Genomic DNA, 55,676 nt, shown 5'->3' with positions numbered 1-55,676 from the left:
GATTTCTCGCGCCGTCTTAAGACTGATGACAAGGCAGGCGTTTTTGCCGACCTCTGCCAAGGCATGAACCAGATTGGTGATGTGACAAATGAAGGCCTTGGCGCGGTACGCAAGGCCTTGGATCATCTTGCAAAAGGCGATCTCACCTACCGGATGCCACAACATTTCCGGGGCGTTTTTGCCGATATTGCGATGGCCATGAACCAGACCGCGGCAAATCTCACAAATACGCTGTCTGATCTTTCGGTTTCCTCAGAAGCCGTGGATGCCTCATCGCGCGAGATTTCTGATGCCACCGAAAATCTGGCCCAACGCTCGCAACAAAATGCCGTGATGCTGGAGCAAACCGCCGCAGCGCTGGCACAGATGTCAAACACGATCAAAACCTCTGCCGCCTCGGCCGAGACCGCGCGGATTGCTGTGGCAGAAATTTCGGCCAAGGCGACCGCGGGCCAAGAGATTGTGAACCGCGCCGTCGCTGCAATTGATGAAATTCAGTCCTCTTCAGACGGCATCACCAAGATTTTGCAGCTTATGGGTGAAATCTCGTTTCAGACCAATCTTCTGGCTTTGAATGCCGCGGTCGAAGCCGCGCGCGCGGGTGAAGCGGGTCGTGGCTTTGCGGTTGTCGCTTCTGAAGTGCGCGCCCTTGCCCAGAGATCGTCAGATGCTGCCAATGAAATCTCGGAATTGATTGACACATCAGGCAGCAACGTCAAACACGGAGTTGATTTGGTCTACGACTCTGGCCGTGCGTTGCATGATATCGTGGCAAGCGTTGCAGATGTATCCGCTAAGATCACGGAAATCGTAGCAGCGTCGCGCGATACCGCGCTGAGCATCGGCGAAATCTCTAATGCCACCAACGAGATCGATCGCACGACGCAGCGCAATACAGCCGTGTTCCAAGAAACAAGCGCAGCCGTTCGATCGCTGCAAGCAGAGGCCACAAGCCTTGCACAAGCCGTTGGGGCCTTCCGGCTTGAAGCCCGCTCTAGCATTGCGGCGTGACGCGCGACATCATTCGACCGCGTCTTTGCCTCTGGTTGAAACCAATGGTGGTGATGTCAAAGGGTATAAAAGCCCGCAAACCAACAGAAGCACGAGGTCTATTTGCGATATCCGTCTAAGCGGCAGCGCCAAGCCTACTGCGTGTAGCCGGCTGGTGAAACTGATTTTCTTTCAGTTTTGCCGCTTTCCATGCAGCCCCTCACCTAATGGCGACCCCGGGAGGAATCGAACCCCCAACCCCAGACTTAGAAGGTCCGTGCTCTATCCAGTTGAGCTACGGGGCCGCATTCTGTCTATTTGCTGTATCGCGCGGCGTCACGCAAGGCTGCGCGTCATGAAAACCGAATTTGGGTCTTCAACATAGCCTTCAAATGGCGGGCATTCGGTGAAACCGGCTTTGGTGTAAAGCGCGCGGGCGGCGACAAAGGTCGGCTGTACGCCGGTTTCCAGCGAAAGCTGCGTCACCCCTGCCGCGCGGGCCTCAAGTATCAGATGGTCAAGCATGGCTTTTGACAGCCCGCGCCCGCGCGCCTCGGCCAGCACATGCATGGATTTGATCTCGGCATGGCTGCCGCTGAGGCGTTTAAACGCCCCCATGGCTTGCGCCACACCTGCCTCGCGCAGCACGAAAAACGCCACCTGCGGCACGGCAAGCTGGCCTGCATCCATCATATGGATGCTTTCGGGCGGGGTGTCTGCGTGCATATCGGCGGTATGGCGCGCCATCAACAGGGCCAGATCCGCGCCAAGCGGGCTTTCGTTGCTGATGGTAAAGCTCATTTCCGCCTCGATTGTCCAAATTCGCTGCCAGCTATCCGCAATTTCCCTGCCGTGTAAAGCGCTCTGCTGCGCGCTGGTCACAAGGCCGCTTGAACTTGGCTGGTAAGGCTTTATGTTCACATGAGTTCTCGGGGCGGGGTGCAATTCCCCACCGGCGGTAAGGGCGCTTTGCCCAAAGCCCGCGAGCGCCTTGGTTTTCTTGGTAGAAAACCTTGGGTCAGCAGATTTGGTGTGATTCCAAAGCCGACGGTATAGTCCGGATGAGAGAGAACAGATCGAAGGACGCCTGCGCTTTGCCGGGCGGCTTTGGATTTGCGCACGCCCCTGTGACGGATTGGATCGGGGTTTGCGCGTGGCGGTAACAGATCAGACAGAGGCAGAGGCGGGTCGCATCGCGGCGGCTTTTGCGCAGGCAATTGCGCTTGGCGCGGCGCAAGAGGGGGCGACGGCGCCCAATCCTGCCGTGGGTTGTGTGCTGCTGGATGCGCAGGGCGCGGTGCTGGTGGCGGCCGCGCATCTGGGGGCGGGTCAGCCGCATGCCGAGGCCCGCGCGATTGCGATGGCGCGGGCGGCTGGGGTCGAGGCTGCGATCCACACCGCCGTTGTCACGCTTGAACCTTGCAACCACACCGGCCGCACCGGCCCTTGTTCCGAAGCGCTGTTGGCCACGCCCGTGCGCGTGGTCTGGTATGCCTTGCCCGACCCCAATCTGCCTGCGGCGGGTGGGGCGGATCGGCTGCGTGCGGCGGGGCTTGCGGTGCATGCGCTGCCCGATTTGCCGCATCCGGCGCGCGATGATCTTTTGGCCAAGGCCCGCCGCCTGCTTGCGCCCTTTGCCAGCCGCGTGCAGCGGGGCAGGCCTTTTGTGACCGTCAAACAGGCGCTGAATGCGCAGGGCAGCATGATCCCGCCTGCGGGGCAAAAGACCTTTACCACTGCGGCGTCCTTGCTGCTGGCGCATCAATTGCGCCGGCGGGCCGATGCGATCCTCACCGGATCGGGCACGGTTTTGGCCGATACCCCCAGCTTTACCGTGCGGCATCTGCCCGATATTGCGGGCAAGATCCGCCATCTGAGCCTGCTGGATCGGCGCGGCCGCATCGCGCCTGCCTATCTGGACCAAGCCCGCGCCAATGGTTTTATTCCCCATATCGAAACCGACCTGACCCAAGCCCTGCAAGCCTTGGCGGCCCTTGGCTGCAACGAGGTGTTGATCGAGGCAGGCCCCGCCCTGACCCAAGCCGTGCGCGAGCTGGGGCTTTGGGATGAATGGGTTTTGATCCAGCAAACCGCCGCAGGTGACACCGTCACCACGACCCGCAATCTTTGAAAGGACCGACCAGATGTTTTCCGGCATAATCGAAAGCCTTGGCCGCGTAGAGGCCGCCAATTTTGACGCGGGCAAGTTGATGCTTCAGGTGGCCACCGGCTTTCCCGATCTGACGCTTGGCGAAAGCGTGGCGATCAATGGCACCTGTCTGACGGTGGTGGAATTTGACGCGCAGGGGTTGGCTGCGTTTTATGCCAGCGCCGAGACATTGGCGCGCACCAATATGGGTGCGCTGCGCCAAGGCGGCTTGGTCAATCTGGAACGCGCGGTGTCGCTGTCAACGCGGCTGTCGGGGCATTTGGTGCAGGGTCATGTTGACGGGCTGGCCAAGCTGCACAGCATCACCCCCGAAGCCGGCGCCTATAAGATCGAGCTTTTGTTGCCGCCGCATCTGGCCAAATATTGCGTGGAAAAGGGCTCGATTGCGCTGGATGGCATCAGCTTGACGCTGAATGTCGTCACCGATCTGGCCTCGGGCGAGGCGGTGATTGGCCTGACGATCATTCCGCACACCTGGGCCCATACCAATCTGCAAACCCGCGCGGTCGGCGATCTGATCAACGTCGAATCCGATGTCTTTGCCAAATATGTGGAGCGTCTATGCAAGCCATAGCCCTAGCGATCGAGCAGCTGCGCCGTGGCGATCTGCTGGTCATTCCCGACTGCGGATTGCTTGCGGGCACGCGGCCAGCAGCGCAAGCCGCGGCACGGCTGACCGATGCCGCGCCGATTGATCTGCCCGAGGCGGTGGCGGCGCTGTTGGATCTGGCCGATCTGCCGCTGGCCCAAGCGCGGTTGCTGCCAGCCCCTGCGGCGCGGCTGGCCGATTGGGCGGCGCAGCAGGCGCTGCCTGTGCTGACGCTGGCCGAGCTGGCCGCCTATCATCTGCGCAGCACGCGCGGGGTTGATCTGGTGGCGGTGGCCGATCTGCCGACCGCCTATAGCCCGACGCCGTTTCGCGCGCATGCCTTTATCAGCCGCGATGATGGCAGCGAACAGATCGCCCTTGTCGCCCCCGGCACCGCCACGGGGGCGCCCTTGGTGCGGGTGCATTCTGAATGCCTGACGGGGGATGCCTTTGGCTCTTTGCGCTGCGATTGCGGTCCGCAGTTGCAAGCGGCGCTTGGGCTTTTGGCGGCCTCGCCGGGTGGGATCTTGATCTATCTGCGCGGACACGAGGGCCGCGGCATTGGTCTGGCCAATAAAATGCGCGCCTATGCGCTGCAAGATCAGGGGATGGATACGGTCGAGGCCAATACCGCGCTGGGCCTGCCCGAAGATGCCCGCGATTATGCCCAGGCCGCCCAAATGCTGCGCGCGCTGGGCCATAGCGCGGTGCGGCTGCTTAGCAACAATCCCGATAAGGCGATTGCGCTGCGCCATCACGGCATTGCGGTGACGGGGATCGAACCTTTGGTGATCCCCGCCAACCCTTTCAATCGCGCCTATCTGCACACCAAAGCGCAGAAGTTCGGCCATGTGCTGCCGGTGCAGAGCCTGCCTTAGACCAGCGCCGCGAGGCTTTGGTTCAGCGCCAGCACCTGTGCCACGGCATGGGCGGCTTCGGCGCCTTTCTTGACGAAATGCGTCTGATAAAAGCCGTTCAGTACGTCAACGGGCTGATAGTTATGCGGTGTCAGCGAAACCGAGAACACTGGCACGCCAGTGGTCAGTTGTGCTTGCATCAAGCCATCCACCACGGCGCTTGCAACGAAATCGTGGCGATAGATGCCGCCATCCACCACCAAGGCTGCGGCAACAACGGCGTCGAACTTGCCGCTTTGCGCCAGCTTTTGCGCCAGCAGTGGCATCTCGAAAGCGCCGGGCACCGCAAAGGCATCGACGCGGGCGGTGGGCATCAGCTTGGCGGCCTCTGCCACAAAGCCTTCATGCGCGCGCGACACGATGTCGGCGTGCCAGCTTGCTTGAATAAAAGCGATACGGAGTGTTTTGTCTGTGGTCGTCATTTTGGAACCTTTGCATGTTTGCGACAGGTCCCAGAGCGTAAAGCCAAACGCCAGCCGACCCTAAGCAGGGTCGTCAGCCTTTGTCCTCTTCCATCCGGACTATACCGTCGGCTTCGGAGTTACACCGAATCTGCTGACCCTTCGGCGGTAAGGCCAAAGGCGCTCGCGGGCTATACCGCCGGTGGGGAATTACACCCCGCCCTGAGAACAGCCTTGGTCTAGCAAGAGATCGCCAGCATGGCAATGCTTAAGCGGGCGGCTGGGGTGGCAGGCATAAAATGGCGCGAAAATCGTTGACATTGGTGAGGGTTGGCCCCGTCACCACCTGCGCGCCCAAGCTGCCAAAGGCGCTATGGGCATCATTGCGGCCAAGGGCTGCTGCCAGATCAAGCCCCAAGGCCTGCGCCTGCGTCAAAGTGTCAGGGCCGATCACCGCGCCTGCCACTTCGGCCGCGCCATCGACGCCGTCGGTGTCGCAGGCCAGCGCATGGATGCCCGCCGCCCCCTGCAGCGCCAGCGCCAGCGCCAGACAAAATTCAGCATTCGGCCCGCCGATGCCATCACCGCGCCGCGTCACTGTCAGCTCGCCGCCCGACAGCAGCAGCACCGGCGCATCGCCTGCGCGCAGGCCCGCCTGCACCTGCCGCGCAAGCGTGGCTTGGGCGGCTGCGACCTCGCGCGCCTCGCCCTCCAGCGCGTCGCCAAGGATTTGCACCGAAATGCCCTGCGCGCGCGCAAGCTCGGCTGCGGCCTGCAACGATTGCGCTGGGGCCGCGTAGATCTTGTTTGTCACCCGCGACAGCTGCAGATCCGCAGGCGCGATCACCCCGGTTGGCCGCGCCAAGGCAGCGCGCACACTGTCTGGCACATCGATCTGCCACTGCGCCAGCACCGCAAGCGCCTCTGCCGCCGTGGAGGCATCGCCCACCGTGGGCCCCGAGCCGATCATCGCCGGATCATCGCGCGGCACATCCGAGATCATCAGGCACAACATCTGCGCCGGATAGGCCGCGGCCGCCAATTGCCCGCCTTTGACGCGGCTAAGGTGTTTGCGCAGGGTGTTCATCCGGTCAATCGGCGCGCCCGATGCCAAAAGTGCGGCATTCACCGCCGCCTTTTCCGCCAGAGTGACCCCTTCGGCAGGGGAAACCAGCAGCGCCGAAGCCCCGCCCGAAATCAGCGCCAGCACGAAATCCTCGGCGCCACAGCCTTGCAACAGCGCCAGCATCCGCGCTGTAGCCTCTTGGCCCGCGCGGTCGGGCACCGGATGCGCTGCCTCGACAATCTCGATGCCCTGACAGCGGCGGGCATAGCCGTAGCGGGTGATCACCAGCCCCTCGCAGGGGCCCCAAACCGCCTCGACCGCCTCGGCCATCCGTGCGCTGGCTTTGCCTGCGCCCACCACAACCACCCGACCCGCAGGTTTTGGCGGCAAGGCCGCGGCCAAAGAGCGCATCGGGTCGGCCACTTCGACGGCACGGTCAAACAGCTGGCGCAGCAGGGCTTCGGCGGGGAAGGGGGATGGGGCGTTCATGCCGCCAACTTAGAGGCTGCGTCGCCTTGGTCAAGCCACCACGCGCAGCCGCCGCATCGCCAGAATTTGCGCCAACAGCGCCAAAGGCGGCACCGCCCGCATCATATCACGGATCATGCCGATGTCGCCGCGCAGCCCCGCCCAAGCGCCATATTTCGCGCTTTTCATCGGGCTGATCACCTTGGGCCAAGCCACCACCGCGATGCGCTGACCTGCGTCAATGCTCAGGCGGTTCAAGAACACCTCGAAGCCAAACTTTGGCAGGCTGGTCAAAGCCGCCAGTTGCGGCGCGATCAGGGTCTTGGCCATCACCCGCTCGCCCGAGATATAATCCAGCCCGATCAGCCGCCATAGCAGGGGCGCATTGCGCCGCAGGCTGATCGACAGATCGGCCTTGCCCTGCACCACTGGCGTGATCAGCGCCGTCAGATCCGCCGCCGACAGCCCGATCAGATCGGCATCAACCAACAGCAGAAAGCTGCCTTGGGCTTGGGCAATGCCTTGCGCCAAGGCGGCGGTCTTGCCGACATTCTGTGACAGCGAGATCAGCCGCACCCCCGCCACCCGCGCCACCACCGCCGAAGTGCCATCGCTTGATCCGTCATCGACGACGATCACCTCGTCGATCAACGGATGCGCGCGCACTTGTTCCAGTACGGCAGCAATCCGCGCGGCCTCGTTATAGGCGGGAATGATGCAGCTGACGCTCATGCTTGCCGCCGCTGGTGCAAAAGATAGCCCGTGATCGCCAGCAGCCCCAGCGCCAAAAGCGCAGCCGAGCCGCGATAGATATAGCCGTCAATCGCGCTGTAAGCCGCGCCCAGATAGTAGCCAATCGTGCAAAACAGCAGGGTTTTTGGCAGGCTTCCCAGCAGGTTATACCACAGATAGCTGGCAAAGTTCATATGGGCGAGCCCCGAGGCCAGCATGATCGGCAGGCCCGCCGAATGCGTCCATTTGCCAAACAGCAAGGTGCGCCCGCCCTTGGTGGCGAAATGCGTGCCCAAAGCCAGTTTGCGCGCTTGGCTGAGCCCCAGCCAGCGCGCCGCCCGATCCGGCAAAGCCGTGGCACCAAAGCGGCCAAGCGCATAGATCAGCCCATCGCCAATCAGATCCCCCGCCACGCAGACCCAAAACACCCCGATCAGGTTCAAAGCGCCCTGATGCGCCAGATAGGCCGCCACCACGGTGACGATCGGGCCTTCCAGAATGGCAAAGGGCGCCAAAACCCACAGCCCATAGGCTTGGATCAGGGCAATCACGGTTTCATGGCTTGGCAAGGGCGGCACCTCTGGTTGCGGGGGTGGGCACATCTTCGGGTCGCATCGCATTGCCGCGCCAGTCAAAGCCATCGCTGGCCCAAGCCGCGACCCAAAGCACCGGCAAAATCGCATCGCGGCAAAGCCAGGCCAACAGATCCAGCGGCCCGGCAGGCCAGCCCGAGGCCCGCGCCAAGGCCAGTTCTGCGCCATACCACAGCAGCATCAGCGCCAGCACCAGACTGGGGCCGATCACGCCCAAGCCCGCCAAGATCAGCGCCGCCAGCAGCGGCAGGGCAGAGCCCGCCAGAATTTCCGCCAGATACAGCCGTGGAAAGCCCAAGCGCCGCACCTTGGACCAGCGCAGCTGGCGCCGCCACACTGTGCCAAAGCTGCGCGCGCCAATCGGTTGGTCGAATAAGGCGCGCGTCAGCCGCACCTGCAACCCTGCCGCCCGTACCAGCTTGGTCGAGGCGACATCCTCGGCCATCTCGTGGCCCAAGGCCGCCAAGCCACCCGCCGCATTCAGAAAATCGCGCTGCCAAAACAGGATCTTGCCCTGCGCAAAGCCATTGCCCATGGCCGCTGAAGCCAATTGCCAGCGGCCCTGAAAGCTGTTCAAAAACCCGCATTCCAGCCGTGCCGCAAAGCCAATCGGCCGAATGCCTGCGGGTGGCGATGTCACCAGCCCCGTGCCCGGACGCCACTCTGCCAACAGCCGTTGCAGATAATCGCGCGGCAAAAGCACATTGCTGTCAATCATCACCACAAAGGCGCCCTTGGCCAAAGCCCAGCCCTTGGCCAGATTGTTCAGCTTGGGGTTGCCCGAGATCCGGTCTTCGCCGATCAGCAGCTGCGCCTGCACTGCGGGATGTGCCGCAAGCAACTGCTGCACCAATGGCACCACCGGATCGCGGGCATCGGCGACGCAAAAGATGATCTCGAAATCGGGATAGTCGGCGGCAAAGCTGCTGGCCAGCGTCTCTTGTAGGTTGTTTTCCAAGCCACAGACCGGCCGCAGCACGGTGATCTTTGGCTGCGCGCTGAGCCCCGCTTTTGCTGCGAAACCCTGCTTTATTTGCGCCAAAACGATACTGGCCAGCTGCACCAAAAGGCAAAACCCGGTAAAACTTGCCAAAACGATTGCAATAAAGTCCATCTTAGGCCTCGCCGATCAGACGGGCTTCGGCCAGATGCCCCAAGGGCTTGGCCTCGGCCGCAAGCTGCCAAGTCAGCCGCACCATCTCACCCGAGCGACGCTCGGCCAGCGCAGTGGTGTTCTCAACCCAATCGCCGCAATTTGCATAGACCATTCCGGCTTCTTCCAGCAAAGCCGATTGATGAAAATGGCCGCAGATGATGCCATCGGCGCCATGATGCCGCGCAAGGGCAATCAGACGGCCCTGAAAATCGTCTTGCTTGCGGATGATGTCATTGACCCGCGCCACCAGCCAATCTAAGCGCTGGGCAATTGGCAGATCAAAGCGGCGCAACCAATGCTGGGCAAAATCGCCCAAACCGCGCAGCATGTTTTCCGCCTTGGCCGCAAGCCGCGTCAGCAGAGGGAACCGCCCCGTCAGCAGATCGACGCAATCACCATGGATGACCAGATACTGCCGCCCATCCGCGCCATGATGGATCACATGATCGGCCACGCTGATATTGCCAAACTGCGTGCCAATATAGTTGCGAAAAAACGCATCATGATTGCCGGGGGTATAGATGATCTGCGTGCCCGCCTGCGCACGGGCCAGCAACAGCTGAAGGATCGCATGTTGGTTCGGCGTCCAATGCGCGCCCAGCCCGTGCCAAGTGTCAAAAATATCGCCAACCAAAAAGATCTTATCCGCCGGATGGGCTTGCAAAAATCCCAGCAAGGCCGCGTCTCGGCAGGCGCGTGCGCCAAGGTGCATATCCGAGATAAACAGGCTGGATAATCCATTCGCGCCGCGCTGGTTGCTGCTTTGGCCTTGCATGGTGTTGCCACCCTTTCTGTTCGTCTTGCGCCGCAGGCTTGGCGCCATGCCGCGCTGTCTGTGAAGCCGCCAGACCCCGATTTGGCCCAATGTGACCAAGCCAGCCGACAGCCGCCTGTCAGCAAGCTTACGTCTTTGTAAACTTGGCGGGCTTTACCTACAGCAGGATGACAAGAAGATTTCAGTTCTGTAACGCGGGCCAAAATGCCACCGCGCCCTGCGGTGGGGCAGGGCGCGGGGAATGAAATTGGCCGTTAGGCGGGCAGTGCCCTCAGGTTTTCGCCGTGGGCGCCCCGCCTTCAAAACGGTTGCCATAACGGTAATCGCAGGGCGCTTCTTGCATTTGCAAATGCAGCCCGTTGCCGGTGTAGGGATGCGCGCGGGCAAGGTCTTCATCAAAGTCGATGCCAAGGCCTGGCGCTTCGCTTGGGATGATATAGCCGTCCTGCCAGGTGATGCTGTTCTTAATCAACGCCAGATGAAACGCCCCGCCGGTCTGAATGGTCTCGGCCATCAAAATATTGGGGATCGAGGCCGCAAAGTGGATATTGGCTGCCCATTCCACTGGCCCCGCATAAAGATGCGGCGCCATCTCGGCGTTGTAAACCTCGGCCATGGCGGCGATTTTCTTGGCCTCCCAAATGCCGCCAACACGCCCCAAAGCCGGCTGCAAGATCTTCACCCCACCCAAGCGCAAAAGCGCGCCAAACTCGGCCTTGGTGGTCAACCGCTCGCCGGTTGACAATGGCACCGGCACCGCTCGGGCCACTTCGGCAAACTCCGCCAGATTGTCCGGCGGGATCGGCTCTTCATACCAAAGCGGATTATAGGGCGCGATGGCCTGCCCCATCCGGATCGCACCGGGGGTGGAAAACTGGCCATGGGTGCCAAACAAAAGATCGGCACGATCGCCCACGGCCTCGCGGATCTTGGCACAAAACGCGACCGAGCGGGAAATATCGCTCATCGCAGGCTCATGGCCGCCGCGAATGGTATAGGGGCCGGCGGGATCAAATTTCACCGCCGTAAAGCCCTGCTTGACCGCCCGCGCCGCCGCCTGCGCCGTCATATCGGGGTTCACCCAAAACTCCGCCGCATCCTCATCAGGCTCGGGATAAAGATAGGTGTAAGACCGCACCTTCTCGTTCATCTTGCCGCCCAAAAGCGCCCAAACCGGCCGATTGCGCGCCTTGCCCAGAATGTCCCAACAGGCAATCTCAAGGCCCGAAAATGCCCCCATTACCGTCGGATCCGGCCGCTGCGTAAAGCCCGAGGAATAGGCGCGACGATACATCAACTCGATATTCTCAGGGTTCTCGCCCAGCATATGGCGCTCAAACACATCCTCGATCACCGCCTTCATCGCGCGTGGCCCCACGGTCGAGGCATAGCATTCGCCATAGCCCACAATGCCGCATTCCGTCGTCAGCTTTGGAAAAATCCAATAGCGCCCGCCCCACCCCGGCGCAGGCGGTGCCACCACGAAAATCTCCAGATCCTTCAACTTCATCGCAAACCCTCCTGATATAGCCCAAGCCTAACCGGCCAAACCCGCCAAACTATCCCAAGCCCGACAGCTTTCGTCGCTTTCATCTTGGCACAAATATCCCACGGGGGAAGCGCCGCAGGCGCTGGGGGTGTGAAACCCCCATCCCCCCACTAGCCGATTTTCCCCAGCAGCGCCGCAATACTGGCCGCCAAAGCCCGTGGTTCGGCCAAAAACGGCGCATGACCACAGGCGATTTCGGCCTGCGTCATGCCTGCGGCCATGCTGCGCTGATAGGCGGGCGGGAGGGCGCGATCTTGGGTGCAGACAATCGCGCCGCGCGGCAGATCGGTCCGCACCGCCGTCAAAGCCGTCTCCATCGGCGCCAGCGCTTGGCGGCAAAGCTGGGCGCTGGCGTCAGCGCAATCGTGGAAAAACAATTCACGCGCCCGCTCGGGCTGAAAGCCAAACAGCCCCGCCGCGCGGTCCACCTCAAAGGCCCCTGCCATCGGCTGGCTCGGCCCCGCGCGCCGCATCTGCGCCAGCGTCATCCCCGCCACCGGCACATAGGCGGCAAGATAGATCAGACCCGCAACATCTGCCGAAAGCCCAGCCGCCGCGGTGATCGCAAATCCTCCCGCCGAATGGCCCAGCAGAACCGTCGGCCCGCGCAGCGCGGTTGCAATCGCGCGCGCCTGATCTTGCAGGCTGGCGGCGGCGTTGCGCCCCGGCAGGTCTATCGCCCGCGCGGCGATGCCAACTGCCGCCAGCTCGGGCACAAGCTGATCCCAGCACCAGGCCCCAAAGCAAGCGCCATGGATCAGCAAAACCTCAGTCATGACCAAGGCTGCGCAGGAAATCCGCGATCACCGCCGCATAGTCATCGGGCTTTTCCACCATCGGCAAATGCCCCGCACCCCGCATCAGATGCCAGCGGTGGCCCAAGATCAGCTCGGCGGTTTCGCGCACCAGATCGGGTGGGGTGGTGCCGTCATTTGCCCCTGCAATTACCAGCGTCGGCAGGGTCAGCGCCGCGGTCGGGGTATAGAAATCGGTGCCGCCAATCGCCGCCGCACAACCCGCCCAGCCGTCAAATGCGGTTGCAAGCAGCATCTGGCGCACTGGCTCTACGCCCTCGATCTCGCGCCAGCGCCGCCCAAACATTCGCTCTAGGGCGGCGGGCGCATAGGCCTCGGCACCGGCGCGCATCACCTCGATCCGCTCGGCCCAAAGCGCTGCCGAGCCGATCTTGGCGGCGGTGTTTGACAGCACCATCGCGCGCACAAGATCCAGCCGTTTGACCGCCAGCCCCTGTGCCACCAGCCCGCCAAGGCTCAGCCCCACCACCACCGCATCGCGCAGACCAAAATGCGCGATCAAGCGTTCTGCGTCGCGGATCAGCGCCCCCATTGCATAGGGCGGCGGCGGCACATCCGAAGCGCCATGCCCGCGCAGATCAAACCGCAGCACGCGGCAGCCCGCAGGCAGACGCGGCACCACTGCGTCCCAGATGTGCAAATTGGTGCCCAAAGCATGGATCAGCACCACCGCAGGCCCGCCAACTGGGCCGCTGATCTCGGCGTTCAGCCGAATGTCATCCAGATAAACCAGTGCCATCTTAGCCCCCGAACCGTGCCAAGCTGTCGGCAAAGACCGCAGTGTCGACATTGCCGCCCGAGCCTATGGCGATCACCGTATCGGGCAGATCATCGCGAAACAGCGCCGCCGCCAGCGCCACCGCGCCGCCCGGTTCCAGCACGATGCGCAGATGCTGAAATGCCAAAGCCATCGCTTGCAAGGCCTCGTCATCGCTGACCACCAGCCCCGCACCACACAAGCGCTGCAAGATCGGAAAGGTGATCTCGCCGGGCATCGGTGTTAAAATCGCATCGCAGATCGAGCCTGACATCTGCGCATTGCGCAGCCGAGATCCTGCGGCAAGCGAGCGGGCCATATCGTCAAAGCCTGCGGGTTCTGCCGTGCGCACCTGCATCCGGTCTTCCAGCGCCAGCGCGATGCCCGCGGTCATGCCACCGCCACCGCAGCAGGTCAGCACCTGTGCTGCGCCGTCAAACTGCTCGGCAATCTCCAGCCCTATTGTGCCTTGGCCTGCGATCACCTCGGCATCGTCATAGGGTTTGATCAGCACCAAGCCGCGCTCTGCTGCAAGCTCTGCCCCCAAAACCTCGCGGTCAACGCTGTGGCGATCGTATAAAATCACCTCGCCGCCATAGGCGCGGGTATTGGCGATTTTCACCGCAGGCGAGCCTTCGGGCATCAAGATAACCGCAGGCAGGCCATGGCGCGCGGCGGCCAAGGCCACCCCCTGCGCATGGTTGCCCGAGGAAAAGGCGATCACCCCGCGCGCGCCACGCAGCGCCGAAACCGCCGCCCAAGCGCCGCGAAATTTAAAGCTGCCGGTCCATTGCAGGCATTCGGCCTTCACAAACACCCGCCGCCCGGCGATGGCATCCAGCAAGGGCGCATTCAGCAAGGGGGTGCGCCTTGCATGGCCTTGCAGGCGGGCGCGGGCTGCTTGGATCATCTGCAAATTCATTGGCAGGCTCCGATAAAGGCGTGCAGCAGGGCCTGCGCCTCGGGTTCATCCAGAAACGGAATATGGGCGCGGTCTGGCACTTCGGCCACCAACATATCGGGCCTGCGCCGCCGCATCTCGGCCAAAGTATCGCGGCGCAGCAAATCCGAATTTGCACCACGGATCACCGCCAAGGGCAGGCCCGCGCAGGCGTCAAACAGCGGCCAAAGATCGACCTCGGGCAGTGCCAAAGCCGCCAGCAAAGCCTCGCGCAGGGCAGGGTCATAGGTGATCTGCAAACCGCCGCCCGCAGCCTCGCGGTAATGCAGGCGGGCCTCTTGCAGCCAGCGGCTGGGCGGCACATTGGCAAAGCCAAGCATCAGATCGGGCAGGCGCGCGGCCATCTCGGCCTGAGTTTTGGCGCTGGGCGCGCGACCAACATAATCGGCGATCCGCGCCATGCCGCCTGCATCAATCTGCGGGCCGATGTCGTTCAGGCAAAGGCCAAGCAGCCGGTCTTTGGCCACCGCCGCCAGCATCATGCCGATCAGCCCGCCGCGCGAGGTGCCCAGAAGGGCGGCCTTGGCCACGCCCAAATGATCGAGTAGTTCCAAGGCGTCGCGCCCCTCTTGTGGCACGGTATAGCTTGCGGCCCCGGTCCAATCGCTGCCACCGCGACCGCGGTAATCCATCCGGATCAGCCGACAGGGCGGCAGACCGGCGCGCATATAGTCAAAATCGCCCATGGTGCGGGTCAGGCCCGCCAGACACAGCAAGGGCATCCCCGTGCCCTGATCCGAATAGGCGATTTTGGTGCCGTCACTGGTGGTAAAGCTGGTCATTCGGGCCTCCGTTTTGCCGCAGGTTGGCACGAGCGCGCGCGCGGCGAAAGGGGGCGCGGCATTTGCGACGCTTGCACCAAAGGCCTTGGGCCGCTATGCCGCCTGCAACTTGTTAAAGGCAGAGCCATGGCCAAAGATCCAATTCCTCAGCGTCCCACCTCGAAAAAGGTCGGCAATCTTGCAGGCCTTTGGCCGTTCATCCGCCCCTATCGCCCCATGGCGATTGCTGCGGGCCTTGCGTTGGTTAGCACCTCGATGGTCAGTCTTGTGCTGCCGATGGCGGTGCGGCGGGTGATCGACAGCTTTGGTGCGGGTGACTTTTCGCTGTTGGACAAATACTTTGGCGCGGCGCTGATCTTGGCGCTGCTTTTGGCCTTTGGCACCGGCATCCGCTATTACTTTGTCACCCGTCTGGGCGAGCGTGTGGTGGCCGATATTCGTGCCGCCCTGTTCAGCCGCGTGCTGGGGCTTTCGCCGGCCTTTTTTGAAAAAATCATGACTGGAGAGGTGCTTAGCCGCATCACCACCGACACCACGCTGATCTTGTCGGTGATTGGGTCGTCGATCTCGGTGGCGCTGCGCAATCTGCTGACCACCTTTGGCGGCATCATTTTGATGGCGCTGACCTCGGCCAAGCTGACCGGGCTGGTGCTGTTGATCGTGCCCGCGATTGTGGTGCCGATTGTCACGCTGGGGCGGCGGTTGCGCAACCTAAGCCGCGACAACCAAGACTGGATCGCGCAATCTTCTGGCAAGGCATCAGAGGCGCTGTCGGCGGTGCAAACCGTGCAGGCCTTTACCCATGAAGACCGCACCCGTGCCGAATTTGGCGCGGTGAACGAGAAATCCTTCGCCTCGGCCAAAGCGCGCATCATGACGCGGGCGCAGATGACGATGATCGTGATCTTTTTGGTCTTTGCCGGCGTGGTCGGCGTGCTGTGGATCGGTGCGCGCGATGTGCGCGATGGCACCATGTCGGGCGGCCAGCTGGTGCAATTTGTGATTTATGCGGTGCTGGTGGCGGGGGCCGTGGGGTCTTTGTCGGAAATCTGGGGCGAGTTGCAGCGCGCCTCGGGCGCGACGGAGCGGCTGGTCGAGATGATCAACGCCGTTGATCCAGTGCCAAGTGCCGCGCATCCGCAGGCGCTGCCGCGGCCTGTGCGCGGCGAAGTCACGCTTGATAATGTGCAGTTTCAATACCCCGCGCGGCCCGAACGCTCGGCGCTGGATGGTGTCAGCCTGACCGTGGCCCCCGGCGAGACCGTGGCGCTGGTTGGGCCTTCGGGCGCGGGCAAATCCACCGTGCTGCAACTGTTGATGCGGTTTTATGACCCGCAGGGCGGCGCAATCCGCTTTGACGGCATTGATCTGCGCGACATGACGCGGCAGGATTTCCGCGCGGCGATGGCGCTGGTGCCACAAGATCCGGTGATCTTTGCCGCTTCGGCGCTGGAAAACATCCGTTTTGGCCGCCCCGATGCAACCGAGGCCGAGGTGATCGAAGCCGCGCGCGCCGCCGCTGCCGATGACTTTATCACCGCGCTGCCGCAGGGCTATGCCACCTATCTGGGCGAGCGCGGCGTGATGCTTTCAGGCGGGCAAAAGCAGCGCATCGCGATTGCGCGCGCGATTTTGCGCGATGCGGCGGTGCTGTTGCTGGATGAGGCCACCTCGGCGCTGGATGCGGAATCCGAACGGGCGGTGCAATCGGCGGTGGATCGTCTGGCCGAAGGCCGCACCACGATTGTGGTGGCGCACCGCTTGGCCACCGTCAAACGCGCCAACCGCATTGTGGTGTTTGAGGCGGGCAAGATCGCCGCCATCGGCACCCATGATGATCTGGTCGCTCAGGGCGGGCTTTATGCGCGGCTTGCACGGCTGCAATTCACCGATGGCGCCGCTTAGGGGGAATTTCCCGCGTTTTTCCCCCAAGCCGCGCCAAGCCGCCGTTGCTTTGCGCCGCAGGTTTCGACTAGGGTGCCTATACCTCGGATGTGGGGTGTGTAGCCTAAGGAGACGATTATGGGTTTGTGGAGTTTCGTAAAAGACGCGGGTTCCTCGCTGTTTGGCAGCAAAGCCGAGGCGGCCACGCTGCCGCAAGCCGAGGCCGTCAAAGCTGATATGGAAAAGATGGGTCTTGATACCAAGGGTGTCGAGATCAAGGTCGATGGCGACAAGGTCACGGTCGAAGGCCGGGCGGTCTCGCCCGAGATGAAAGAGAAAATCATTCTGGCCGCTGGCAATATCCAAGGCGTGGCCACGGTCGAAGCAGAATCTGACGCCGCCGAACCAGTGTTCTATACCGTCAAAAAGGGCGACACGCTGTCGGCCATCGCCCAGCACACCCTTGGCAAAGCCAGCCTCTACCCCAGCATCTTTGAGGCCAACAAGCCGATGCTCAGCCATCCCGACAAAATCTATCCCGGCCAGATGCTGCGCATTCCCGCACAGGGCTGATCTGATCCGACATATCCCCCCCGCCTCAGCCCCTCTGAGGCGGGTTTTTTTGCGCCTGTAAGGTGACATTGCGTCATCGCGCAAGCTTGCCCTTGGCAAAACCTATCGCATTCCCCATCTTGGACAGATAACAGGCCGAAAACGGCCGAGGGGGAGGAACGAATGGGAAGTTTTGCGACGCTTGCGGATCTGCAAGCCATTGAGGCCGAGTCTGCTTGGGCAGACCGCGCGCTGCCCGCATCGATCTACGGGTTTCTTTCGGACACTGCTGCCACGCATGGCAGCCGCCCTGCGATCAGCTTTCAGTTGCTGTCAGACCCCAAAGCGCCATCGCAAACTCTGACATGGCAGGCGCTGCATGGCCGTGTCACCCAAGCTGCCAATCTGTTTCGCAGTTTGGGCGTGGGCGAGGGCGATGTGGTGGCCTATATCCTGCCCAATGCGCTGGAAACCGCAGTCACTTTGCTGGCAGGGGCGACGGCAGGCATCGTCAACCCGATCAACCCGCTGCTAGAACCTGAACAAATCGCCGCTATCCTGCGCGAGACGCGGGCGAAAGTGGTGGTCACGCTCAAGGCCTTTCCCAAGACCGACCTGCCGCAAAAGGTTGCCCAAGCGCTGAACAACGCGCCCAATGTCAAACATGTGCTAGAGGTTGATCTGAACGGCTATCTGACGCCGCCCAAAAGCTGGATCGTGCCGCTGGTGCGCCCGAAAAATCCCGCGCGCCACACCGCCCGCATTCTGGATTTTAACGCCGAATGCCGCAAACACCCCAGCGACCGGCTTAGCTTTGCCGACCGCACGCACGATCACATCGCCGCCTATTTCCACACCGGAGGCACCACCGGCATGCCCAAGGTCGCGCAACACCGCGCGCGCGGCATGATCTACCAAGGCTGGCTGGGCAAGCGGCTGTTGTTCAACGAATCTGATGTGATGTTCTGCCCGCTGCCGCTGTTTCATGTGTTTGCCGCCTATCCGATGCTGATGTCGGCCATCGCTTCGGGCTGTCATATCGTGTTCCCCACCCCCGCGGGCTATCGCGGCGAGGGGGTGTTTGATAACTTCTGGCAATTGATCGAACGCTGGAAAATCACCTATATGGCAACGGTGCCCACGGCGCTGTCGGCGCTGCTGCAACGGCCGGTAAATGCCGATATCTCGACCCTGCGCGGCGCGTTTTCCGGCTCGGCGCCGCTGCCGATCGAGCTGTTCAATCGGTTTGAGAAAATCACCGGCGTGCAGATCGTCGAAGGCTATGGGCTTACGGAATGCACCTGCCTTGTCTCGATCAACCCGCCCGAAGGCACCAAGAAAATCGGCTCGGTCGGTCTGCCCTTCCCGCATTGCCATGTGCGGATCTTGCAAAAGACCCCCGAGGGGTTTCGCGATTGTGCGGTGGATGAGGTCGGCGAGATCTGCATCGCCAACCCCGGCGTGATTGCTGGCGGCACCTATACCGAGACCGATAAGAACAACGATCTTTTTGCCGAAGACAGCTTTTTGCGCTCGGGCGATCTGGGGCGGCTGGATGCGGACGGCTATCTCTTCATCACCGGCCGCGCCAAAGATCTGATCATCCGCGGCGGTCACAATATCGACCCCGCCGTGATCGAAGAGGCGCTGATGGGTTGCGACGGCGTTGGCTTTGTCGGCGCTATTGGCCAGCCCGATGCCCATGCCGGCGAATTGCCCTGCGCCTATGTCGAGCTGGCCAAGGGCGCGCGGTTGACCGAAGCCGAGCTGCACGCCTATGCCCGCGATCACATCCTTGAACGCGCAGCGCTGCCCAAACATATCGAGATCCTGCCCGAACTGCCCAAAACCGCTGTCGGCAAGGTGTTTAAACCCGATCTGCGGCGTATGGCGATCACCCGTATCTACAACGCCGCTTTGACCGAGGCAGGTCTGCCCGCACAAGTGACCGCCGTGATCGAGGACAAAAAACGCGGTTTGGTGGCCAAGCTTACCCGCTCGGGCGCGGTCAATGACGCGCAGATCAGCGCGGTCTTGGGCCAATTTGCCCAAGGCTGGGAGTGGGAAGCGGCACAGTAGCGCTGCTTTTTGCACGCATGTTTGGCTTTCGGGGCATCACAGAATGTCCCGAAAGCGTGGGTCTATACGGACCAAAAACGCCTTGTTTCCCTCGAACTCTACAGTTCCGTCGCGAAACTTTTGTGGCCTGTAGACCACAGTCTTGCCGCCGCGTGTCGACAGTTGGATGCGCGCGCGCGCGATCCCTTCGTCAAAATCCAACGGGCTGTCGCAGGTGTCGATCACCGCGCTGACGCTGCGGCGGGTCACGGCGTGGGAATCGTAGCTGCCGCCTTTGGCATCTGACACTCTTGCCTGCATCCGCTGCGCAAAAACACCTTCGTCAAAATTTGCCAGATGAAACATGTAGAAATGCGCGCTGACCACAACAGGCCCATCGGCGCGATGCCCCCCAGCCGAACTTGCTACTGCGCGTGACATCACATTTGGCTTGAAATAGCCCTTGTGCAGCACGCCATTGCGCCGTTGGGCCAGAATGGGTTTGCGGGAGTCAAAGGCGGCTTCGGTGGTTGGATCATGGATAACATCGACCCCGTTGCAATAAACATAACCTTCCGCCCTTGTTTCGGACAAGGCCTCGGGCCAGCTTAAGCCCGCCGCGGGGTCGATGCAGACAAACTCGTCGCAATCACCGCGGATCACATAGTCATAGCTTTGAAACAGCTCGGACAGTTTGCGGGTATGAGCTGCTGCCAATCGGCTATCATCACGAACGCGCAGGCCTTCTCGGCCGGTTAAGACTTCTACCTGAAGCCCGCTTAAATCGACAGCACTTGTCCAGTCGTCACCATCCAGCATCACATGCAGATGTGCGCGCCCGCAGATTTCGGAATAATATTTGATCCAAAGCGCCAGAAAATAGTCGTCCTTACGCACATGCGTCAAAGCCGCAATCCGTGTCATTCTTTATCTCGACTCTTTACCCAAACACTGCGTTCAGAGTGCGCTTATCGGAGGCGTATTGGCCAGAGCCTCCTTGCCTGCCTAAGGCTTCCGTGCGGATGCGTTGCCATTTCGCCGCAAAACTTGGGCTTGCGGTGGCAAAGCCGGCCTTGGTCACAGCAAAAGCGGGCGCAGAGGAAAGCGCCCGCTTGGGTCTGCGCCGCAGAGCGGTTTTACCGCAGCAAGGTCGGCAAATCGTCGCGCGAGGGCCAGGATTTCACCAGCAAGGGCAGGCCGAACATCGCAGAGATCAGTCTGCCGCCCCTGATGGCCGAGCCGCGCTCTTTGGGCGCTGACAACAGCTTCATCGGCCAAACCAGTTTTGACATATAGGCCCCGCCGCGCATGGCCGAGGTGCGCGGTTTGTGGGGCAAAATTGGCGCGTTGCCAAGGATGTGGCCGTGGGGCAGGGGCCGGAAAGGGTTCGACAAAAGCAGTGGATGCTTGTCCATAATCTGGTTGGAATAATCCGGCGTCGGATGCTCGCGCAGATAGATGTCTTCGTCTGCCAGGCCGACATCCAATGCCGGAAATTTCCGCAGCAACCGCATTGCATTGCGCGCGGTGCCAATTGGCGCAAAGGCGGCTTGCACCACCAAAAGCGCCTGCGTGCCGGTCATCGCCTGCGCATAGACCTGCGCCAATGCCGCCACGACCCGTACCGATTTCATCGCCACCGCTGCACCGCCTTCGGTCTGGGCGGTGATGATATGCAGGGTCGCCGCATCTTGGCCAATACTCAGCAGGCCGGCCCGTGCCGCCTCTGCCGCAGCACGGTCAGAATAGAGTCGCGTCAGTATCGTCGTCATGTTGCACCTTTTTTCGCGGGGCCCGAACGGACCGGTTAACGTGTCTTACAAAGAGCCTGCGCCCCCTTCGGCAAAAGGCTGCGCCGTGCCATGCGCCGCTTTTGCAGTCTCAGGGTAAAGCGTTTCTGCGCCACTGTCGCCTGTGTTGCGCAAACCCTCTGTACTGCGCAGGGGCAGGGCAAACAGCAGCGCCAGAGCCAAAAGTCCGGCCTCGAGCAGAAATACCGATGTATAGGGGGTGGCGGCAGAGGCCCCGATCGCCTCATGCGCCAAGATCATGTCGCGGATCAGCCCACCTGCTGCAATTGCCAAGCCTGCTGCCGTCGCCTGCACCGCGCCCCATGCCCCAAGTGACAGGCCAATCTGTTCACGCGGGGCCGAGCGCATGATCGCCGTCAAGGTGCCATGGCCAAACAGCCCCGCTCCAAAGCCTGCCAAAAGTGTGCCCATCAGCAGCACTGGCACCGAAAGCGCCGCCGAGGACCAAACGATTGCGCCAAACCCCGCAAGCCCCAGCACCGCACCATAAAGCGCCATATCCATTGGCCGCCCCCCCCGGCCCAGCCAGCGCGAGGCCATGGTAAAGCCAATCAAGCTGCCACAGGCCAGAAACACCGTAAGCCGCGTGGTTTCAGCCACGCTCATATGCAGAACTTGGCCGCCAAAAGGCTCGAGCAGCACATCCGCCATGCCAAAGCCTGCGGTGCCAAGCGCAATCACCGCCAGCAGCCGCAGCATGCCCCGCCGCTCGGTCAGCCGCGCCCAAGCTTCGGCAAAACCCACCTCTGGCCCCTTTGGCGCCGTGGCACGCCTGCGGTCGCGTGCCTCTTGCTTCCACATCGCAAAGAAATTCAACGCAACCGTGACCACGGCCGAGCCTTGAATGACCTGAATCAACCGGCCCGGGGTGTAATTTTCAAGTAAGGCGCCGTAACAAAACGCGCTGACGATCATGCCAAGCAGCAGCATGACATACATCAGCCCCACGACTTTGGGTTGATCCTCTTCTGGCACCAGATCCGTCGCCAAGGCCAGGCCGATGGTCTGCACAATATGCACCCCCGCTCCCACCAGCAAAAACGCAAGCGCCGCCGAACTCAGCCCGATCCAACGCGGCGCATCAATCGCCTCGCCATAGCCAGACAGCACCAAAAGCGCAAAGGGCATGATGGCAAAGCCGCCAAATTGCAGCATGGTGCCCCTGAAAATATAGGGCAATCGCCGCAGCCCCAAAGCCGATTGAAACCGATCCGAGCGAAAGCCAATCAGGGCGCGAAAGGGCGCAAAGACCAAAGGCAGCGCCAACATCCCGCCCACCAGCGTTGCCGGAACCCGCAGCTCGACAATCATCACGCGGTTCAAGGTGCCCACCATCAGCACCAAGGCCATGCCCACAGTCACCTGAAACAGCGACAACCGCAGCAACCGCGCCAAGGGCACTTGTTCCGAGGCCGCATCAGCAAAGGGCAAATAACGCAGCCCAACGCCCGAGATCTTGCGCAGCGCAAAGCTTTTGTATTTGAACATTGGCCGGCTCCAATTTTCTAGGGAAGGCCAGCTTCCCCGCGCGAAAGTTGCAGTGTGAGACCCTTGTGCCGGAGGACAAAGAGCCTCACACCTTCGTACACCGCGCTTGGCACAGGACGGATCAGCCTAGTTCGACGCCAGAATGGCAGGCTGCTTGATCACAGCAACCGCAGTGCTGCCATCTGGCAAGGTGATCAGCACCTCTTGGCCCGACAAAGTATAAGACGCCTTGGCGGCCTCTTGCTCTGGCAAGACCAGCGAGGCCGACATCGCCCCCGCGCCCAGCGGCTTACCCGACAGAAAGTCCGCCACCCAAGTCGTGTTGCTCAATACTGCCACATGGACGGCAAACGACCCAACGGCGACTGCGCTCAGAAACAAGGGAATCCCGACAGTTGGTTTGACGACAAGCCACATCTTTGCATTGTTCATGATGCGCTCCTATCCAAGCCAGGGGGTGGCAACGGCAACCAAAAGATGCGCGATAAGGGCGATAACGCCAAAAACGCGCGTCCCGTCGATCAAATAGCTGTGGACTTCTTCAGCTTCTCTCAAGGTCAAGCCGGTTGGCCAAACCTTATCAGGGTCGTTTAACATGATGTTCCTCCGTGCCCTCGTCGTCGCATTTAAAGCGTGGCGGAGAGACGACATTAGCTCCGCCCAGCCCAGACAAGCGAACGACTCACGTTTTCTTGCTGCGCTGATTTGACGCTGTCACTCTTTTGTGACGTTGGCAATTGTCTAGTAAAGTTGACAGTTTTGCCTTAAATTTAAGGGCGTGAGGCGGGCCGCCAAGGTTTTTTCTCATGCAAACAAAAGCCTACTGAGGGAATTTTTTGCAGCGCCGCCATGGGTGGGCGGCGCAAGTCAAGTTAAATTTGCAACAAAATTCAGAAAAAAATACGCCGCGCTGATTGTCGGGCCATTGCCGTCGCAAATTCCATCGGTCCAAAATTCGCAGTCTCAGGCCAAGTTCTGCGGCAGGCGATCACAAATCTGATCATCATCACCCTTCTCGCCGACAAAGATATGCAGATCCAGCGCCGGGGCCGTTGGCCCGTCAAAAGCCCCCATCGCCCCCGCAAGCCAAATTCCGCCCCGCTGGATCCCAAAACAGCGATGCGCCGCAAACCGCGAAAAACCCCCGCCGCACTTTGGCTCAAGAAGCATACCAGCGCAGTACCGCTGTTGGCTCGGTTTGCAACTGCGCCTTTCACCTCGGTCGATGCAAAATAATGCGCCGAGCTGTTTCGGCACATGCCGCAATGACTGGCATTTGGCGCCGCTAACTCCGCCGCCACCGAAAACCGAACCGCGCCACGCACAGCTTCCGTAATGCATTTTGTCGCGCCAAAACCACCATTTCATCTTGGCACAAATATCCCAGGGGGGAAGCGCCAAAGGCGCTGGGGGGGTGCCCCCCCAATCTCGGCATCCAACAGCCGTTCACGCAGATGTTTCATCCCTGATAGGCTTTGTTATTTGACCGAAAGGTAAATCAATGGGAGCCTAACCCCTAACCAAAGGAGGCTCGCAATGGATATGCTCTATCTCGCCCTTGCCGCGGCTGTCTTTCTCAGCAACGCCGCGGTGGCAATCAGCTCTGGCACTTCAGGCAGGCGCCGCTAACCGCGCTACATCTCTGCCGTGTCCATCCAGATGGTGACTGGCCCATCATTATGTAGCGCCACATCCATATCCGCGCCAAACACCCCGTTTTGCACCGCCATGCCATGCGACGCCAAACGCTCCGAAATCTTTTCATAAAGCCCGCGCGCCAGATCCGGCGCTGCCGCATAGGAAAATCCAGGCCGATTGCCGCGCAGATCGGCGCCCAGGGTGAATTGGCTGACCACCAGCGCCGCGCCGCCCACATCCGTCACCGACAGGTTCATCTTGCCCGCCGCATCCTTGAAGATCCGCAGCTTGGCAATCTTGGCGGCCAAACGCTCGGCCTCAGCCTCGGTGTCGCCCTGCATGGCGCAGACCAAGATCAACAGTCCCGCGCCGATCTCGCCCACCACAGCGCCCTCAACCGTGACACTTGCCCGAGAGACCCGCTGCAGCAAGGCTCTCACAGCTCATGCGCCCAAGGCGGGTTTGCCCCGGCACGGCTGACGGTGATCGCCGCCGCGCGTCCGCCCAGATCCAGCGCCGCATCCAGCACCGCATCGCTGACCGTCACAAGCCCCGCCTTGTGCAGCACCCCCGCCTGATGCAAGGCCGCCAAAGCGCCGGCGTTAAAGGTGTCGCCCGCGCCCACCGTATCGGCAACGACGATCTTTTGCGCCGCCACAAACCGCTCTTGCGTCGCGGTAAAGGCCCGCGCGCCCGCAGCCCCTTCGGTGATAAAAACTATCTTTGGCCCCTTGGCTAAAATGCCGCGCGCCAAGGCGGCAATATCGCCCGTGCCTTCCAGCCAGTGCAAATCCTCATCCGACAGCTTAACAATATCAGCCCGCGCGATCATCCGTTCGATCCGCGCGCGATAAGGGCCTTCTTTGCCCGCAATAAAGCCAGGACGAATATTTGGGTCGATCATCGTCACCCGAACCGCACACTCGCGCGCCTGCAAGGCCTCATAGCTGCTGGCCGCAGGCTCGGTGACAAGCGAGATGCCGCCAAAGAACAAGGCCTGCACCGAAGCGTCAAGCTGTGGCAAATCCGCCTCTGCCAACATGCTGCCAGCGGTGTTCTCGTCATAAAACGCATAAGTCGCCTGACCCTGCACCAGTTTGACAAAAGCCACCGTGGTCGGGCGACCTGATCGTGCGCAAAACTTGGTCTCAACGCCCGAGGCCGCCAAAGTCTCGGCCAAGATCTCGCCCAACATATCGGTGGAAATGCCACTGAAGAAACCTGCCGGCGCGCCCAAACGGCCCAATGCAATCGCCGTGTTGAACACCGCGCCGCCGGCATAGGGCGCAAAAGCCGCCTCGCCCAGAGTGCTGGTGCGCGGCAACATATCAATCAGCGCTTCGCCACAACTCAGAATCATCTCGATCTCCCGAAAGTTTTGCCGAGCTTATAGGCCTACGACTGTTAGCGCAAACACCCGCTTAGACGAAATAGGGCGCCAAATTTGACCGTACCCGCGCTAAAGGCGTCTCTCCCGACAGATCGGGTACAAAGACCTCGCCGGTAATCGCCTCATAGGCGTCAATATAGACCTGCGCCGTCGCCGCGATCATTTCCGCCGGAATCGCTGGAATATCATCAACATAGGGATCACATCGTGCCCCCACCCAAGACCGGATCACATCCTTGTCAAAACTTGGCGGCCGCGTGCCAGCGGCAAAAGCCTCGGCGTAGCCTGCGGCAATCCAATAGCGGCTTGAATCTGGCGTATGGATCTCATCGGCAATCAAAATCCGCCCCTCGGCATCAAGGCCAAATTCATATTTGGTATCCACCAAGATCAAGCCCCGCGCCGCCGCCATCTCTTGCCCGCGCGCAAACAGCGCCAAAGCATAACCCGAGACCTCATCCCATTGCGTCTGGCTCAACAGACCCTGCTCCACAATCTCTTGCGGTGTCAAAGGCTCGTCATGACCACCGTCAAAGGCTTTCGAGGTGGGGGTGATGATCGGGGTCGGTAAGATCTGATTGTCGCGCAGCCCCTCGGGCAAGACATGGCCATACATCTCCCGCACGCCCTTTTTATACTGGGTCAAAACCGAGGTAGATGTCGTTCCCGCCAAATATCCGCGCACCACGATCTCGACCGGCAATATCTCGACCCGCTTGCCAATCACCACATTGGGGTCAGGATAGGCCAAGACATGATTGGGACAAATATCTGCCGTATGGTCAAACCAGAACCGCGCCATCTGGGTCAAAACTTGGCCCTTGAAGGGAATCGCCGCCAAAATTCGGTCAAAGGCCGAGATCCGGTCCGAAGACACCAAAATTCGCCGCGCTGGCCCCCCTGCCTCGGCGGGCAGATCGTAACAATCGCGCACCTTGCCAAAATAGGGGTTCGGCAATTCGGCAATGCGAGCATTTTCAAGAATGCGGGAAAGATCAGTCACGGGCGGCCTCCGTTCAAACTAGGGGCGCTATCGCGCGCGCGCTCGGTCTTGTCAACTAAACTGAGGCCAATCGGCTTTCATCTTGGTCTAAATATCCCCCGCGGAGCGTTCGCGGCCAAGGAAGGGAGCCTCCGGCGGGGATATTTAGACCAAGATGAAAGCCAAAGCGCAGTCTAGTTAAAAAGCGCAGGGTCGTTCAGATAAAGCGCTCCCAGTCCTAAGGCGGCGAGGGCCAGCAGGGTGAAGCCGATTTTCCATCGGCTGTAGGGGCGCTCGCCGCGCAGCTCGCCGCTGTCGCCATTGACCACAAAGCGATAGGTTTTGCCGCGATAGTTATAGGCTGCGACCCAGACTGGCAGCAGGATATGTTTAAAGCTTTCTTGTGTGTACTCGGTGTCAAGGCGGGTGATGCGTTGTGCGTCGCCACCGATGTCGCGACGCACATCGGTTTCGATCTGTCGGGTCATGATCTGATGTGCGGTCTGATTGGCTGTGGCCAGCGGGACCGTATGGCTTTCGGCTTGAAAGCCGGCGAGGTAATCTGGGGAATAGGGCTTTAGCTTGGTTAGATCCCAATCGGTGAGGGCCTCGCCAAGATGGGGTGGCAGGCTGGTTGAGCCGAGCACGATCACATCATTAAACCGCCGCTCTACTTGGCCCGCGGCCAAAGACCAACGGGTTTTTTGCACAGTTTGCTCGCGGGATTCGTGGCCGCCATTGACGCTGACGGTAACGGCACGGGTTTCGGTGTAATGATCGCCGCGCTGGCCTGTGTAGTGGCTGCGGGTGGCGGCATCAAACGTCCAGAACGGCAGGTAGATGCCTGTCATCTCGCGGCCCGCGCGGGTGTATTGCAGCAAGGGATTGGGCGCGAACCACAGGCTGCCCAGCCAGCGCTTTAGGCTGTCGCGCGCTTGAGTTTGCGTCAGGGCGAAGGGCAGAAGGGCTTGTGGTTTGAGACGGCGCTGGCTGCCGGTATCCACCACCACGGGCGTGTCGCAAAAGGCGCAATCGCGGGCGTGGTTTGCACCCTGAAACGCCACCAATGCACCGCAATTGGGGCAGCGGGTGCTGCGGCTTTCTGCTGAGGTTTGCGCCGGCAGATCTTGGCGCAGGCCGCGCGCCAGATCTTGTTCATCAAAGGCTCGGGCAAGGCTTGGCGATGGTGTGGGGGCGAGCTTTTGTTCAGACCCGCAGTGCTCGCAGCGCAAGCGGGTCCGGCTTGGGTCAAAGCGCAGGTCTGCGCCGCAGCTGTCGCAGGGCCAGCGATGGTCTTGCTGCACGGCCATGGCAGCTTAGCGCGTCACGGGTGGTGGGGGCGGTGGCATCTGGGAGAAGAGCTGCGCAAGCTCGGTTTCTGCGGCGGGTTTCCAGCCGTCTTGCCCGCCTGTCCAGACCAGCGTGCTGGGCGACAGAGCGGCAGTGTTTGCCAGTGCGGTCATCTCGCTATGCGAGAACGGACCCTTGGTCGCGCCGTTTTCGGCCAGATGCCACAGTTTGTCAGCCGGCGGCGGTGGTGGCGGGGATGGCGGCGTAACGGTCGCGGCCACCCCGGGCACAGCCCCCCAAGGGCCGGTGCCGGCCATCTGCGCGCCAAGACCTGCCGCCAGCCCCATGCCTGCCATTGCGCCAAAGCCGCTGTTGGGCTGCGCCATGCCTTCGGCGGCGTTGAACTGCATGTATTTGGTCAGGTCGCCCGCCACCCCTATCGAGCTGCGCTTGTCCAAGACCTTTTCCACCTCATCCGGCAGGCTGATGTTTTCGATATAAAATTCGGGCAGGCTTAGGCCATAATCTGCGATCTTGGGTGCGATTGCGCTGGCGATCAGCTGGCCGAGATCGGCGGTATTGCCCGCCATATCCAGCACCGGAATGCCGGATTTGGCCAAGATTTGCGAGGCTTCTTGCACGATCACATTGCGGATCTGCGCGCTGATTTCATCGGCGGTGAATTCGCCGTCGGTGCCGACGATTTCGCGCAGGAAGACCGCCGCATCCGTCACCCGCATCGAATAGCTGCCAAAAGAGCGCAACCGAACGGGACCAAATTCGGGGTCGCGGCAGATGATCGGGTTTTGCGTGCCCCATTTTTGATCATTAAAGCGGGTGGTGTTGACGAAATAAATCTCGGATTTAAAGGGGCTTTGAAAGCCATGATCCCAACTTTGCAGGCTGGTCAGGATTGGCATATTGTTGGTTTGCAGCTCGTAAAGTCCCGGGCTGAACACATCGGCCAATTGGCCTTCGTGGATAAACACCGCCACTTGGCCCTCGCGCACCGTCAGTTTGGCGCCGTATTTGATCTCATGGCCCTCGCGCTCGAATCGCCAAACCATGGTGTCCCGGCTGTCATCGGTCCAAGCGATCACATCAATGAATTGGCCGGAAAGAAAATCGAGAAGTCCCATGTCTTATGTCCTTTTTCACACCAAAGCCGGCGTCTGTCTTAGGGGGAGCCGTTCATCAGCTGCTTTGCCAGCCGCACCGCAATTGGGCGGGCCTGTTCCAGCGTCATGCCCGGGCGCAGGGCGGGGTTGTAAAGCATGCGCAGCATCAGTTCGTCTTGCCGTGTCAGCAATGCGAATTCTTCATCATCATTGAAAATCGAGGGGCGGGCCTGCGGGCTGTCATTGGGCAGGCCCATCGCTTGTGCCAATTCTTCATGGATGCACGACAGCCGCAGCAGATCGGGATGTTCGGCGCGGATCACCACAAGTGCGCTTGTGTAGATGCTGTCATCACCCTCGCTTTGCGTCACCGCAAGGCAATAGGTGGATTTAGGCAGATCCAGGATCGTCCGGCGGTCGCTGGCGGTCAAAGCGGGCATGCTTTGGCGCAGCACCGGCTCTAGCGCGCGGCGTTCATCTTCGGCAACGATGGCGATCAGGACATTCGGATTGGTCGTCTCAAGCGTCATCGGCAGGCCGGTCAGTCCTGAAAGCCGTTGCACATAAGAGGCGATCATATCGCGATCACGGGCCTTTTGCGCCGGGGGAACCGAGCTGCCAAAGCGCAGAGCGATCCGTATCGGAGCCTCCCAGCGCCGCAGCGTTGCCTGAGATTGCAGCTGCAAGGTCTGGCCGCCGCGGCGGGTATATTCGTTGTAAAGCGCGATTTGCAAAAAGGTGCTGGCCAAGCGCTGATCGTCAAAGGGCGCATCGGGGCCGCCTGCATCGCTGCGCAGCAAGCCTTGGTCCAAAAGCTGCTCTTGCACCTGCGCGTAGTAGGATTGCAACTGCGCGCTGCTTGCGGCGGGGCGCTGCGCGGGGCGGATGGTAGCAGATTGGCCCGTCTGCGACGCGGCGGGTGGTTTGGGCAAGCTACAGCCTGCGACGGCCAGCGCGAGCCCCAGCCCCAGCCAAAGCGTGACAGGCCTGCGCCCGCGCATGGTTAAACCGCCGCGCCGACAGGGCTGCTGCCGATAGCGCCGCGCGCCTTGGCCGAGGCTAGACTGTCGCGCAGATCCTGTTCCATCTTGATCAGCTCTGCCTCTGCCGCGGCGCGCTTGGCCTTGCCGGCATCCGCGATCTGTAAGCTTTCTTCGATGGTCGCCACCAAGGTCGCATTGGCCTTTTGAACCGCTTCAATGTCAAACACCCCGCGCTCCATCTCGCCGCGCACAACGCGATTGGCCTGTTGTAAGTTTTCGGCATTGGCGGTCAGCAGCGCATTGGTCAGATCATTGGCCGAACGCACCGCCTCTGCGGCCTCGCGGCTGCGCTGTATCGTCACCGCCTGCGCCAGCTGAGTTTCCCAAAGCGGCACGGTATTGACCAGCGTCGAGTTGATCTTGGTCACCAGAGATTTGTCGTTTTCCTGCACCAGCCGGATCGAGGGCAGCGATTGCATCGTCACCTGCCGCGTCAGTTTCAGATCATAAACCCGCCGTTCCAGATCATCGCGCGCCGACCGCAGATCGCGCAGTTCTTGCGCAACTTTCACCTGATCATCCGGCGCGGCCTGATTGACCAAAGCCGCCTTGGCCGGAATGTCGCTGGCATCCAGATCAGCGAGCTTGGCCTCTCCGGCGGCAATATAAAGCGCAAGTTCATCATAAAAGCCCAGAGTTTTGCTATAAAGCAGATCCAGACTTTTGATATCTTTCAACAGCATATGCTCGTGCAGGTTCAGATCATCGGTGACTTTGTCGATCTGGGTCTGCACCTCTTCGAATTTGGCGATAAACTTTGCAAAGGGGGCTGCGCGGCCGGTCAACTTTTCCCACCAGCTTTGTTTGCGCCGCACATCCAGTTCCGAAACCGAAAATCCGCGTAAAGTGCTGACGATGGTTTGCAAGGCGTCGCCCGCGGGGCCGACATCCTTATTCTTGACGCCTTCAAGCATGTCTTGGCTGATCAGCTGCAATTCACTCTGCGCGCCTGCGCCAAAGCTGATGATCGACTGCGTGTTGCTCATGTCGATTTCTGCCATCCGTTTGCGAATATCCTCGGCTACGGCAGCAGGGGCTGCGGCAAGCGCCACCACCTCTTGGTTGGGTTCGGCCAAAACAACGGCTACTGCTTCTGCAAGGCGGGCGGGTGTGTCAGTCATCGACAGGCTCCTTCGAACAGCGGGCTTGCGTTCCTAAGGGGTAGGATGACCTATACGATTGAGAATTTCTAGCGACAGTTTGATGAAAACATCGTTAAAAGCTGGGTATTTCAACAAAAATCGTAGGGCTTTGCTATTTCTCCAAAGCCAGCCGCTCTCGCAGCACGCTGATTTCGACCTCTAGATCCAGATGGTCGTTTTCCAAAAGCGCGCGGCTGCGTGCGGCAAAAGTGGTTTCAAGATCGGTCAGCAGCGCTTCAAAGTCGGCCCGCGTTTTGGCATCGCGCATCGCCGCATAGGCATCGGCAAATTTCGCCGTCGCATCGCGCGCGCCCATCAAATAGACGGTCAGAAACTTGCGCGCGCCGCTGAGGTCGCTGGGATCGTTTTCGACCTGTCGGAACAAATCGCGCGCCACGGTGGCAAAGTGATCGACCCGCGCCTCTAGGCTCGCATCGCCCGCCCGCAAGATTGCCTCGCGCATTCCGGTCAAAAACCCTTCGCCCTCGCTGACCGCGCGCGACACCCGCTCGATGTCAAAGTCGGTCAAGCCCTCCATACCCTTATTGGTCAAAGGATCAGGCTCGAAAGCCAGCATGTGCAAGGTCATCCCCACCATGCCATAGCAGATCGGCACCACCAGATCGGTTTGCGTCATCAGCCCGCCCAAAAGCAGCCCCACCCCCATCAGCACGGCGGCAATCAGCTTGTGCGGAATGGCCGGATGCTGCGCAATTTTGCGCGCTTCATAGGCCAGCTGTGCGCGTACCCCTTCGCGGGTCAGCCAAGCCGCCAGCAGCATCAGGCCACAGGCCAAAAGCCCCAAAAGCATCGCGCGTGGTGGGCTGCGAAAGGCGATGATGGCATATAAAAAAGGCAGCAAAAACAAAATGGTGGGCCTGCGTGCCTCGCGGCTGGCGGCATCTTGTGGTGCCGGAGGCTTGTTCGAATACTTCCCCGCAAAACGACGCGCCATCACACGGCTCCCTGCACAGCAACATAGATAATCAGGCCCAGCAGCAGCAGATAGGCCATGGTCCGAAAAATTTGGGCAGACATCAGCGATCCCTTCTTGCAGCGCTTGTGGCCAGTCTCAAAAGCATAGGCCGCAACCACTGGTTACGCCAAGGGGCAAAGCGCGCGGCTTGCCCCTTTGTCCTTCAGGCCAAGATTATTCGGGCCGACGGGGCCGCCCTGCCACAGGCGGTTTGCGCGGACCTGCGATGCCTGGCTTGGCGCCCGGTTTGCCCGAAGGCTTGCCCGCAGGTTTGCCCAGACGCACAGGCTTTGCGCCCTCAAGCCGCCCTGTGGGCTTGCCGGCAGGCTTGCCAAAGGTCTTTGGCGCCGGCCGGTCTTCGGCCTTTTTGGCAGCGGTGCCAAAGCGGGGGCGTGGGGCCTCGCTCCAATCTGTGACGGGCGCATTGGCTTCGGTTTGGTCGCGGCGGCCTTTTGGACCACTGCGCGCGCCTTCGGCACGAATGATGCGCGGCGCGTGCGAGATCACTTCGCGCGCCCCCCGCACCACCTTTTTCGGCGCCTCATCCTCGGGGGTGCGGCCTTCGCCCAATTGATCGCGCAGCACCTTGCCGCGCACCTCTTCGACATCGCCGGGTTGCAGATCGCCCAAGCGGAAGGGGCCATAGCTGACGCGGATCAGCCGGTTCACCACCAGCCCAATCGCCACCATCGCCCGACGAATTTCGCGGTTCTTGCCCTCGCGCAGACCTACCGTTAGCCAAGCATTCGCGCCCTGAATCCGGTCGATCACCACCACCATCGGCTGAAACTTTTCGCCTTCAATCTCGATGCCCTTGCGCAGCGGTTCCAGATCAGGATCGGTCGGATTGCCATTCACCCGCACGCGGTATTTGCGCAGCCAGCCGGTCGAGGGCAGTTCCAGCCGCCGCTTCAGCCCGCCGTCATTGGTCAAAAGCAAAAGCCCTTCTGAATTCAAATCAAGCCGCCCCACCGACATCACCCGAGGCAATTCGGGCGGCAGGTTTTGAAACACCGTTTCGCGGCCCTTTTCATCGGCCTCGGAGGTGACCAGACCTTCGGGCTTGTAGTAAAGCCACAAACGCGGCTCTTCGGCCTTGCCGATCGGCTCGCCGCGCACGGTGATTTTGTCTTTGGCGGTGACGTTCAGTGCAGCCGAGGTGATGACCTTGCCGTTGACCGAAACCTCGCCCAATTGGATCATCCGCTCGGCCTCGCGGCGCGAGGCGATGCCGACGCGGCTGAGGACTTTGGCGATGCGCTCGCCTTCGGGGGTGCCTGCCTGCTTGGGCGTGGCGGGGGCGGCTGCGGGCTTTGCCACGGCTTTGCGCGGCAGCACGACGCGGTGCGATTTGGGAGTTGTATTTTCGGCCATCAAGGGCATCCTTCTGCGGGAACGCGCAAGCGCGGGCGGCGCGCACCATGCGGGCCTTGCTGGCAATCTAAGCGCCAAGGGGGTAGGAGGCAAGCATGACATTTCGATCCTTCATGCAGGCCGCCTTGGACGAGGCCCAGGCGGCGGCCACGCGCGGCGAGGTGCCGATTGGCGCGGTGGTGGTGCGCGACGGGCAGATCTTGGCTGCAGCCGGCAATCGCACCCGCGCACTTTGTGACCCAACGGCCCATGCCGAGGTGCTGGCGATCCGCGAGGCCTGCCGGTTGTTGCAATCTGAACGTCTGCCCGAGTGCGATTTATATGTGACGCTAGAGCCCTGTCCGATCTGTGCGGGCACCATTGCCGCGGCACGCATCAAGCGGCTTTATATCGGGGCGCTGGATCCAAAATCGGGCGGAACTTTGCACGGGGCGAAGGTGTTTTCGCATGCCCAATGTCACCATATGCCCGAGATTTATGACGGCATTGCCGCCGAGGCGTCAGAGAAGCTGTTGCGCGCATTCTTTGCGGCCAAGCGCTGAGGCAGCGTGGGGACGCTTCGCGGAGGATATTTAGGCCAAGATGAAAGCCGCTGGGGTGATTAGTCTTGCGGGCGGGCGAGTTCAAAGGTGCGTTCGATCACGGCGTAGTCGCGGTAGCCCAAACGGGCGGTCAATTGGGCGGCGGCGGTGTCAAAGCGGCCGTTTTGCAAAAACTGCGGGTCGATGTGGATGCCTGTGACTTCGCCGATCACCATCAGATCGCCGCCTTTGAGATCAAGCACTTGCAGCGCGCGGCATTCGAGGCTGGCGGGGGCTTGGGCCACGCGGGGGCACGCGATGGTTTCGCATTCGGCCTTTTGCACGCCTGCCACGGCAAATTCATCCACCCCCAGCGGCAGCGCGGCCGAGCTTGCGTTCATCTGCGCCAGCAGGTCGTGGCTGACGAGGTTGACGGCAAAGACGCCGCTGCTTTGCACGTTGCGGATGCTGTCTTTGTGGCCGCCTGCGAACATCACCTGCATGGGGGTGTCGGAAATGGCGTTGAAAAACGAATAGGGGGCTAGGTTGTCGCCCATGGGGCCACGGGTCGAGATCCAGCCGATGGGGCGGGGGGCGACGATGGCCTTGAAGGGGTTGTGCTTGAGGCCTTGGCGGTTTTCGGGGCTGTAGAACATCGGCGGCTTCCTTCAGGTTTGATCCTGACCTAGGCCCATGTTACGCGCGTTTCCAGATGATTCTGTCCGGGGGCGGTATTGTATCAGCTGGAAGAAGAAACCGAAGCCGACTGGTGGGAGGTCGAGGCGCTGTATGACCTGTGCTTTGCACCCGGTCGCACGGCTTTGTCTTCGTACCGGTTGCGCGAGGGGGTGCCGACGGTGGCGGCGCTGTGTCTGACGCTGCGCGATGCCGATGGCACTTTGGCGGCTGCGATTCGTTATTGGCCGGCGGAAGTTGGCGGCGATGATGTTTTGCTGCTGGGCCCTGTGGCGGTGCATCCAACGCGCCAAGGCGAGGGTTTGGGCGGATTGTTGATCAACGAATCGCTGGCCGAGGCGCGGCGTTTGGGCTGGGAGCGGGTCTTATTGGTGGGGGATGCGCCCTATTACAGCCGCTTTGGTTTTGCCAAGCTGGAGGGGGTCGAGATGCCGCCGCCGACCAACCCTGACCGCGTGCTTGGGATAGCCTTGAAGGCGGGGGCTTGGCTGCGCACGCAGGGGGCTGTTACCAAGGCCAGTGGTGCAGGGCTTTAGCCTTAGATCTTGCATGGGGCTTGAATGCCCCCCACATTGGCGGGATGAGCCAACTTCCTTCGATTGTGCCACCAGATCTTGAAGCTGACATCAGCGCTTTGGCGCAGGCCTATCTGCGTGCCAATGGTCCGGTGATGGCTTTGGTCAACCGCATTGGCGGCGGCGTAGAGGCGCAGATGGCGCGGTTGCCGCAAGGGGTGCGCCAGCAGATCGAGGCGACGGTGATTGTAGCGCTGACAGCGGCGTATGGGCTGGCGGGGCGGGCAGAGGAAGGCCCTGAGATTGGGCCGGGGGCTGCGAATTGGGCGGCGATTGCCACAGGGGCTGCGGGCGGGGCGGGCGGGCTGATAGGTTCGATTGTCGAATTGCCTTTAACGATCACCGTGTTTTTGCATGCGATTCGGGCTGAGGCGATCCGCGCAGGGTTTGACCCTGATGAGGCGGGGGTGCGGGCGGCCTGTCTGGAAGTTTTTGCCGCGGGCGCGCCTTTGCAAGAGGATGATGGTATCGACAGCGGCTTTGTCTCGGCGCGATTGACGCTGACGGGGCCTGCGCTGCAAAAGCTGATTGCGCGAGTGGCCCCCAGTTTGGCGGCGCGTTTGGGACAAAAGCTTGCGGCGCAATCGGTGCCGATTTTGGGGGCGCTGTCGGGGGCTGCGGTGAATGCAGCCTTTTTGCGCTATTACCGCGAGGTGGCGCGTATTCGCTTTGCGCTCATGCGGTTGGCCGAGCATAGCGGCGGCGAGGCGGTGGTGGCGGCTTTTGCCCGCGCGGTGCGGGCGCCGCAGGTGAGCAAGGCCTGAGCTTGGCCTTGGGGCTGGGACGCTCCGCGGGGGATATTTTTGCCAAGATGAAAGCGGCGGCGGGCTTAGATGCCTTGTTTTGCCAGCCAATCGGTGAGGGCGGGGCGGATGGTTCCGGCGCCGGCGCTGCGGGCGGTTTCGATCACGCTGCGGGCTTCGGCGAGGTCGATCTTGCGCAGCAGTTCTTTCACCGGACCGATCGAGGCGGGGCGCATCGAGAGGTGCCGCAGGCCGATGGCGGCAAAGGCCACGGCTTCGATCGGGCGGCCAGCGTCTTCGCCGCAAAATGACAGGCGGGTGTTGGAGGCGGCACAGCGCGCCACGATGAATTGCAAGAAGGTCAGGAAAGAGGCGTTCAGCGTGTCGTAGCGTTTGCGCACGCGTTCATTTTCGCGGTCAGCCGCAAAGAAGAACTGTTTGAGGTCATTGCCGCCGATGGAGATGAAATCGGCCATCTCGAAAAACGCATCGGGGGCATAGGCGAGCGAAGGGGTTTCCAGCATCGCGCCGATTTCCAGCCGTTCGGGGACCGGATGGCCGAGGCTTTTTTCGCGGTGCAATTCGCGCAGCATATGGCTGCGCGATTCGAGAAATTCGCCATGTTCGCTGACAAAGGGGAACATCACCGACAAGGGTCTGCCGGCCGAGGCGCGGATCAGGGCTTGCAGCTGCATCCGCAGCACGCCGGGTTTGTCGAGACCGACGCGGATGGCGCGCCAGCCCATGGCGGGGTTCGGCTCGTCTTGGGGTTTCATATAGGGCAGGACTTTATCCGAGCCGATATCAAGGGTGCGGAAGGCGACGGGGCGGCCCTTGGCGGCCTCGATCACGCGTTTGTAAAGCACAGCCAATTCGTCGCGGCGCGGCATATGGTTGCGCACCAGAAACTGCAATTCGGTGCGAAACAGCCCGACGCCTTCAGCGCCCGAGCCTTCGAGCGAGGGCAGGTCGGCCATCAGCCCTGCGTTCATTTGCAAGCCGATCCGAACGCCGTCGCGGGTGATTGCGGGCAGATCGCGCAGCGAGCTGTAGCGCTGCATCGCCTTGGCCTGCATGGCGATTTTGTCGCGGAAGGAGCGCGCCACGGTGTCTTCGGGGCGCAGATGCACCACACCTTGATCGCCATCGACCAAGATCGCATTGCCGTTCAGCGCCTCGTGGGTGATCTTTTCGGCATGGATCACCATCGGGATCGACAGCGCGCGCGCCACGATTGCGGCATGGCTGCCGACCGAGCCTTCTTCCAGCACCACGCCTTTCAGCTTGCGGCCGTATTCCAGCAATTCCGCAGGCCCGATGTTGCGCGCCACCAGCACCGGATTTTCCGGCATTTGCGCGCCGGTATCCTTGCCTTGGCCGGTCAGAATGCGCAGCAGGCGGTTCGACAGATCGTCAAGATCTTGCAGCCTTTCGCGCAGATAGGCGTCGGGCACCTGTTCCAGACGCGAGCGCGCGGCGGATTGTTCTTTTTCCACCGCAGCTTCGGCCGAGAGGCCCGAGGCGATGTCTTCTTCCATCCGGCGCAGCCAGCCGCGGGAATGGGCGAACATCCGGTAGGCTTCGAGCACCGCCTTTTGCTCTTTGTCCAGGCTTTCGGCTGCCAGCAGATCATCGACCGAGACGCGCAGCACCCCCACGGCTTCGCGAATGCGGTCCATCTCGAACAATGGGTCGTCGGCGACGGGATTGGTCACCACCACGCGGGGTTCGTGCAGCCAGACGCGGCCTTCGCAAGCCCCCTCTTGGCCGGTCGAGCCGCGAAACAGCACCGGTTGGCGGTGCAGCGCGCCGACGCTTTCGCCGTCCGAGGCAAAGGCCCCCAGCTCGGCCATTTCGGCAAGCACCATAGCGACGATTTCCAGCGCGTAGATCTCGTCTTCGGAATAGGCGCGCGCGTCTTTCGATTGCACCACCAGCACGCCCAGCTTTTCGCTGACGCGTTGAATCGGCACGCCAAGGAAAGACGAAAACAGCTCTTCGCCGGTTTCGGGCATATAGCGAAAGCCTTTTTCGCTGGGCGCGTCGGCGGTGTTGATTGGCAGGCCGGTTTTGGCGACACGGCCCACCAGCCCTTCACCCAGCTTCATCCGCGTCATATGCACGGCGGCTTTTTTCAGGCCCTCGGTCGCGCAAAGTTCCAGTGTGTCTCCGTCGCGAAACAGATAGATGCTGCAGACTTCGGTGCCGATGGAATCGGCGATCAGATGGGTGATCTGATCCAGCCGGTCCTGCCCCTGCGCCTTGGTGCCCAAAACATCCCGCAGGCGGCGGAGAAGTTTGCGGCTGTCGCTGTCTGTGCGTTCTGCGGGCATTGCTTGATCCAGTCAGGTCATTAGACCCTCTATAGGCGAGTTATACGGCAAAGGGGAGTGGGCAAAAGCCGCTAAAGCGTGGCTCTGGGCTTTGCACCGGCTGTTAAGGCTTTTGCGCTAGACTGGCGCTGGGGGATGGCGGCTGCAAGAGAGGGCGCGCGCATGATGCCACGGCTGGTTTCACGGCAAAGGGTGATGGTGCTGGCAGTGACGCTGGCCTGTACGATGGCGGCGGTAACGACGCTGATCAATGGCGCGCTGCTGGACCGCCAGATAGATCAAAGGTCGATTGTGCTGAACTTGATCCAAGTGCTGGGTTTGGGGTTTTGTCTGAGCTATCTGATGGGGCTAAAGCTGATGCAGCTGACGCTGGCCTCGCAAAAGCTGGAACAGATCGCCTCTTATGATTTTCTGACCGACGCGCTGACGCGGGCACGGTTCTTTGCGCAAATCGCGGCGCAACCAAATCTGCGCGGTGCGTTTTTGATTTTTGATATGAATGACTTCAAGCGCATTAACGACACGCTTGGCCATGCGGCGGGCGACCTTGCCTTGGTGCAGGTGGCGCAGGCGGCACGGCAGCATCTGGGGCCGCAGGATTATCTGTGCCGTTTGGGTGGGGATGAGTTCTTGGCGTTTTTCGCAAGGCTAGAACAGGCGCAAATTCATGCCCGTGCCCGTTCGATCGCGATGGAGATTACCGCCTGCACGGTGGGAAGCGGGGCGGCGGCAATCGGGCTTTCGGCAAGCTTTGGGCTTTCTGTGCTAGAGGCGGGGCAAGATATGGATGCCGCCATCGCCCTTGCCGATGCCGATCTTTATCGCGCCAAATCGATCCACCATCGCAGAAACCGAGGCCACCGCGCGCTGCGCTTGGCGCGCTAGGCAACAAAAAACCGCCCAACAGGGGGCTGTTGGGCGGTTTTTCAAAGAAAGATCGGGTTTTAGGCTTTTTCCAGCCCGAAAGCGTCATGAAGCGCCTGCACCGCAAGCTCCATATATTTGCGGTCGATCAACACCGAAATCTTGATCTCGGAGGTGCCGATCACTTTGATGTTGACGTTTTCTTTTGAGAGGGCTGCGAACATCTTGGCCGCAACGCCCGCATGCGAACGCATGCCGATGCCAACCACCGAGACCTTGGCGACTTCGGTATCGACCACCAGATCGTCATAGCTGATCACGCCCGAGGCGCGGGCTTCTTCCATCGCCTTTTGGGCGCGCGCCACCTGATTGACCGGGCAAGAGAAGGTCATATCGGTCACCGCAACCGTGCGATCGCCGACATCTTTTTCCGAGATGTTCTGCACGATCATATCGACGTTCACGCCGGCTTCGGCCAAGGGGCCAAAAATGGCCGAGGCGACGCCGGGGCGGTCCTCGACGGTGACAAGGGTCATTTTCGCTTCGTCGCGGCTATAGGCCACGCCCGAGACAACTTTCGATTCCATCAGCTCATCCTCGTCGCAGACCAAGGTTCCAGAATTCTCGTCGGTTTCCTCGAAAGAGGACAGCACCCGCAGCCGCACCTTATAGCGCATCGCAAGTTCAACCGAGCGGGTTTGCAGCACTTTCGCGCCCAAAGATGCCAGCTCGAGCATCTCTTCAAAGGCGATGCGGTCAAGTTTGCGCGCCTTTGAGGTAATGCGCGGATCGGTGGTATAGATGCCGTCCACGTCGGTGTAGATGTCGCAGCGTTCGGCGTCAAAGGCGGCGGCAAAGGCCACGGCGGTGGTGTCAGAGCCGCCACGGCCCAGCGTGGTGATGCGGCCTTCGGCCGAAACGCCTTGAAAGCCTGCAACCACGGCGACCTTGAAGCCTTCTTTGAACTTGGCTTCGATATTGTCGCGCGGGATGGAGACAAACCGCGCCGAGCTATGCGCCGAGGTGGTGTTGATCGGCACTTGCCAGCCTTGCCAGCTGCGCGCGGGGATATCCATTTCCTGCAAGCGCAGCGCCATCAGACCTGCGGTGACATTTTCACCGCTGGAGACCACGGCGTCATATTCGCGCGCGTCGTAAAGCTTGGAGGTGCCCTCGACAAAGCCAACCATCTTGTTGGTTTCGCCCGACATCGCCGAGACGATGACGATCACGTCATAGCCACGCGCCACCTCGGCCTTTACCTTTTGCGCGGCATTTTCGATGCGCGCCAGGTCGGCCACCGAGGTGCCGCCGAATTTCATCACGAGAACAGGCATCCGTTCCCCTCCGCCAAGGAATTTAAGGGCTTTCGTCGCGGCTTCTTTATGCGGCGGACCGCAGCTGTGCAAGGGCCTGTGATGCGCAAAACTTTGAAGCGTTGCTGCGGCGGGACTGGGGGGCCTCCGGCGGGGATATTTGGGCCAAGATGAAAGCGGCGGGCGGTTAAAGCGCGCGCCAGCCGATGTCTGAGCGGCAGAAGCCTTCGGGCCAATCGAGTTGGTCGATCATCGCATAGGCGCGGGCGCGGGCCTCGGCCAGAGTGGCGGCGCGGGCGGTGATATTGAGCACGCGGCCGCCGTTTGCGCAGATTTGGCCGTCTTTTTCGGCGGTGCCGGCGTGGAAGACCATCTGCTGGCTGGTGGCGGCGATGTGATCAAGGCCCTTGATCACCGAGCCTTTTTGATAGGCGGCGGGATAGCCCTTGGCGGCCATCACCACGGTGAGCGCATGGTCTTGCGCCCAATTGACCTGGGTGCGGTCAAGCCGGCCTTCGGCGCAGGCGAGCAGAAGGTCGAGCGCTTGGGCGCCAAGGCGCAGCATCAGCACTTGGGTTTCGGGATCGCCAAAGCGGGCGTTGTATTCGACAAGGCGGCCTTGACCGTCTTTGATCATCAAGCCGGCGTAGAGCACGCCTTGGTAGGGGGTGCCGCGGCGGGCCATTTCGGCGATGGTGGGCAGGATGATTTCGCGCATCGCCCGGTCGGCGATGGCATCGGTCAGCACCGGTGCGGGCGAATAGGCGCCCATGCCGCCGGTATTGGGGCCGGTGTCGCCATCGCCCACACGTTTATGATCTTGGGCGGTGCCGATGGGCAGGGCGTTGACGCCATCGGTCAGCACGAAGAATGAGGCTTCTTCGCCGGTCATGAATTCTTCGATCACCACCTCGGCGCCGGCGGCACCGAATTCGCCGCCGAACATATCGTCAATGGCGGCCAGAGCCTCGGCTTCGGTCATCGCCACGATGACGCCTTTGCCGGCGGCCAGACCGTCGGCCTTGACCACGATCGGCGCGCCCATTTTGCGGATATAGGCTTTGGCAGGCTCTGCGGCATCAAAGCGGGCATAGGCGGCGGTGGGGGCGCCGCAGGCGTCGCAGATGGCTTTGGTAAAGCCCTTGCTGGCTTCGAGTTGGGCGGCTTGGGCGCTGGGGCCAAAGGTCAGGATCCCTGCGGCGCGGGTGGCATCGGCGACGCCTGCGGCCAGCGGGGCTTCGGGGCCGATGATCACGAAATCAATCGCGTTATCTTCGCAAAACCCCACCACCTCGGCGGCGTTCAGGGGGTCAAGATCGGCGCATTCGGCCAGCATAGCGATGCCTGCATTGCCCGGAGCCACGATCAGGCGATCGGTTTTCGGGTTTTGTTTCACCGCCCAAGCCAGCGCATGTTCGCGCCCGCCACTGCCAAGGATCAGAATATTCATCGGCGTCCCCTTTGAACTTTGCTTTGCGCCTCATAGGCACATGCCGCCCGCGAGGCAAGCAAAGCTCGCATCGGCGGCGCCTTGGCTCTGGCCCTTGGCGGCGGGCTTGGTTAGGCTGATGCGGGAGCAACAGGGGCAGCAGCAGATGAGTGATCTATTTGAAGACGGGCCGCTGGTGTCGAATGCGCCCGAGTTTTCGGTCTCGGAGCTGTCGGGTGCTGTGAAAAAGGTGATCGAGGGCGAATTTGGTCTGGTGCGGGTGCGCGGCGAAGTGGGGCGGGTGTCGCGGCCAGCTTCGGGGCATTTGTATTTCGCGCTGAAGGATGATCGCGCCAGTCTTGATGCGGTGTCTTGGAAGGGTCAGGTCGCCAAGATGCAGACCCGCCCCGAAGAGGGGATGGAGGTCATCGCCACTGGCCGCATGACCACCTTTCCCGGTCAGTCGAAATATCAGCTGATTGTCGAAGATGTAGCACCCGCCGGGGCTGGCGCGCTGATGGCGATGCTGGAAAAGCGCAAGGCGGCTTTGGGCGCAGAGGGGCTGTTTGACCCTGCCCGCAAGCAGCCGATCCCCTATTTGCCGCAGGTGATCGGGGTGGTGACCTCGCCTTCGGGTGCGGTGATTCGTGATATTTTGCACCGGCTGCGCGACCGCTTTGCGCGCCATGTGCTGATCTGGCCGGTGGCGGTGCAGGGTCAGGCCTGCGCGGCAGAGGTTGCCGCCGCCATTCGCGGGTTCAATGCGATTGAACCGGGGGGGGCAATTCCGCGCCCCGATCTGATTATTGTGGCGCGCGGTGGTGGCAGTCTGGAAGACCTGTGGGGCTTTAACGAAGAGATCGTGGTGCGGGCGGTGGCGGCCAGCCGCATCCCGCTGATCTCGGCGGTGGGGCACGAGACCGATACCACGCTGATCGACTATGCCGCCGATCTGCGCGCGCCGACGCCGACGGCTGCGGCAGAGCTTGCGGTGCCGGTGCGGCTGGATCTGGTGGCGGCGCTGGAGGCCTTGGGCGCGCGGCAAGCGCGGGGCTTGGCGCAGGGCATCAGCCTGCGCGGCCAGCGTCTGCGCGATCTGGCCCGCGCCTTGCCTCGGCTGGAAAGCCTGCTGGCCCAGCCAAACCAGCGCTATGATGCCGCCAGCCTGCGCTTGGCCGGCGCGCTGAGCATGGCGGCGACGCGCAAACGCGCGGGCTTTGCGGCAACCGCAGCGCGGTTGCGGCCTGCGGCGCTGCTGACGCTGATTGCGCATAAGGGCGAGCGGATGCAGACCCAAGCCGACCGGCTGTCTGCTGCACAGAGGCGCAGGCTTGAACGCCATGCCGACCGCGCGGCCAATCTGTCAAACCGGCTTGCGCCTGCGCTGTTGCGGCTGATCGCAGATGCAGCCCGCAAAACTGCCGAGGGCCGCACGGCACTTGCGCAGCTGGATGCCCGCCTGCAAACCGCGCCTGCGCAGCGCTATGATCGGTTGCGCCAGCGGCTTGACGCGCTTGACCGCATCCGCAGCACATTGGGCTATGCCGAGACGTTGAAGCGTGGTTATGCCGTCGTGCGCGGCGATGGCCATGTCGTCACCTCCAAAGCCGCCGCCGAAGCAGCCGTCAGCTTGGAAATTGAATTTGCCGATGGTCGCTTGGGCTATGCCAAGCCTGTCGTAAAGCGCAGCAAATCCGAAGGTCCTGATCAGGGCAGCCTGTTCTAAACGCCCACCTCTGGCCCCAAGCAGCGCAGCGGCTCTGAGGATTGCGCCACCTCTGACAGGGTATCGATGCCGTCAGAGCCCAAGAATTGCGCCTGCAAGCCCTTGGCACCTTTGAAAAACAACCAGCACTGTGGCGCACTTGGGTCTTCGTAGACAAAGCAAATCTGCGCATCTTGGGCGTACCAATAGCCCTCGCGGCATTGGTCTTGGGTAAAGGCCCAGATCACCCGACGTCCAGGGAGATATGCCTCGGTGCCGTAAATCTGGCCAGCCGCGGCGTAGGTCAGCGTCCGGCCGGTGACATAGGCATCGAATTCCGGCCCCGTCACTGGCAGGCCAAGGTCTTGTGCCGCAAGCGGCAGGGCAATCAGGGCACAAAGGCCAAGCAGGGCAGGGCGCATCACAACCTCCATCTGCGCGCAGATTGCCGCGTTTTGGCTTAAAAAACCAGCCCCGCAGCAAGGCTCAGGCGGGCTTGCGCCAAGCCGCCAGACGCGGCGCGATCGCGCGCCGCCATAACGGCGGTGCCAATGCTATCATGCAGGCCAGCGGCAGCGACCAGGGCAATCGGGGTGCCGCTTCGGGCGCAGGCAAGCGCAGCGCGGGATAGGGTCGGGCGGGATGCGCGTGATGGTCCGAATGGCGCGGCGCGTTCAGCATATAGGCGCTGGAAAACCACTGCGGCGCGTTCCAGCTGTGCGCAATTCCCACCGGCTCTAACCGCCCATCGGCGCGGCGCGCCCGCATCAAGCCATAATGCTGCACATAATCCGACAGCATCAGCTGCGCCTGCGCGTGCAAGGCCAAAGCCGCCCAAGCCATCAGCCCCCAGATCCCCGCAATCGCAAACCCCATCCCGAGGCAGGCCGAGGCCGCCATGACATACACCAGATAAGGATGCATCCCCGCCTTGCCGCGGGCGCGCAATTCGGTTTCAGCCGCCCAACCCTTGGCAAAACTGCCGACCCAAGCCCGCAGGAAGAACCGATAATACCCCTCCCCAGCGCGGGCGGTATTGGGGTCGTCAAGGCTGGCGGCATGGCGGTGATGCACCAAGCGATGCGCCGAGGTATGGTGCCCAAACAGCAACAGGCAATAGACCGCAGCCCCCAGACGAAACAGCCAGCGGTTGCCACGGTGGATCAATTCATGCGCGGTTGCATTCGCCACCTGCCCCAGCCACAGCCCGGTGCCAAAAAACAGCGCAGTCTTGGCGGGCAGCGAAAGCTCGGACCCTGTCAGCGCCCAAACCGTTGCCGGCATCAGCAAAACCGCGCCACAAGCCAAAGCCACCAACAGCAGGTCTGCGGCGGGAAACTCTGCCGCCTCGGGCGCATCCGCCTGCCCCGTGCCAAAGGCTGCCATACGGTCCAGCCCTGCGGCCAAGACCGTCATATAAATCAGGCCCGCCGCAGCCCAAAGCCCGCCTGCCCAAATCGCAAGCGCAAACAAAGCCAGCGGCGCCAGCGTCGCCACAGCAAAGACCACCGGAAACAGACCAAACGTTTTACCCATCATCCGCCCAATCTAGCATCAGTTTTCCATTCTGCCAGCACCCTCAGGCCTTCCCATAAGCCGCGCAATTGACTAGGTGAAAAGAAACCCCTGCGACCGGAGAGCCCATGTCCTTTTTCAAAAAGCTGAAAGACCGGATGTTCCGCTCGTCCGACAAGCTGGGCGAAGGCCTCGATGCTTTGATCGCAGCGCCCGATCAAACCGCCGCCGCGCCGGAAAAATCCGGTCTGCTGGCCCGGCTGATCCCCAGTGCCGAAGCGCCGCGCCGGGTGATGGACGACGCCATGCTGGAAAGCCTGGAAGAGGTGCTGATCGCCGCCGACATGGGCGTGCAAACCGCCACCCGCCTTGCGGCCAATATCGCCGAGGGCCGCTTTGGCAAACGCATCTCGACCGCCGAATTGCGCAGCGCCTTGGCCGATGAAATCACCCGCATCATGACGCCGGTTGCCAAACCGCTGCCGCTTTACCCGCAAAAACCGCAAGTGGTGCTGGTGGTCGGGGTCAATGGCTCGGGCAAAACCACCACCATCGGCAAGCTCGCCTCGCAGTTCAAAGCCGCCGGAAAATCCGTGGTCATTGCCGCAGGCGATACCTTTCGCGCCGCCGCAGTAGAACAGCTGCAAGTCTGGGGCAGCCGCGCCGGCGTGCCGGTGCTGACCGCCCCCGAGGGCTCTGATCCCGCCTCGCTGGCCTTTGACGCCTTCACCCGCGCGCGTGCCGAGGGCGCGGATCTCTTGCTGATCGACACCGCAGGCCGCCTGCAAAATCGCCAAGACCTGATGGAGGAACTCTCCAAAATCGTCCGCGTCATCCGCAAGGTCGATCCCGCAGCGCCGCATAATACCCTGCTGGTGCTGGATGCCACCACTGGTCAGAACGCGCTGAACCAAGTCGAGATTTTCCGCAAAATCGCTGATGTCTCCGGCCTTGTGATGACCAAACTCGACGGCACCGCCAAGGGCGGCGTGCTGGTGGCTTTGGCCGATAAATTTGGCCTGCCAATCCATGCCATCGGTCTGGGCGAGCAAATCGAAGACCTCTCGCCCTTCGATCCCGCAGATTTCGCCCGAGCACTTGTCGGTCAAATCGACTAAGCCTTTCATCTTGGCCTCAATATCCCACGGGGGTCCGGGGGTGTGAAACCCCCGGCCTTAGCCCCAGACACCGCGAAAAGGCATTATGGCAAACTGGCTGATTTCCATCGAAGGCACGCTTCAGGGCCGCCATGTCGCCCTTGGCCTCGCGCTTTTGGCGGCCATCTTGCACGCCCTTTTCGGCGCGCTGCAAAAGGGCCGACACGACCCTTGGCTGACCCGCGCTGCAATTGATATCTGCTATGGGCTGATGGCTTTGCCCTTTGCGCTCTTTGTGGTGCCTTGGCCCGAGCCACATATGTGGGCGATCTTTGCCGGCGCTTGGGTCATCCACAGCGGCTATAAAGTGCTGCAAGCCATGACCTATACCCGCGGCGCCTATACGGTGGTCTATCCGGTGGTGCGCGGCACCGGGCCTTTGTTCACCGTGCTGGTCGCAGGCGTGGTCTTTGCCGAACACTACCAGCCGCTGCAATGGTTTGGCGTCGGGCTGCTGACCTCTGGCATCTTTGGCCTTGCGCTTTACAACATGCGCAACCTGACGCTGGAACGTGACACGCTGATCTCGGCCTTGGGCTTTGCGGTGCTAACCGGCGCCTTGGTCGCGGCCTATACCACCTATGACGCTTGGGGCATTCGCGCCACCGCCAACCCCTTTACCTTTCTGGCTTGGTTCTTTCTGATCGACTGCTTCACCATGCCGCTGATCTCGCTCAAACGCCTGCGCGCCACGGCAGGGCCTGATCTGATCCCGCTGTTCAAACGTGGGCTGCTGGGGGCCTTTGTGGCGTTTTTCTCTTTCGGCTCGATCATGCTGGCGACACGGCTTGATCGCGTTGGCGAGGCCGCGGTCTTGCGCGAAACCTCGACGGTTTTTGCAGCCCTGATCGGCTGGCTTTTGCTAAAGGAAAAGGTAGGGCTGGCGCGTGCCCTGTTGATGGGGCTAATTGCGCTGGGCGCAGTGGTAATGGAAATGGCAGGCTGATGAGCACGCAGAAAATCTCGACCTCGCTGAAACTCGGTCTGGAACTTGGCCCGATTGTCTTGTTCTTCGCGGGCTTTCGCTTTTTCAAAGATCGCAGCTTTAGCATCTTTGGCACCGACTATTCCGGCTTTATCGTGATGACGGCGTTGTTTGTACTGATGATCGTGGTCTCGACCGGTATTTTGTGGCGTCTGACGGGCACCATCTCGAAAATGCAGCTGATGACCTTGGTCTTGGTCGTGGTGATGGGGGGGCTGTCGGTTTATTTCAACGACGATCACTTTATCAAAATGAAGCCGACCCTGCTTTATCTTGCTTTCGGCGGCGTGCTGGGTTTTGGCCTGCTGCGCGGCCAATCCTACCTGAAACTGGTGATGGAAGAGGCGCTGCCCTTGCAGCCCGAGGGCTGGATGATCCTGACCCGCAGGTTGTGCGGCTTCTTTTTCGCGCTGGCGCTGACCAACGAGCTGGTCTGGCGGATTTTTTCCACCGAGACTTGGGTGACCTTTAAAACCTTTGGTCTGACGCTGGCGATGTTTGGGTTTTTCATGGCGCAGGCCAAGGTGCTTGACCGTTACGGCATCAAGGATCAGGCCTGAAGCTGGCGCAAGACGGCGTTGACCTTTGCACGGCGTCGCGCTATCGCTCGCCTGTGGCGCTTTGATACCAGATTGCGGGCCACGTTAAACATTCCGCTAAAAGGGTCAGGGCCCTTGCCCCGAAGCCCTTTGGTTTCGGGGTTTTTCTTTGTTTATAAGGGCTGGCAGGATGACAAAAGACTGGAAAACGCGCACCAAGCTTGTGCACGAGGGTTCGCGCCGCAGCCAATATGGCGAGATGGCCGAGGCGATCTTTTTGACCCAGGGCTTTGCCTATCCTACCGCTGAATCCGCCGAATCGCGCTTTGTGCAGGCGGGCGAGGATGAGTTCATCTATGCCCGCTATGGCAACCCGACCACCCGCATGTTCGAAGACCGTATTGCGGCACTCGAGGGTTGCGAAGATGCCTTTGCCACGGCTTCGGGCATGGCGGCGGTGAATGGTGCGTTGACGTCGATGCTGCGGGCGGGCGATCATGTGGTGTCGTCGCGGGCGCTGTTTGGCTCGTGCCTGTATATTCTGGAAGAGGTGCTGACCCGCTACGGCGTGCATGTCAGCTTTGTCGACGGCGAAGATCTGGACCAATGGCGCGCTGCCATCACGCCGGCGACCAAGGCGGTGTTTTTCGAATCGATGTCGAACCCGACGCTGCAACTGGTGGATATCAAGGCGGTGGCCGAGATTGCCCATGCCAATGGCGCGCTGGTTGTGGTGGATAACGTCTTTGCCACCCCGATCTTTTCCCGCGCGGTCGAGCAGGGCGCGGATGTGATTGTCTATTCCACCACCAAACATGTCGACGGGCAGGGGCGGGCCTTGGGCGGGGTGATCTGTGGCAGCAAGGACTTTATCCGCAAGGTGGCCGAACCTTATCTAAAGCACACCGGCGCCGCGATGAGCCCCTTTACCGCTTGGATCATGCTGAACGGCATGGCAACGCTGGATCTGCGCTGCCGTGCGATGGCAGATTCGGCGCTGAAAATCGCCCAAGCGCTGGAGCAAAACCCCGCCGTGGCCAAGGTAATCTACCCCGGCCTTGCCTCGCACCCGCAGCATGCGCTGGCGATGGCGCAGATGGGGTCGGGCGGCACTTTGGTGGCTTTTGAGATCAAGGGCGGCAAAGAGGCTGCATTCAAATTCTGCAACGCTTTGGACATCATCAAGATTTCGAACAATCTGGGCGACGCCAAAACCATTGCCACCCATCCCGCCACCACCACGCATCAGCGTCTGCCGCAGCCGCAAAAAGACGCGCTGGGCATCACCGGCGGGCTGATCCGGCTTTCGGTTGGCTTGGAAGATGCGGGCGATTTGATTGCAGAGCTGACCGCCGCCTTGGCATGATCGTTAGGGCCTATCAGCCAGAAGATGCCGATGCCCTGGCGCAGATCTTTTATGACGCGGTTCGCATTGGGGCCGCGCCCTATTATGCCACAGCACAGTTGCAAGCTTGGGCCCCGCAGCGCCCTTCGGCCGCGGTTTGGACGGCGCGGCTGACAGGGCTTATCTGCTTTGTCGCCTGTGATCCGCAGCCTGTGGGATTTATGGCTTTGCGGGCTGATGGCTATCTGGATCTGGCCTTTGTGGCGCCCGCGCAACAGCGTCGCGGTGTGGCAAGCCTGCTGCATCAAGCCGTGCTGACCCATGCGCAGGGCTTGGGGCTGCGGCTGTTAACCACCGAATCAAGTCTTGCCGCGCAGGGGTTTTTCGCGGGCAAAGGCTGGCAAACCCTTGCCCGCCAAAGCGTGCAGCGCCACGGGCAAGCGATTGAAAATTTTCGCATGCAGCGTGAAATCTAAAGATAAATTCACCCAGCTTTAATCCAATGTCGTCTTTGCCGCGTATCCGTTCGGTAAGGCTTGGGTTAGGGGGCTGCTTCCCCTATATTGAAGGTCTGCAACCTTTGGGGGCGCTGCCATGAACATTCATATGACGGATCGCGATTATAATCCCGGTCGGGAAGAGGCAGAGGCGGCTTTGGCCACCCTGCGGCTTTGGGCTGCGCGCGCCTCTGATGCAGAGATTGTGGCGCTGGCGCCCGAAGCGGGTGCCTTGGTGGGCGGCGGCTATCCGGTGATGTCGCGCGAATATCCCAGCGATTTTATCGCTGATGACATTTACAAAGACAGCATGCCCGACCTGCAAAACGGCCCTGCCAGCCTGATCGTGGGCGCCAAGCAGACCATCCAGCACGTTGGCATTTCAAACTTTCGTCTGCCGATCAACTATCGCACCCGCGACAATGGCCCGCTGACGCTGGAAACCTCGGTCACGGGCACAGTCAGCCTTGAAGCCGAGAAAAAAGGCATCAACATGAGCCGGATCATGCGGTCGTTTTATGCGCATGCGGAACGTGATTTCTCGTTTGGCGTGATTGAACACGCGCTGGAAGATTACCTGACCAACCTTGGGTCTTTTGACGCCCGCATTCAGATGCGCTTTTCCTTTCCGATGAAGGTCGGCTCGCTGCGTTCGGGGCTGTCGGGCTGGCAGTATTACGACATCGCTTTGGAATTGGTCGATGTGGCAGGCCTGCGCACGCGGATCATGCACCTTGATTTCGTCTATTCCTCGACCTGCCCTTGCTCGCTCGAGCTCTCGGAACATGCGCGCCAAACCCGTGGGCAAATGGCGACGCCGCATTCGCAACGCTCGGTGGCGCGGATTTCGGTGCAGGTTCAGGGCGACACCTGCCTGTGGTTTGAAGACCTGATCGAACTGGCGCGCTCTGCGGTGCCAACCGAAACCCAAGTCATGGTGAAACGCGAAGACGAGCAGGCCTTTGCCGAGCTGAACGCCGCCAATCCGATCTTTGTCGAGGATGCGGCGCGCAGTTTCTGTGCGGCCTTGCAATCCGATCCCCGCATTGGCGATTTTCGGGTTGTGGCCAGCCATCAAGAAAGCCTGCACAGCCATGATGCGGTCTCGGTGCTGACGGTTGGCGAAACCTTTGCGGCGACCTCATTGGACCCCAAACTTTTCGCCAGCCTTTATCATGTTGGCTAAAAGATCTGGGCGGGGTTATCCCCGCCCGATCAAGGCTTTAATCCCAGCAAGACACCAGCACCGTCATGCCCATGCCTGCGGCAGACAAAGCGTCAGGCGTGGCAATCTCGGACATATCGCTCATCTGCGCTGAAATCCCTGCCGCCAGCAGGGCTTGGGCAATCGCTGGGGCTTGCACGGCAAAGGCCACGCCTTCGGGCAAGACTTTGGCCCCGGTTTTCACCCCCGCCAAAACCATGCCAATCACCGACCCTGTCGCATCCAGCACCGGCCCGCCCGCATCGCCGGGCAGCAAGGGCAGGCTTAGACGCGCGACACCCGCCTCGCCATTCAGCCCCACGGTTTCGGCCAAACTGCCCAGCGTCAGAACGGGTGCTGGCAGCTTGCCTTCATAGGAATAACCCGCGACGGAAATCTGCGCGCCCGCGCGGGATGGGCCCGCTTGCAGGTGGGCAAAGACCTCGGGGGCTAGGGCCTGTTTGGGGCGCAGGATCGCCAAGCCCGAACTTGCATCTTGCGCCAGAACTGCGGCCTCGGTGTCGGTGTCAATCGTCACCCGCGCGCATTGCGCCACGGCTTCAATCGTTGTCACGACATCGCCCTTGGCATCGACATAAAAGCCCGAGCGTGACAGCTTGGGCATCTTTACCTCCAGCCCCGACAGCAGGCCTGCGCGCGCGGTGTCGTCCAGTGGCACAAGGCCCGGGTCCAGCGCCTTGGCGCCGGTCGAGGCAAAGCTGGCCTGCATCAGCGGCAAAATCCGCGCCATCCGCGCCGCATCTGCTGGCTTCCACACCACCAGATAGCCCTTGACCGCGCCGTCTTTCAGCTCGGCATAGGCATAGCTTTCCACGCTATCCGAGGCAGCGTTGATGCTGAAGCTGCGCTCGCCTCTGCTGCGCGCGCCGTCTGCTGGCACCACTTCCAGCGTTTGCAAGATATCATAAAGCCCGAACAGCGTCGCTTTATCGCCGGGTTCCGAGATGAGGATCACCCGCAGATCAGATCCATTTTTGGCGCTGAAATGCACGAAGGGCGGTTCGTAGTGGTCAAATTGCAGCATCGCCATTGGCAGGGTCATAGCGACACCTGCCTCGGCTTCGGCCATATATTCAAAGCCAAAGCCCGCCAACTCGGCCTGATGATCGCCGCTGAGGCGGCCGCGTTGCAGGGTCGAGAGAACGCCTGTTGGCTCGAGCCCCGCATTTTGCTGCCAAGCCGCAATCGCGCCACGCGTCCCTGCTCCAAAAGAGCCGTCGATCTTGCCCGCATAAAACCCGTACCAGGCCAGCGCCTGTTGCAGTTCTTTGCGATCATCGCGCGACAGCGCGGCCTCGGTTGCCTGCGCTTGGGCCAAGGTCTCGACATCGATTTCGATTTCGATTTCGACCTCGGGTGCGGGCGCGGCCACTACATTGGCTTCGGCCTCGGGGGCTGCCATGGCTTGCGGCGCGGTTTCTAGGAGGACGCTGGCCTGACCCACTGGCCAGAACTGCTGCTGATGGCGGCTGCCGTCGGTGATGAAACTGTCACGCGGGATCAGGCCTTGCCGTCTGAACTCTGACAGCTTGCCCGCCGCCTCTGCTGGAGCATAAGGGCCCAAGGTCACGGCATACCATCCCGCGGCAATCTGAAATCCAGCAACGTCAGGCATCGTGCCCGCGTAGGCCTGCGCCCGATCTTGCGCGGCGCGCAGCGTCGGCAAAGCCTCGACTTGCAGCCAAGCTTGCTGCTGGGCAAGGGCTGGCATAAGGCCGCCAAAAAGGGTCAAAAACACTAGGGTCAAAACTCGAAATATCATAAATACGTCCATCTTTTTCTTTGCGCCGCAGCCACTTTGACGCAAACCTAACCAAAGCCACAGAAAGTTGCACCCGCTTTTGTCTGCAATCAGCTGCGCCGCATTGACCCTTGGCTCTGTCTTGCCTATGGAAAGGCTGCATTTCAAGAGGTCTGGTATGGCGCACGCATCCAAAGCACCACAAAGCTTTCAGGAAATTATCCTGCGGTTGCAAAACTATTGGGCCGATAAGGGCTGCGCGATTTTGCAACCCTATGACATGGAGGTCGGGGCAGGCACCTTCCACCCCGCGACCACGCTGCGCAGCTTGGGTTCCAAGCCATGGGCTGCGGCCTATGTGCAACCCTCGCGCCGCCCCACCGATGGCCGCTACGGTGAAAACCCCAACCGTTTGCAGCATTACTACCAGTATCAGGTTATCATCAAACCTTCGCCACCCGATATGCAAGACCTCTACTTGGGCTCGCTGGCCGCGATTGGCATTGACGCCAGCCTGCATGACATCCGCTTTGTCGAAGATGACTGGGAAAGCCCAACGCTGGGCGCTTGGGGCTTGGGCTGGGAGGTTTGGTGCGACGGCATGGAAGTGTCGCAGTTCACCTATTTCCAACAAGTTGGCGGCCATGATTGCCATCCGGTTTCGGGCGAGCTGACCTATGGGCTGGAACGGCTTGCGATGTATGTTTTGGGCGTTGATCATGTGATGGACATGCCCTTCAACAACCCACAGTCGCCAATCGCGCTGACCTACGGCGATATTTTCCGCCAGACCGAAGAAGAATATTCGCGCCACAACTTTGACGGCGCTGATACCGCGCAGCTGTTGCGCCATTTCGAGGATGCCGAGGCCGAGTGCCAGCGCCTGCTGGATTTCCCGCCGCTTGATCCAAAGACCGGCAAGACCATCATCATGGCGCATCCGGCCTATGACCAAACCATCAAGGCCAGCCATCTGTTCAACCTGCTTGACGCACGCGGCGTGATTTCTGTGACCGAACGCCAAGCCTATATCGGCCGTGTGCGTGCATTGGCCAAGAAATGCGCCGATGCCTTCCGGCTGACCGAAGCGGGCCGCGATGCCGAGGTGGCCCAGTGAATGGCAAACTTGTCGCGGGGTTTATCGTGATCGTCGGGGCCGTCGCGGGCGTTGCGATGTATTACCTGCAAGAATACGCCTATTACACCAAGGCCGTGTTCAAGCCGGGGGCCGAAATCGCCTTGACCCTGATCAGCTCGGGCCAGCCCGAAGCGATCTTGGCCGAAGGTGTCGAAGGCATCGACGCCGACAGCTCGCCGCTGCGGTTTCGCGCCTGTTTCCACACGCCGCTGACCCAAGCCATGCTAAGCGAGACCTATCAGGCCTATCAAGGCGCTGTGCCGCTGATCGCGCCCTCGTGGTTTGACTGCTTTGATGCCGCCAAAATCGGCGCCGCGCTGGAAAATGGCGAAGCCCTCGCCTTTCTGTCGCAATCCAACATCGCCCCTTCTGTTGACCGCGTTGTCGCCGTCTTTCCCGATGGCCGCGCCTATGCATGGCACCAAATTCACCCCGGAGCCGAGGTTCAATAAATGTCCGACCTGCTGATCGAACTCTTCTCCGAAGAAATCCCCGCCCGCATGCAACTGCGCGCGCGCGAAGACCTGAAATCCTTGATCACCAATGGCTTGGTCGAGGCGGGTTTGACCTATGCTTCGGCGGGCGCCTTCTCGACCCCGCGCCGCCTGACCCTGTCGATCGAAGGCCTAAGTCAACACTCGACCCCCACGCGCGAAGAGCGCAAAGGCCCCAGCGCCAGCGCCCCTGCGGCCGCCATCGACGGCTTTTTGCGCGCCACGGGCCTGACGCTTGATCAGCTGGAACGCCGCGCCGACAAAAAGGGCGAGACGCTTTATGCCGTGATCGAAAAGCCCGGTCGCGCCGCACCCCAGATCATCGCCGAGGTGCTAGAGCGCACAATCCGCAGCTTCCCTTGGCCGAAATCCATGCGCTGGGGCACAGGCTCGCTGCGCTGGGTCCGCCCGCTGCATTCGATCCTCTGCATCCTGTCAGACGAGGGCGGCACCGACATCGTGCCGCTGACGCTTGACGGTCTGCAGACCAGCAACACCACCGCAGGCCACCGCTTTCTGGCGCCAAACCGCTTTTCTGTCACCAGCTTTGACGACTACGCCGGCAAACTCAAACGCGCCCATGTCGTGCTTGACAGTGCCGAGCGCGAGGCCGCCATCCTGCAAGGCGCGCAGAACCTTGCCTTCGCCGCGGGCATGGAACTTGTCGCCGATGACAAATTGCTGACCGAAGTCGCAGGCCTTGTCGAATGGCCGGTGCCGCTGATGGGCCGCATCGACGACGCCTTTTTGGCGCTGCCACCCGAGGTGCTGCAAACCTCGATGCGCGAACATCAAAAGTTCTTCTCGACGCGCAACCCCAAAACCGGCCGCATCGAAGGCTTTGTCACCGTCGCCAATACCGAACCCGCCGACCACGGCGCCACCATCCTTGCCGGCAACCAAAAGGTGCTGTCGGCGCGGCTGTCAGATGCGAAATTCTTCTGGGAAAACGATCTGCGCGTGGCCCGCGCCGGCATGACCGAATGGCTTGATGGCCTGAACGCCGTCACCTTCCACAACAAACTTGGCAGCCAGTCCGACCGCATCGCCCGCATCGCCGCCCTTGCGCGCGAAATCGCCCCCTTGGTCGGTGCCGACGCCGACCTCGCCGAACAGGCCGCCCGCCTTGCCAAAGCCGATCTGCGCTCGGCCATGGTCGGTGAATTCCCCGAACTCCAAGGCCTGATGGGCATGTATTACGCCCGTGCAGCCAACCTGCCCGAGGCTGTGGCGCTGGCCGCCCGCGACCACTACTCCCCCCTCGGCCCCACCGACAGCGTGCCAACCGATCCGGTTTCCGTCGCCGTGGCGCTGGCCGACAAACTCGACACCCTCACCGGCTTTTGGGCCATTGATGAGAAACCCACCGGCAGCAAAGACCCCTTCGCCCT

At 61.4% G+C, this 55,676-nt stretch carries 54 protein-coding genes, 1 tRNA gene and 3 riboswitches (1 of these 58 only partly in view); of the genes, 21 read left to right on the top strand and 34 right to left on the bottom strand.

What is annotated here, in order from left to right:
• Window positions 1-1,011, top strand: partial view of a methyl-accepting chemotaxis protein gene (locus V7Q10_RS07880; protein WP_333868528.1) — the 3' portion only. It extends 1,014 nt beyond the left edge of the window; only the last 1,011 of its 2,025 coding nucleotides appear in the window; the start codon falls outside the window, past its left edge; its stop codon occupies window positions 1,009-1,011.
• Between the two features lie 207 nt (window positions 1,012-1,218).
• On the opposite strand, the gene V7Q10_RS07875 is transcribed toward V7Q10_RS07880, so the two are convergent.
• Together V7Q10_RS07875 and V7Q10_RS07870 are read right to left on the bottom strand one after the other, a co-directional pair.
• A tRNA-Arg gene (locus V7Q10_RS07875) sits at window positions 1,219-1,295 on the bottom strand.
• Window positions 1,296-1,326: 31 nt separating this feature from the next.
• Complete coding sequence (locus V7Q10_RS07870) at window positions 1,327-1,791, bottom strand: GNAT family N-acetyltransferase (protein ID WP_333868525.1); 465 nt, start codon at window positions 1,789-1,791, stop codon at window positions 1,327-1,329.
• Window positions 1,792-1,911: 120 nt separating this feature from the next.
• A riboswitch (FMN riboswitch) is annotated at window positions 1,912-2,067 on the top strand.
• Between the two features lie 76 nt (window positions 2,068-2,143).
• On the opposite strand from V7Q10_RS07870, the gene ribD reads away from it, so the two are divergent.
• Genes ribD through ribA form a run of 3 tightly spaced genes read left to right on the top strand, consistent with a single transcriptional unit; the run spans window position 2,144 to window position 4,627 of the window.
• Entirely contained in the window at window positions 2,144-3,121 is a 978-nt protein-coding gene (ribD, locus tag V7Q10_RS07865; RefSeq protein ID WP_333868524.1) for a bifunctional diaminohydroxyphosphoribosylaminopyrimidine deaminase/5-amino-6-(5-phosphoribosylamino)uracil reductase RibD, read from the top strand.
• 13 nt (window positions 3,122-3,134) lie between these two features.
• Window positions 3,135-3,734, top strand: coding sequence for a riboflavin synthase (locus V7Q10_RS07860; protein WP_333868523.1), 600 nt, complete (start codon window positions 3,135-3,137; stop codon window positions 3,732-3,734).
• A complete protein-coding gene (gene ribA, locus V7Q10_RS07855) occupies window positions 3,722-4,627 on the top strand; it encodes a GTP cyclohydrolase II (RefSeq protein ID WP_333868522.1) in 906 nt (301 codons plus the stop codon). Before V7Q10_RS07860 ends, ribA begins: the two co-directional genes overlap by 13 nt.
• On the opposite strand, the gene V7Q10_RS07850 is transcribed toward ribA, so the two are convergent.
• The 11 genes from V7Q10_RS07850 to V7Q10_RS07800 all read right to left on the bottom strand — a co-directional run bounded on the left by V7Q10_RS07850 (window position 4,624) and on the right by V7Q10_RS07800 (window position 14,721).
• Window positions 4,624-5,088 (bottom strand): 6,7-dimethyl-8-ribityllumazine synthase, encoded by a 465-nt coding sequence (locus V7Q10_RS07850; RefSeq protein ID WP_333868521.1) that lies wholly within the window; start codon window positions 5,086-5,088, stop codon window positions 4,624-4,626. The genes ribA and V7Q10_RS07850 overlap by 4 nt on opposite strands.
• A gap of 78 nt (window positions 5,089-5,166) precedes the next feature.
• A riboswitch (FMN riboswitch) is annotated at window positions 5,167-5,301 on the bottom strand.
• Window positions 5,302-5,335: 34 nt separating this feature from the next.
• Complete coding sequence (locus tag V7Q10_RS07845) at window positions 5,336-6,622, bottom strand: glycerate kinase type-2 family protein (RefSeq protein ID WP_333868520.1); 1,287 nt, start codon at window positions 6,620-6,622, stop codon at window positions 5,336-5,338.
• Between the two features lie 30 nt (window positions 6,623-6,652).
• On the bottom strand, window positions 6,653-7,333 hold the full coding sequence (locus V7Q10_RS07840) for a glycosyltransferase family 2 protein (protein ID WP_333868519.1): 681 nt from the start codon (window positions 7,331-7,333) through the stop codon (window positions 6,653-6,655).
• Window positions 7,330-7,902 (bottom strand): DedA family protein, encoded by a 573-nt coding sequence (locus V7Q10_RS07835; RefSeq protein ID WP_333868518.1) that lies wholly within the window; start codon window positions 7,900-7,902, stop codon window positions 7,330-7,332. The genes V7Q10_RS07840 and V7Q10_RS07835 overlap by 4 nt, the downstream gene beginning before the upstream one ends.
• On the bottom strand, window positions 7,889-9,031 hold the full coding sequence (locus tag V7Q10_RS07830) for a ceramide glucosyltransferase (protein ID WP_442885839.1): 1,143 nt from the start codon (window positions 9,029-9,031) through the stop codon (window positions 7,889-7,891). The genes V7Q10_RS07835 and V7Q10_RS07830 overlap by 14 nt, the downstream gene beginning before the upstream one ends.
• 10 nt (window positions 9,032-9,041) lie before the next feature.
• The gene (locus V7Q10_RS07825) at window positions 9,042-9,857 is read right to left on the bottom strand and encodes a UDP-2,3-diacylglucosamine diphosphatase (protein WP_333868516.1); all 816 of its coding nucleotides are present in this window, start codon (window positions 9,855-9,857) and stop codon (window positions 9,042-9,044) included.
• Window positions 9,858-10,128: 271 nt separating this feature from the next.
• Window positions 10,129-11,367, bottom strand: a complete 1,239-nt coding sequence (locus V7Q10_RS07820) for a mandelate racemase/muconate lactonizing enzyme family protein (RefSeq protein WP_333868515.1) — start codon at window positions 11,365-11,367, stop codon at window positions 10,129-10,131.
• Between the two features lie 149 nt (window positions 11,368-11,516).
• A complete protein-coding gene (locus V7Q10_RS07815) occupies window positions 11,517-12,182 on the bottom strand; it encodes an alpha/beta fold hydrolase (protein ID WP_333868514.1) in 666 nt (221 codons plus the stop codon).
• Window positions 12,175-12,960, bottom strand: a complete 786-nt coding sequence (locus tag V7Q10_RS07810) for an alpha/beta fold hydrolase (protein WP_333868513.1) — start codon at window positions 12,958-12,960, stop codon at window positions 12,175-12,177. Before V7Q10_RS07810 ends, V7Q10_RS07815 begins: the two co-directional genes overlap by 8 nt.
• A 1-nt stretch (window position 12,961) precedes the next feature.
• Entirely contained in the window at window positions 12,962-13,900 is a 939-nt protein-coding gene (locus tag V7Q10_RS07805) for a threonine ammonia-lyase (protein ID WP_333868512.1), read from the bottom strand.
• Window positions 13,897-14,721 (bottom strand): alpha/beta fold hydrolase, encoded by an 825-nt coding sequence (locus tag V7Q10_RS07800; protein ID WP_333868511.1) that lies wholly within the window; start codon window positions 14,719-14,721, stop codon window positions 13,897-13,899. The genes V7Q10_RS07805 and V7Q10_RS07800 overlap by 4 nt, the downstream gene beginning before the upstream one ends.
• A gap of 126 nt (window positions 14,722-14,847) precedes the next feature.
• Between V7Q10_RS07800 and V7Q10_RS07795 the strand changes: the two genes are divergently transcribed.
• The 3 genes from V7Q10_RS07795 to V7Q10_RS07785 all read left to right on the top strand — a co-directional run bounded on the left by V7Q10_RS07795 (window position 14,848) and on the right by V7Q10_RS07785 (window position 19,236).
• Window positions 14,848-16,626 carry an ABC transporter transmembrane domain-containing protein gene (locus V7Q10_RS07795; RefSeq protein WP_333868510.1) on the top strand — a complete coding sequence of 593 codons (1,779 nt, stop codon included), beginning with the start codon at window positions 14,848-14,850 and terminating at the stop codon, window positions 16,624-16,626.
• Between the two features lie 117 nt (window positions 16,627-16,743).
• Entirely contained in the window at window positions 16,744-17,178 is a 435-nt protein-coding gene (gene lysM / locus V7Q10_RS07790) for a peptidoglycan-binding protein LysM (RefSeq protein WP_333868509.1), read from the top strand.
• Between the two features lie 162 nt (window positions 17,179-17,340).
• The gene (locus V7Q10_RS07785) at window positions 17,341-19,236 is read left to right on the top strand and encodes an acyl-CoA synthetase (protein ID WP_333868508.1); all 1,896 of its coding nucleotides are present in this window, start codon (window positions 17,341-17,343) and stop codon (window positions 19,234-19,236) included.
• 36 nt (window positions 19,237-19,272) lie between these two features.
• Here the strand turns inward: V7Q10_RS07785 and V7Q10_RS07780 are convergent, their stop codons facing one another.
• The 14 genes from V7Q10_RS07780 to V7Q10_RS07715 form a co-directional block, all read right to left on the bottom strand.
• Window positions 19,273-20,139, bottom strand: a complete 867-nt coding sequence (locus tag V7Q10_RS07780) for a glycosyltransferase family 2 protein (RefSeq protein ID WP_333868507.1) — start codon at window positions 20,137-20,139, stop codon at window positions 19,273-19,275.
• A gap of 212 nt (window positions 20,140-20,351) precedes the next feature.
• Window positions 20,352-20,987, bottom strand: a complete 636-nt coding sequence (locus tag V7Q10_RS07775) for a hypothetical protein (RefSeq protein ID WP_333868506.1) — start codon at window positions 20,985-20,987, stop codon at window positions 20,352-20,354.
• 45 nt (window positions 20,988-21,032) lie between these two features.
• Entirely contained in the window at window positions 21,033-22,514 is a 1,482-nt protein-coding gene (locus V7Q10_RS07770) for a PucC family protein (RefSeq protein WP_333868505.1), read from the bottom strand.
• Window positions 22,515-22,640: 126 nt separating this feature from the next.
• Window positions 22,641-22,946 (bottom strand): light-harvesting protein, encoded by a 306-nt coding sequence (locus V7Q10_RS07765; RefSeq protein ID WP_333868504.1) that lies wholly within the window; start codon window positions 22,944-22,946, stop codon window positions 22,641-22,643.
• 9 nt (window positions 22,947-22,955) lie between these two features.
• The gene (gene pufB, locus V7Q10_RS07760; protein ID WP_333868503.1) at window positions 22,956-23,111 is read right to left on the bottom strand and encodes a light-harvesting antenna LH1, beta subunit; all 156 of its coding nucleotides are present in this window, start codon (window positions 23,109-23,111) and stop codon (window positions 22,956-22,958) included.
• A gap of 1,037 nt (window positions 23,112-24,148) precedes the next feature.
• Window positions 24,149-24,592: a D-aminoacyl-tRNA deacylase gene (gene dtd, locus V7Q10_RS07755; RefSeq protein WP_333868502.1), complete on the bottom strand. Its 444-nt coding sequence runs from the start codon at window positions 24,590-24,592 to the stop codon at window positions 24,149-24,151.
• Window positions 24,589-25,512, bottom strand: a complete 924-nt coding sequence (locus V7Q10_RS07750; protein WP_333868501.1) for a carbohydrate kinase family protein — start codon at window positions 25,510-25,512, stop codon at window positions 24,589-24,591. Before V7Q10_RS07750 ends, dtd begins: the two co-directional genes overlap by 4 nt.
• Window positions 25,513-25,573: 61 nt before the next feature.
• Window positions 25,574-26,545, bottom strand: coding sequence for a phosphoribosylaminoimidazolesuccinocarboxamide synthase (locus V7Q10_RS07745; protein ID WP_333868500.1), 972 nt, complete (start codon window positions 26,543-26,545; stop codon window positions 25,574-25,576).
• A 173-nt stretch (window positions 26,546-26,718) separates the two neighbouring features.
• Window positions 26,719-27,828 (bottom strand): primosomal protein N' (replication factor Y) - superfamily II helicase, encoded by a 1,110-nt coding sequence (locus tag V7Q10_RS07740; RefSeq protein WP_442885838.1) that lies wholly within the window; start codon window positions 27,826-27,828, stop codon window positions 26,719-26,721.
• A gap of 12 nt (window positions 27,829-27,840) precedes the next feature.
• A complete protein-coding gene (locus V7Q10_RS07735; RefSeq protein ID WP_333868498.1) occupies window positions 27,841-28,953 on the bottom strand; it encodes an SPFH domain-containing protein in 1,113 nt (370 codons plus the stop codon).
• Between the two features lie 38 nt (window positions 28,954-28,991).
• Window positions 28,992-29,780: a DUF2927 domain-containing protein gene (locus V7Q10_RS07730; protein WP_333868497.1), complete on the bottom strand. Its 789-nt coding sequence runs from the start codon at window positions 29,778-29,780 to the stop codon at window positions 28,992-28,994.
• Between the two features lie 155 nt (window positions 29,781-29,935).
• Window positions 29,936-31,096 carry a toxic anion resistance protein gene (locus tag V7Q10_RS07725; RefSeq protein ID WP_333868496.1) on the bottom strand — a complete coding sequence of 387 codons (1,161 nt, stop codon included), beginning with the start codon at window positions 31,094-31,096 and terminating at the stop codon, window positions 29,936-29,938.
• Window positions 31,097-31,229: 133 nt separating this feature from the next.
• Window positions 31,230-32,072 (bottom strand): 5-bromo-4-chloroindolyl phosphate hydrolysis family protein, encoded by an 843-nt coding sequence (locus V7Q10_RS07720; protein WP_333868495.1) that lies wholly within the window; start codon window positions 32,070-32,072, stop codon window positions 31,230-31,232.
• A 195-nt stretch (window positions 32,073-32,267) separates the two neighbouring features.
• Window positions 32,268-33,467 (bottom strand): pseudouridine synthase, encoded by a 1,200-nt coding sequence (locus tag V7Q10_RS07715; RefSeq protein ID WP_333868494.1) that lies wholly within the window; start codon window positions 33,465-33,467, stop codon window positions 32,268-32,270.
• Window positions 33,468-33,562: 95 nt separating this feature from the next.
• On the opposite strand from V7Q10_RS07715, the gene V7Q10_RS07710 reads away from it, so the two are divergent.
• Window positions 33,563-34,009, top strand: coding sequence for a nucleoside deaminase (locus V7Q10_RS07710; protein WP_333868493.1), 447 nt, complete (start codon window positions 33,563-33,565; stop codon window positions 34,007-34,009).
• 59 nt (window positions 34,010-34,068) lie between these two features.
• Here V7Q10_RS07710 and V7Q10_RS07705 read toward each other — a convergent pair whose 3' ends face one another.
• Window positions 34,069-34,644 (bottom strand): flavin reductase family protein, encoded by a 576-nt coding sequence (locus V7Q10_RS07705; RefSeq protein ID WP_333868492.1) that lies wholly within the window; start codon window positions 34,642-34,644, stop codon window positions 34,069-34,071.
• Between the two features lie 78 nt (window positions 34,645-34,722).
• Between V7Q10_RS07705 and V7Q10_RS07700 the strand changes: the two genes are divergently transcribed.
• Window positions 34,723-35,220 (top strand): GNAT family N-acetyltransferase, encoded by a 498-nt coding sequence (locus tag V7Q10_RS07700; RefSeq protein ID WP_333868491.1) that lies wholly within the window; start codon window positions 34,723-34,725, stop codon window positions 35,218-35,220.
• A gap of 44 nt (window positions 35,221-35,264) precedes the next feature.
• The gene (locus V7Q10_RS07695; RefSeq protein WP_333868490.1) at window positions 35,265-36,023 is read left to right on the top strand and encodes an EcsC family protein; all 759 of its coding nucleotides are present in this window, start codon (window positions 35,265-35,267) and stop codon (window positions 36,021-36,023) included.
• A 65-nt stretch (window positions 36,024-36,088) separates the two neighbouring features.
• Here V7Q10_RS07695 and ptsP read toward each other — a convergent pair whose 3' ends face one another.
• The gene (ptsP, locus tag V7Q10_RS07690; RefSeq protein ID WP_333868489.1) at window positions 36,089-38,335 is read right to left on the bottom strand and encodes a phosphoenolpyruvate--protein phosphotransferase; all 2,247 of its coding nucleotides are present in this window, start codon (window positions 38,333-38,335) and stop codon (window positions 36,089-36,091) included.
• A 162-nt stretch (window positions 38,336-38,497) separates the two neighbouring features.
• On the opposite strand from ptsP, the gene V7Q10_RS07685 reads away from it, so the two are divergent.
• Window positions 38,498-39,220 (top strand): GGDEF domain-containing protein, encoded by a 723-nt coding sequence (locus V7Q10_RS07685; protein ID WP_333868488.1) that lies wholly within the window; start codon window positions 38,498-38,500, stop codon window positions 39,218-39,220.
• A 59-nt stretch (window positions 39,221-39,279) separates the two neighbouring features.
• Here V7Q10_RS07685 and V7Q10_RS07680 read toward each other — a convergent pair whose 3' ends face one another.
• Both V7Q10_RS07680 and purD read right to left on the bottom strand, forming a co-directional pair.
• Window positions 39,280-40,536 carry an aspartate kinase gene (locus V7Q10_RS07680; protein ID WP_333868487.1) on the bottom strand — a complete coding sequence of 419 codons (1,257 nt, stop codon included), beginning with the start codon at window positions 40,534-40,536 and terminating at the stop codon, window positions 39,280-39,282.
• Between the two features lie 166 nt (window positions 40,537-40,702).
• Window positions 40,703-41,965, bottom strand: a complete 1,263-nt coding sequence (gene purD, locus V7Q10_RS07675; protein WP_333868486.1) for a phosphoribosylamine--glycine ligase — start codon at window positions 41,963-41,965, stop codon at window positions 40,703-40,705.
• 145 nt (window positions 41,966-42,110) lie between these two features.
• On the opposite strand from purD, the gene xseA reads away from it, so the two are divergent.
• The gene (gene xseA / locus V7Q10_RS07670; RefSeq protein WP_333868485.1) at window positions 42,111-43,670 is read left to right on the top strand and encodes an exodeoxyribonuclease VII large subunit; all 1,560 of its coding nucleotides are present in this window, start codon (window positions 42,111-42,113) and stop codon (window positions 43,668-43,670) included.
• Here the strand turns inward: xseA and V7Q10_RS07665 are convergent.
• Both V7Q10_RS07665 and V7Q10_RS07660 read right to left on the bottom strand, forming a co-directional pair.
• The gene (locus tag V7Q10_RS07665; RefSeq protein ID WP_333868484.1) at window positions 43,667-44,071 is read right to left on the bottom strand and encodes a hypothetical protein; all 405 of its coding nucleotides are present in this window, start codon (window positions 44,069-44,071) and stop codon (window positions 43,667-43,669) included. The genes xseA and V7Q10_RS07665 overlap by 4 nt on opposite strands.
• A 64-nt stretch (window positions 44,072-44,135) precedes the next feature.
• Entirely contained in the window at window positions 44,136-45,188 is a 1,053-nt protein-coding gene (locus V7Q10_RS07660; RefSeq protein ID WP_333868483.1) for an alkane 1-monooxygenase, read from the bottom strand.
• 104 nt (window positions 45,189-45,292) lie between these two features.
• On the opposite strand from V7Q10_RS07660, the gene ftsY reads away from it, so the two are divergent.
• The 6 genes from ftsY to folE2 all read left to right on the top strand — a co-directional run bounded on the left by ftsY (window position 45,293) and on the right by folE2 (window position 50,873).
• Window positions 45,293-46,282 carry a signal recognition particle-docking protein FtsY gene (ftsY, locus tag V7Q10_RS07655; protein ID WP_333868482.1) on the top strand — a complete coding sequence of 330 codons (990 nt, stop codon included), beginning with the start codon at window positions 45,293-45,295 and terminating at the stop codon, window positions 46,280-46,282.
• 85 nt (window positions 46,283-46,367) lie between these two features.
• Window positions 46,368-47,267, top strand: coding sequence for a DMT family transporter (locus tag V7Q10_RS07650; RefSeq protein ID WP_333868481.1), 900 nt, complete (start codon window positions 46,368-46,370; stop codon window positions 47,265-47,267).
• Entirely contained in the window at window positions 47,267-47,866 is a 600-nt protein-coding gene (locus tag V7Q10_RS07645) for an inner membrane-spanning protein YciB (protein WP_333868480.1), read from the top strand. Before V7Q10_RS07650 ends, V7Q10_RS07645 begins: the two co-directional genes overlap by 1 nt.
• A 43-nt stretch (window positions 47,867-47,909) precedes the next feature.
• A riboswitch (SAM riboswitch) is annotated at window positions 47,910-47,987 on the top strand.
• A gap of 48 nt (window positions 47,988-48,035) precedes the next feature.
• A complete protein-coding gene (gene metZ, locus V7Q10_RS07640; RefSeq protein WP_333868479.1) occupies window positions 48,036-49,211 on the top strand; it encodes an O-succinylhomoserine sulfhydrylase in 1,176 nt (391 codons plus the stop codon).
• Window positions 49,208-49,666 (top strand): GNAT family N-acetyltransferase, encoded by a 459-nt coding sequence (locus tag V7Q10_RS07635; RefSeq protein ID WP_333868478.1) that lies wholly within the window; start codon window positions 49,208-49,210, stop codon window positions 49,664-49,666. The genes metZ and V7Q10_RS07635 overlap by 4 nt, the downstream gene beginning before the upstream one ends.
• Before the next feature lie 118 nt (window positions 49,667-49,784).
• Window positions 49,785-50,873, top strand: coding sequence for a GTP cyclohydrolase FolE2 (gene folE2, locus V7Q10_RS07630; protein ID WP_333868477.1), 1,089 nt, complete (start codon window positions 49,785-49,787; stop codon window positions 50,871-50,873).
• A 37-nt stretch (window positions 50,874-50,910) separates the two neighbouring features.
• Here the strand turns inward: folE2 and V7Q10_RS07625 are convergent, their stop codons facing one another.
• On the bottom strand, window positions 50,911-52,623 hold the full coding sequence (locus V7Q10_RS07625) for a serine protease (protein WP_333868476.1): 1,713 nt from the start codon (window positions 52,621-52,623) through the stop codon (window positions 50,911-50,913).
• A 208-nt stretch (window positions 52,624-52,831) separates the two neighbouring features.
• Here V7Q10_RS07625 and V7Q10_RS07620 point away from each other — a divergent pair, with 208 nt between their 5' ends.
• From V7Q10_RS07620 to glyS, 3 genes are all read left to right on the top strand, one after another.
• Window positions 52,832-53,770, top strand: a complete 939-nt coding sequence (locus V7Q10_RS07620) for a glycine--tRNA ligase subunit alpha (protein WP_333868475.1) — start codon at window positions 52,832-52,834, stop codon at window positions 53,768-53,770.
• Entirely contained in the window at window positions 53,767-54,243 is a 477-nt protein-coding gene (locus V7Q10_RS07615) for a DUF6446 family protein (RefSeq protein WP_333868474.1), read from the top strand. The genes V7Q10_RS07620 and V7Q10_RS07615 overlap by 4 nt, the downstream gene beginning before the upstream one ends.
• The coding region (gene glyS / locus V7Q10_RS07610) for a glycine--tRNA ligase subunit beta (RefSeq protein WP_333868473.1) at window positions 54,244-55,676 on the top strand (1,433 nt) is incomplete at its 3' end.

This window comes from Cypionkella sp., from assembly GCF_036782355.1.
In the GTDB taxonomy this organism is placed as follows: Bacteria; Pseudomonadota; Alphaproteobacteria; order Rhodobacterales; family Rhodobacteraceae; genus Cypionkella.
This window is presented reverse-complemented; position numbering and strand designations above follow the sequence as displayed.

What these genes read in the sequence shown, in the direction of transcription:
- V7Q10_RS07810 (WP_333868513.1), bottom strand. Translation starts at nt 12,960, where the DNA reads ATGGCACTGGTTTATCTGGATGACATTCGGCTGAACGCCGAGATCAGC.
- V7Q10_RS07820 (WP_333868515.1), bottom strand. Translation starts at nt 11,367, where the DNA reads ATGAAGTTGAAGGATCTGGAGATTTTCGTGGTGGCACCGCCTGCGCCG.
- V7Q10_RS07620 (WP_333868475.1), top strand. Translation starts at nt 52,832, where the DNA reads ATGGCGCACGCATCCAAAGCACCACAAAGCTTTCAGGAAATTATCCTG.
- V7Q10_RS07845 (WP_333868520.1), bottom strand. Translation starts at nt 6,622, where the DNA reads ATGAACGCCCCATCCCCCTTCCCCGCCGAAGCCCTGCTGCGCCAGCTG.
- V7Q10_RS07650 (WP_333868481.1), top strand. Translation starts at nt 46,368, where the DNA reads ATGGCAAACTGGCTGATTTCCATCGAAGGCACGCTTCAGGGCCGCCAT.
- V7Q10_RS07860 (WP_333868523.1), top strand. Translation starts at nt 3,135, where the DNA reads ATGTTTTCCGGCATAATCGAAAGCCTTGGCCGCGTAGAGGCCGCCAAT.
- V7Q10_RS07765 (WP_333868504.1), bottom strand. Translation starts at nt 22,946, where the DNA reads ATGAACAATGCAAAGATGTGGCTTGTCGTCAAACCAACTGTCGGGATT.
- purD (WP_333868486.1), bottom strand. Translation starts at nt 41,965, where the DNA reads ATGAATATTCTGATCCTTGGCAGTGGCGGGCGCGAACATGCGCTGGCT.
- V7Q10_RS07735 (WP_333868498.1), bottom strand. Translation starts at nt 28,953, where the DNA reads ATGGGACTTCTCGATTTTCTTTCCGGCCAATTCATTGATGTGATCGCT.
- V7Q10_RS07625 (WP_333868476.1), bottom strand. Translation starts at nt 52,623, where the DNA reads ATGCCAGCCCTTGCCCAGCAGCAAGCTTGGCTGCAAGTCGAGGCTTTG.
- V7Q10_RS07870 (WP_333868525.1), bottom strand. Translation starts at nt 1,791, where the DNA reads ATGAGCTTTACCATCAGCAACGAAAGCCCGCTTGGCGCGGATCTGGCC.
- xseA (WP_333868485.1), top strand. Translation starts at nt 42,111, where the DNA reads ATGAGTGATCTATTTGAAGACGGGCCGCTGGTGTCGAATGCGCCCGAG.
- V7Q10_RS07825 (WP_333868516.1), bottom strand. Translation starts at nt 9,857, where the DNA reads ATGCAAGGCCAAAGCAGCAACCAGCGCGGCGCGAATGGATTATCCAGC.
- lysM (WP_333868509.1), top strand. Translation starts at nt 16,744, where the DNA reads ATGGGTTTGTGGAGTTTCGTAAAAGACGCGGGTTCCTCGCTGTTTGGC.
- V7Q10_RS07725 (WP_333868496.1), bottom strand. Translation starts at nt 31,096, where the DNA reads ATGACTGACACACCCGCCCGCCTTGCAGAAGCAGTAGCCGTTGTTTTG.
- V7Q10_RS07705 (WP_333868492.1), bottom strand. Translation starts at nt 34,644, where the DNA reads ATGTTCTACAGCCCCGAAAACCGCCAAGGCCTCAAGCACAACCCCTTC.
- folE2 (WP_333868477.1), top strand. Translation starts at nt 49,785, where the DNA reads ATGAACATTCATATGACGGATCGCGATTATAATCCCGGTCGGGAAGAG.
- V7Q10_RS07800 (WP_333868511.1), bottom strand. Translation starts at nt 14,721, where the DNA reads ATGACCAGCTTTACCACCAGTGACGGCACCAAAATCGCCTATTCGGAT.
- V7Q10_RS07785 (WP_333868508.1), top strand. Translation starts at nt 17,341, where the DNA reads ATGGGAAGTTTTGCGACGCTTGCGGATCTGCAAGCCATTGAGGCCGAG.
- V7Q10_RS07680 (WP_333868487.1), bottom strand. Translation starts at nt 40,536, where the DNA reads ATGCCTGTTCTCGTGATGAAATTCGGCGGCACCTCGGTGGCCGACCTG.
- V7Q10_RS07710 (WP_333868493.1), top strand. Translation starts at nt 33,563, where the DNA reads ATGACATTTCGATCCTTCATGCAGGCCGCCTTGGACGAGGCCCAGGCG.
- V7Q10_RS07720 (WP_333868495.1), bottom strand. Translation starts at nt 32,072, where the DNA reads ATGGCGCGTCGTTTTGCGGGGAAGTATTCGAACAAGCCTCCGGCACCA.
- V7Q10_RS07665 (WP_333868484.1), bottom strand. Translation starts at nt 44,071, where the DNA reads ATGCGCCCTGCCCTGCTTGGCCTTTGTGCCCTGATTGCCCTGCCGCTT.
- V7Q10_RS07780 (WP_333868507.1), bottom strand. Translation starts at nt 20,139, where the DNA reads ATGACACGGATTGCGGCTTTGACGCATGTGCGTAAGGACGACTATTTT.
- V7Q10_RS07635 (WP_333868478.1), top strand. Translation starts at nt 49,208, where the DNA reads ATGATCGTTAGGGCCTATCAGCCAGAAGATGCCGATGCCCTGGCGCAG.
- V7Q10_RS07795 (WP_333868510.1), top strand. Translation starts at nt 14,848, where the DNA reads ATGGCCAAAGATCCAATTCCTCAGCGTCCCACCTCGAAAAAGGTCGGC.
- V7Q10_RS07750 (WP_333868501.1), bottom strand. Translation starts at nt 25,512, where the DNA reads ATGATTCTGAGTTGTGGCGAAGCGCTGATTGATATGTTGCCGCGCACC.
- ribA (WP_333868522.1), top strand. Translation starts at nt 3,722, where the DNA reads ATGCAAGCCATAGCCCTAGCGATCGAGCAGCTGCGCCGTGGCGATCTG.
- V7Q10_RS07775 (WP_333868506.1), bottom strand. Translation starts at nt 20,987, where the DNA reads ATGACGACGATACTGACGCGACTCTATTCTGACCGTGCTGCGGCAGAG.
- V7Q10_RS07770 (WP_333868505.1), bottom strand. Translation starts at nt 22,514, where the DNA reads ATGTTCAAATACAAAAGCTTTGCGCTGCGCAAGATCTCGGGCGTTGGG.
- V7Q10_RS07840 (WP_333868519.1), bottom strand. Translation starts at nt 7,333, where the DNA reads ATGAGCGTCAGCTGCATCATTCCCGCCTATAACGAGGCCGCGCGGATT.
- V7Q10_RS07695 (WP_333868490.1), top strand. Translation starts at nt 35,265, where the DNA reads ATGAGCCAACTTCCTTCGATTGTGCCACCAGATCTTGAAGCTGACATC.
- V7Q10_RS07685 (WP_333868488.1), top strand. Translation starts at nt 38,498, where the DNA reads ATGATGCCACGGCTGGTTTCACGGCAAAGGGTGATGGTGCTGGCAGTG.
- V7Q10_RS07850 (WP_333868521.1), bottom strand. Translation starts at nt 5,088, where the DNA reads ATGACGACCACAGACAAAACACTCCGTATCGCTTTTATTCAAGCAAGC.
- metZ (WP_333868479.1), top strand. Translation starts at nt 48,036, where the DNA reads ATGACAAAAGACTGGAAAACGCGCACCAAGCTTGTGCACGAGGGTTCG.
- ptsP (WP_333868489.1), bottom strand. Translation starts at nt 38,335, where the DNA reads ATGCCCGCAGAACGCACAGACAGCGACAGCCGCAAACTTCTCCGCCGC.
- V7Q10_RS07660 (WP_333868483.1), bottom strand. Translation starts at nt 45,188, where the DNA reads ATGATGGGTAAAACGTTTGGTCTGTTTCCGGTGGTCTTTGCTGTGGCG.
- pufB (WP_333868503.1), bottom strand. Translation starts at nt 23,111, where the DNA reads ATGTTAAACGACCCTGATAAGGTTTGGCCAACCGGCTTGACCTTGAGA.
- ftsY (WP_333868482.1), top strand. Translation starts at nt 45,293, where the DNA reads ATGTCCTTTTTCAAAAAGCTGAAAGACCGGATGTTCCGCTCGTCCGAC.
- V7Q10_RS07715 (WP_333868494.1), bottom strand. Translation starts at nt 33,467, where the DNA reads ATGGCCGAAAATACAACTCCCAAATCGCACCGCGTCGTGCTGCCGCGC.
- V7Q10_RS07805 (WP_333868512.1), bottom strand. Translation starts at nt 13,900, where the DNA reads ATGAATTTGCAGATGATCCAAGCAGCCCGCGCCCGCCTGCAAGGCCAT.
- V7Q10_RS07645 (WP_333868480.1), top strand. Translation starts at nt 47,267, where the DNA reads ATGAGCACGCAGAAAATCTCGACCTCGCTGAAACTCGGTCTGGAACTT.
- V7Q10_RS07815 (WP_333868514.1), bottom strand. Translation starts at nt 12,182, where the DNA reads ATGACTGAGGTTTTGCTGATCCATGGCGCTTGCTTTGGGGCCTGGTGC.